At 50.6% G+C, this 57,671-nt stretch carries 55 protein-coding genes and 1 tRNA gene (2 of these 56 only partly in view); 29 read left to right on the forward strand and 27 right to left on the reverse strand.

Annotated features, from left to right (window positions below; translation table 11 throughout):
* Together MTH_RS07045 and MTH_RS07050 are read right to left on the reverse strand one after the other, a co-directional pair.
* On the reverse strand, nt 1-191 hold the 5' portion of the coding sequence (locus MTH_RS07045) for a hypothetical protein (RefSeq protein ID WP_143485783.1). The gene continues 19 nt to the left of window position 1, outside the view; only the first 191 of its 210 coding nucleotides appear in the window; its start codon is at nt 189-191; its stop codon lies beyond the left edge, outside the window.
* A gap of 137 nt (nt 192-328) precedes the next feature.
* Nucleotides 329-1,618, reverse strand: coding sequence for a TrpB-like pyridoxal phosphate-dependent enzyme (locus MTH_RS07050; protein WP_010877086.1), 1,290 nt, complete (start codon nt 1,616-1,618; stop codon nt 329-331).
* 148 nt (nt 1,619-1,766) lie between these two features.
* Between MTH_RS07050 and MTH_RS07055 the strand changes: the two genes are divergently transcribed.
* From MTH_RS07055 to albA, 7 genes are all read left to right on the forward strand, one after another.
* The gene (locus MTH_RS07055) at nt 1,767-2,690 is read left to right on the forward strand and encodes a DUF1786 domain-containing protein (RefSeq protein WP_238374190.1); all 924 of its coding nucleotides are present in this window, start codon (nt 1,767-1,769) and stop codon (nt 2,688-2,690) included.
* A 135-nt stretch (nt 2,691-2,825) separates the two neighbouring features.
* Nucleotides 2,826-3,290 carry a PHP domain-containing protein gene (locus tag MTH_RS07060; RefSeq protein ID WP_010877088.1) on the forward strand — a complete coding sequence of 155 codons (465 nt, stop codon included), beginning with the start codon at nt 2,826-2,828 and terminating at the stop codon, nt 3,288-3,290.
* A complete protein-coding gene (locus MTH_RS10090; protein WP_010877089.1) occupies nt 3,230-3,487 on the forward strand; it encodes a PHP-associated domain-containing protein in 258 nt (85 codons plus the stop codon). The genes MTH_RS07060 and MTH_RS10090 overlap by 61 nt, the downstream gene beginning before the upstream one ends.
* Nucleotides 3,488-3,631: 144 nt before the next feature.
* The gene (locus tag MTH_RS07065) at nt 3,632-4,423 is read left to right on the forward strand and encodes a DUF63 family protein (RefSeq protein WP_010877090.1); all 792 of its coding nucleotides are present in this window, start codon (nt 3,632-3,634) and stop codon (nt 4,421-4,423) included.
* A 142-nt stretch (nt 4,424-4,565) separates the two neighbouring features.
* Complete coding sequence (locus MTH_RS07070) at nt 4,566-6,083, forward strand: 2-isopropylmalate synthase (protein WP_010877091.1); 1,518 nt, start codon at nt 4,566-4,568, stop codon at nt 6,081-6,083.
* An 8-nt stretch (nt 6,084-6,091) separates the two neighbouring features.
* Nucleotides 6,092-7,300: a nitrogenase component 1 gene (locus MTH_RS07075; RefSeq protein WP_010877092.1), complete on the forward strand. Its 1,209-nt coding sequence runs from the start codon at nt 6,092-6,094 to the stop codon at nt 7,298-7,300.
* A 79-nt stretch (nt 7,301-7,379) separates the two neighbouring features.
* Entirely contained in the window at nt 7,380-7,655 is a 276-nt protein-coding gene (albA, locus tag MTH_RS07080) for a DNA-binding protein Alba (RefSeq protein WP_048061063.1), read from the forward strand.
* Nucleotides 7,656-7,764: 109 nt separating this feature from the next.
* Here the strand turns inward: albA and MTH_RS07085 are convergent, their stop codons facing one another.
* From MTH_RS07085 to MTH_RS07105, 5 genes are read right to left on the reverse strand one after another with little or no spacing between them, the layout of a single operon-like run.
* On the reverse strand, nt 7,765-8,706 hold the full coding sequence (locus MTH_RS07085) for a pyridoxamine 5'-phosphate oxidase family protein (protein ID WP_010877094.1): 942 nt from the start codon (nt 8,704-8,706) through the stop codon (nt 7,765-7,767).
* Between the two features lie 35 nt (nt 8,707-8,741).
* Nucleotides 8,742-9,953: a PQQ-binding-like beta-propeller repeat protein gene (locus MTH_RS07090; RefSeq protein WP_231855279.1), complete on the reverse strand. Its 1,212-nt coding sequence runs from the start codon at nt 9,951-9,953 to the stop codon at nt 8,742-8,744.
* A gap of 27 nt (nt 9,954-9,980) precedes the next feature.
* Complete coding sequence (locus MTH_RS07095) at nt 9,981-11,132, reverse strand: ABC transporter permease (RefSeq protein ID WP_010877096.1); 1,152 nt, start codon at nt 11,130-11,132, stop codon at nt 9,981-9,983.
* 5 nt (nt 11,133-11,137) lie between these two features.
* Complete coding sequence (locus MTH_RS07100) at nt 11,138-12,190, reverse strand: DrrA-related ABC transporter ATP-binding protein (protein ID WP_010877097.1); 1,053 nt, start codon at nt 12,188-12,190, stop codon at nt 11,138-11,140.
* Nucleotides 12,187-12,612 (reverse strand): PadR family transcriptional regulator, encoded by a 426-nt coding sequence (locus tag MTH_RS07105; RefSeq protein WP_143485784.1) that lies wholly within the window; start codon nt 12,610-12,612, stop codon nt 12,187-12,189. Before MTH_RS07105 ends, MTH_RS07100 begins: the two co-directional genes overlap by 4 nt.
* A 250-nt stretch (nt 12,613-12,862) precedes the next feature.
* On the opposite strand from MTH_RS07105, the gene MTH_RS07110 reads away from it, so the two are divergent.
* Complete coding sequence (locus MTH_RS07110) at nt 12,863-13,612, forward strand: sugar phosphate isomerase/epimerase family protein (RefSeq protein ID WP_010877099.1); 750 nt, start codon at nt 12,863-12,865, stop codon at nt 13,610-13,612.
* Between the two features lie 10 nt (nt 13,613-13,622).
* Nucleotides 13,623-14,180 carry a TMEM175 family protein gene (locus tag MTH_RS07115; RefSeq protein ID WP_143485785.1) on the forward strand — a complete coding sequence of 186 codons (558 nt, stop codon included), beginning with the start codon at nt 13,623-13,625 and terminating at the stop codon, nt 14,178-14,180.
* A gap of 52 nt (nt 14,181-14,232) precedes the next feature.
* On the opposite strand, the gene MTH_RS07120 is transcribed toward MTH_RS07115, so the two are convergent.
* From MTH_RS07120 to ala, 6 genes are all read right to left on the reverse strand, one after another.
* Nucleotides 14,233-14,574, reverse strand: a complete 342-nt coding sequence (locus MTH_RS07120; protein WP_010877101.1) for a DsrE family protein — start codon at nt 14,572-14,574, stop codon at nt 14,233-14,235.
* A 13-nt stretch (nt 14,575-14,587) separates the two neighbouring features.
* A complete protein-coding gene (locus MTH_RS07125; RefSeq protein ID WP_010877102.1) occupies nt 14,588-15,988 on the reverse strand; it encodes a bifunctional metallophosphatase/5'-nucleotidase in 1,401 nt (466 codons plus the stop codon).
* A gap of 51 nt (nt 15,989-16,039) precedes the next feature.
* The gene (locus tag MTH_RS07130) at nt 16,040-16,831 is read right to left on the reverse strand and encodes an HAD family hydrolase (RefSeq protein WP_010877103.1); all 792 of its coding nucleotides are present in this window, start codon (nt 16,829-16,831) and stop codon (nt 16,040-16,042) included.
* A 78-nt stretch (nt 16,832-16,909) separates the two neighbouring features.
* Nucleotides 16,910-17,536, reverse strand: a complete 627-nt coding sequence (locus MTH_RS07135) for a LysE family translocator (protein ID WP_010877104.1) — start codon at nt 17,534-17,536, stop codon at nt 16,910-16,912.
* Between the two features lie 12 nt (nt 17,537-17,548).
* The gene (locus tag MTH_RS09825) at nt 17,549-17,713 is read right to left on the reverse strand and encodes a hypothetical protein (RefSeq protein WP_162828725.1); all 165 of its coding nucleotides are present in this window, start codon (nt 17,711-17,713) and stop codon (nt 17,549-17,551) included.
* An 89-nt stretch (nt 17,714-17,802) separates the two neighbouring features.
* Nucleotides 17,803-18,795 (reverse strand): alanine dehydrogenase, encoded by a 993-nt coding sequence (gene ala, locus MTH_RS07140; protein WP_048061064.1) that lies wholly within the window; start codon nt 18,793-18,795, stop codon nt 17,803-17,805.
* 230 nt (nt 18,796-19,025) lie between these two features.
* On the opposite strand from ala, the gene gatA reads away from it, so the two are divergent.
* Both gatA and MTH_RS07150 read left to right on the forward strand, forming a co-directional pair.
* Nucleotides 19,026-20,381: an Asp-tRNA(Asn)/Glu-tRNA(Gln) amidotransferase subunit GatA gene (gatA, locus tag MTH_RS07145; RefSeq protein WP_048061065.1), complete on the forward strand. Its 1,356-nt coding sequence runs from the start codon at nt 19,026-19,028 to the stop codon at nt 20,379-20,381.
* A gap of 13 nt (nt 20,382-20,394) precedes the next feature.
* Complete coding sequence (locus MTH_RS07150; RefSeq protein WP_048061066.1) at nt 20,395-21,858, forward strand: AAA family ATPase; 1,464 nt, start codon at nt 20,395-20,397, stop codon at nt 21,856-21,858.
* Nucleotides 21,859-21,932: 74 nt separating this feature from the next.
* Here the strand turns inward: MTH_RS07150 and MTH_RS07155 are convergent, their stop codons facing one another.
* From MTH_RS07155 to sepS, 4 genes are all read right to left on the reverse strand, one after another.
* The gene (locus MTH_RS07155; protein ID WP_048061067.1) at nt 21,933-22,658 is read right to left on the reverse strand and encodes an ATPase domain-containing protein; all 726 of its coding nucleotides are present in this window, start codon (nt 22,656-22,658) and stop codon (nt 21,933-21,935) included.
* Nucleotides 22,659-22,669: 11 nt separating this feature from the next.
* Nucleotides 22,670-23,359, reverse strand: a complete 690-nt coding sequence (gene ribB / locus MTH_RS07160; protein ID WP_010877109.1) for a 3,4-dihydroxy-2-butanone-4-phosphate synthase — start codon at nt 23,357-23,359, stop codon at nt 22,670-22,672.
* 84 nt (nt 23,360-23,443) lie between these two features.
* On the reverse strand, nt 23,444-23,812 hold the full coding sequence (locus tag MTH_RS07165; RefSeq protein ID WP_010877110.1) for a DUF120 domain-containing protein: 369 nt from the start codon (nt 23,810-23,812) through the stop codon (nt 23,444-23,446).
* Nucleotides 23,813-23,834: 22 nt separating this feature from the next.
* The gene (sepS, locus tag MTH_RS07170) at nt 23,835-25,433 is read right to left on the reverse strand and encodes an O-phosphoserine--tRNA ligase (protein ID WP_010877111.1); all 1,599 of its coding nucleotides are present in this window, start codon (nt 25,431-25,433) and stop codon (nt 23,835-23,837) included.
* Between the two features lie 207 nt (nt 25,434-25,640).
* Here sepS and tfrA point away from each other — a divergent pair, with 207 nt between their 5' ends.
* Nucleotides 25,641-27,299 (forward strand): fumarate reductase (CoM/CoB) subunit TfrA, encoded by a 1,659-nt coding sequence (gene tfrA / locus MTH_RS07175; protein ID WP_048061070.1) that lies wholly within the window; start codon nt 25,641-25,643, stop codon nt 27,297-27,299.
* 23 nt (nt 27,300-27,322) lie between these two features.
* Here the strand turns inward: tfrA and MTH_RS09430 are convergent, their stop codons facing one another.
* Genes MTH_RS09430 through MTH_RS07185 form a run of 3 tightly spaced genes read right to left on the reverse strand, consistent with a single transcriptional unit; the run spans nt 27,323 to nt 29,297 of the window.
* Entirely contained in the window at nt 27,323-27,658 is a 336-nt protein-coding gene (locus MTH_RS09430) for a hypothetical protein (protein ID WP_010877113.1), read from the reverse strand.
* Nucleotides 27,659-27,672: 14 nt separating this feature from the next.
* Entirely contained in the window at nt 27,673-28,017 is a 345-nt protein-coding gene (locus tag MTH_RS09435) for an HAD hydrolase-like protein (protein ID WP_010877114.1), read from the reverse strand.
* Entirely contained in the window at nt 28,014-29,297 is a 1,284-nt protein-coding gene (locus MTH_RS07185) for an amidohydrolase family protein (protein WP_010877115.1), read from the reverse strand. The genes MTH_RS09435 and MTH_RS07185 overlap by 4 nt, the downstream gene beginning before the upstream one ends.
* A 189-nt stretch (nt 29,298-29,486) precedes the next feature.
* On the opposite strand from MTH_RS07185, the gene hisG reads away from it, so the two are divergent.
* Both hisG and MTH_RS07195 read left to right on the forward strand, forming a co-directional pair.
* The gene (hisG, locus tag MTH_RS07190; protein WP_010877116.1) at nt 29,487-30,350 is read left to right on the forward strand and encodes an ATP phosphoribosyltransferase; all 864 of its coding nucleotides are present in this window, start codon (nt 29,487-29,489) and stop codon (nt 30,348-30,350) included.
* An 11-nt stretch (nt 30,351-30,361) separates the two neighbouring features.
* A complete protein-coding gene (locus MTH_RS07195; RefSeq protein WP_048061071.1) occupies nt 30,362-31,135 on the forward strand; it encodes a fumarylacetoacetate hydrolase family protein in 774 nt (257 codons plus the stop codon).
* A 166-nt stretch (nt 31,136-31,301) separates the two neighbouring features.
* Here the strand turns inward: MTH_RS07195 and leuS are convergent, their stop codons facing one another.
* Genes leuS through MTH_RS07210 form a run of 3 tightly spaced genes read right to left on the reverse strand, consistent with a single transcriptional unit; the run spans nt 31,302 to nt 35,234 of the window.
* Nucleotides 31,302-34,148, reverse strand: a complete 2,847-nt coding sequence (leuS, locus tag MTH_RS07200; protein WP_048061305.1) for a leucine--tRNA ligase — start codon at nt 34,146-34,148, stop codon at nt 31,302-31,304.
* Complete coding sequence (cutA, locus tag MTH_RS07205; protein ID WP_010877119.1) at nt 34,129-34,446, reverse strand: divalent-cation tolerance protein CutA; 318 nt, start codon at nt 34,444-34,446, stop codon at nt 34,129-34,131. The genes leuS and cutA overlap by 20 nt, the downstream gene beginning before the upstream one ends.
* Nucleotides 34,434-35,234, reverse strand: a complete 801-nt coding sequence (locus tag MTH_RS07210) for an NAD+ synthase (RefSeq protein ID WP_048061072.1) — start codon at nt 35,232-35,234, stop codon at nt 34,434-34,436. Before MTH_RS07210 ends, cutA begins: the two co-directional genes overlap by 13 nt.
* A gap of 133 nt (nt 35,235-35,367) precedes the next feature.
* Here MTH_RS07210 and MTH_RS07215 point away from each other — a divergent pair, with 133 nt between their 5' ends.
* Nucleotides 35,368-36,342, forward strand: a complete 975-nt coding sequence (locus tag MTH_RS07215) for a TRC40/GET3/ArsA family transport-energizing ATPase (protein WP_010877121.1) — start codon at nt 35,368-35,370, stop codon at nt 36,340-36,342.
* 325 nt (nt 36,343-36,667) lie between these two features.
* A complete protein-coding gene (locus MTH_RS07220; RefSeq protein ID WP_048061073.1) occupies nt 36,668-37,693 on the forward strand; it encodes a H(2)-dependent methylenetetrahydromethanopterin dehydrogenase-related protein in 1,026 nt (341 codons plus the stop codon).
* Nucleotides 37,694-37,834: 141 nt separating this feature from the next.
* Here MTH_RS07220 and MTH_RS07225 read toward each other — a convergent pair whose 3' ends face one another.
* Nucleotides 37,835-41,953, reverse strand: a complete 4,119-nt coding sequence (locus MTH_RS07225; RefSeq protein WP_238374191.1) for an SBBP repeat-containing protein — start codon at nt 41,951-41,953, stop codon at nt 37,835-37,837.
* A gap of 418 nt (nt 41,954-42,371) precedes the next feature.
* Complete coding sequence (locus tag MTH_RS07230) at nt 42,372-42,995, reverse strand: cobalt-precorrin-7 (C(5))-methyltransferase (RefSeq protein WP_010877124.1); 624 nt, start codon at nt 42,993-42,995, stop codon at nt 42,372-42,374.
* Nucleotides 42,996-43,129: 134 nt separating this feature from the next.
* On the opposite strand from MTH_RS07230, the gene MTH_RS07235 reads away from it, so the two are divergent.
* From MTH_RS07235 to MTH_RS07245, 3 genes are all read left to right on the forward strand, one after another.
* Complete coding sequence (locus MTH_RS07235; protein WP_048061074.1) at nt 43,130-44,320, forward strand: redox-regulated ATPase YchF; 1,191 nt, start codon at nt 43,130-43,132, stop codon at nt 44,318-44,320.
* 164 nt (nt 44,321-44,484) lie between these two features.
* Entirely contained in the window at nt 44,485-47,205 is a 2,721-nt protein-coding gene (locus MTH_RS07240; protein ID WP_048061075.1) for a cation-translocating P-type ATPase, read from the forward strand.
* A 57-nt stretch (nt 47,206-47,262) separates the two neighbouring features.
* Nucleotides 47,263-47,517, forward strand: coding sequence for a hypothetical protein (locus MTH_RS07245; protein WP_143485786.1), 255 nt, complete (start codon nt 47,263-47,265; stop codon nt 47,515-47,517).
* Here MTH_RS07245 and MTH_RS07250 read toward each other — a convergent pair.
* A complete protein-coding gene (locus MTH_RS07250; protein ID WP_010877128.1) occupies nt 47,490-47,891 on the reverse strand; it encodes a hypothetical protein in 402 nt (133 codons plus the stop codon). The genes MTH_RS07245 and MTH_RS07250 overlap by 28 nt on opposite strands.
* Before the next feature lie 127 nt (nt 47,892-48,018).
* Between MTH_RS07250 and MTH_RS07255 the strand changes: the two genes are divergently transcribed.
* A complete protein-coding gene (locus MTH_RS07255; protein WP_010877129.1) occupies nt 48,019-48,294 on the forward strand; it encodes a hypothetical protein in 276 nt (91 codons plus the stop codon).
* A 102-nt stretch (nt 48,295-48,396) separates the two neighbouring features.
* Nucleotides 48,397-49,407, forward strand: a complete 1,011-nt coding sequence (mthK, locus tag MTH_RS07260) for a calcium-gated potassium channel MthK (protein ID WP_010877130.1) — start codon at nt 48,397-48,399, stop codon at nt 49,405-49,407.
* Between the two features lie 19 nt (nt 49,408-49,426).
* On the opposite strand, the gene sfsA is transcribed toward mthK, so the two are convergent.
* On the reverse strand, nt 49,427-50,149 hold the full coding sequence (sfsA, locus tag MTH_RS07265) for a DNA/RNA nuclease SfsA (RefSeq protein ID WP_010877131.1): 723 nt from the start codon (nt 50,147-50,149) through the stop codon (nt 49,427-49,429).
* 116 nt (nt 50,150-50,265) lie between these two features.
* On the opposite strand from sfsA, the gene cfbD reads away from it, so the two are divergent.
* From cfbD to truD, 8 genes are all read left to right on the forward strand, one after another.
* Nucleotides 50,266-51,345, forward strand: a complete 1,080-nt coding sequence (cfbD, locus tag MTH_RS07270; protein WP_010877132.1) for a Ni-sirohydrochlorin a,c-diamide reductive cyclase catalytic subunit — start codon at nt 50,266-50,268, stop codon at nt 51,343-51,345.
* The gene (locus tag MTH_RS07275) at nt 51,345-52,349 is read left to right on the forward strand and encodes a sugar phosphate nucleotidyltransferase (RefSeq protein ID WP_010877133.1); all 1,005 of its coding nucleotides are present in this window, start codon (nt 51,345-51,347) and stop codon (nt 52,347-52,349) included. Before cfbD ends, MTH_RS07275 begins: the two co-directional genes overlap by 1 nt.
* A 6-nt stretch (nt 52,350-52,355) precedes the next feature.
* Nucleotides 52,356-52,952 (forward strand): imidazole glycerol phosphate synthase subunit HisH, encoded by a 597-nt coding sequence (gene hisH / locus MTH_RS07280; protein WP_010877134.1) that lies wholly within the window; start codon nt 52,356-52,358, stop codon nt 52,950-52,952.
* Nucleotides 52,953-52,975: 23 nt separating this feature from the next.
* Nucleotides 52,976-54,337, forward strand: a complete 1,362-nt coding sequence (locus MTH_RS07285; protein ID WP_048061078.1) for an AIR synthase-related protein — start codon at nt 52,976-52,978, stop codon at nt 54,335-54,337.
* Between the two features lie 35 nt (nt 54,338-54,372).
* Nucleotides 54,373-54,756: a hypothetical protein gene (locus MTH_RS07290; RefSeq protein WP_010877136.1), complete on the forward strand. Its 384-nt coding sequence runs from the start codon at nt 54,373-54,375 to the stop codon at nt 54,754-54,756.
* 71 nt (nt 54,757-54,827) lie between these two features.
* A tRNA-Arg gene (locus MTH_RS07295) sits at nt 54,828-54,899 on the forward strand.
* Between the two features lie 203 nt (nt 54,900-55,102).
* Complete coding sequence (gene ftsA, locus MTH_RS07300) at nt 55,103-56,464, forward strand: coenzyme F390 synthetase (RefSeq protein WP_010877137.1); 1,362 nt, start codon at nt 55,103-55,105, stop codon at nt 56,462-56,464.
* A gap of 153 nt (nt 56,465-56,617) precedes the next feature.
* Nucleotides 56,618-57,671: the 5' portion of a tRNA pseudouridine(13) synthase TruD gene (truD, locus tag MTH_RS07305; RefSeq protein WP_010877138.1), read on the forward strand. It continues 194 nt past the right edge of the window; the window shows 1,054 of its 1,248 coding nt (coding positions 1-1,054); the start codon lies at nt 56,618-56,620; the stop codon falls past the right edge of the window.

Raw genomic sequence — 57,671 nt, forward strand, 5'->3', positions numbered from 1 at the left:
TTTTGTGTTTGTCGGTGCTGACCGGTGCCGGGGAATTCATTTGCAAAACTCATATCTGTTGTTGCATTATCTGACCAATCCAGCTGGGTTACATTCTGGTCCTGGGCCCCCAGGTACAGGGCAACATTGAAACCAACCATCAGTGATATGATGAGAACCATGGCACCGATAACTATGTTCCTGTAGTCCATCAGATCACCTTGATGAGATTGATATAAATTAATTTTAGTGTAGGTGATGATGGTATTTATATCTATTGAAGCGGCCATCACCGTTTCTGGATGGCTCCGGGAGAAAAAAATCAGTAGGGGTGAGGTGGTGGAGGGGTTTAGATTTTACCCTCCAGGTAGTCACCGTATCCCTTAAGGTCGAGGAGGCCATGGCCTGAGAAACTGATAACTATGGTCTTCTCTTCACCGGTTTCCCGGCACTTGCGTGCTTCATCGATTGCCACACTTATGGCATGGCATGTTTCCGGGGCCGGCACAACACCCTCTGCCTTTGCAAACTTGACGCCGCTCTCGAATATGGTGTGCTGGGGAACGGCCCTGGCATTGATCACACCCTCCCTCACGAGGAGTGCGACCTGGGGTGACATTCCATGGTACCTGAGGCCACCGGCATGGACGGATGGGGGTACAAAGTCGTGGCCGAGGGTGTACATCTTGAGGAGCGGGGTCATGCCTGCAGTGTCACCGAAGTCGTAGCGGTACTCTCCGGCTGTGAGTGTTGGGCATGACTTTGGCTCTGCAGCAATGAATTCACAGTCCAGCTTACCATCAAGCTTGTCCTTCACGAAGGGGAAGATGGCCCCCCCGAAGTTGCTGCCCCCTCCAACGCACCCTATCATGATGTCTGGTGTTTCACCTGCGATTTCAAGCTGTTTCTTTGTCTCAAGACCTATTACGGTCTGGTGAAGGAGCACATGGTTAAGTACACTTCCAAGGGAGTAGTAGACGTTTTCTTCCTGGAGAGCCTCCTCCATGGCCTCAGATATGGCTATACCCAGGGATCCGGGATGTTCGGGGTCCTCCTTGAGCATCCTGCGACCAAATTCTGTGTGATTGCTTGGGGATGGTACAACCTCACCACCGTATAGCTGCATTATGGTTTTTCTGAAGGGTTTCTGGTTGAAGGATACTCTGACCATGTAGACCTTGCACTGGAGGTCCATCAGTGAGCAGGCAAGGGAGAGGGCTGTTCCCCACTGCCCTGCACCGGTCTCTGTTGTTAATCTCTCTGCACCATCCTTCCGGGCATAGTATGCCTGGGCTATGGCGGTGTTCAGTTTATGGCTCCCTGTGGGGGAATAGTCTTCCCTCTTGTAGTATATCCTTGCCGGAGTGTCCAGCATCTCCTCAAGGCCCTTTGCCCTGAATAGTGGTGTGGGCCTTCCAATCATCTTATAGACGTCCATGACCTCCCTGGGAATCTTTATCCATCTCTCCATGGACATCTCCTGCTCAAGCACTCCCCTTGAGAATACCCTTGGCAGGTTTTCAATGTTCTTCCCACCCTCAGGGTTTTTTGGTTCTGGTAGTGGTGAGGGAAGGTCCGGGTTAATGTTGTACCACTTCTTTGGTATTTCATTTTCATCAAGAACGATCTTATTCATCATATCACCTCATGGCTGGAACTGGTCCCTACTGATGAAATCATCATTTCCATGCAGTAAGATATCTTTAAAGAACTATTTAAAACTTTACTGTACATATATGTACATCAAAGGGAATGGTTAATAAACAGTGATGAGATATGTTTCCCACATGAAAATACTTGCAGTTGATGTGGGGGCCGGAACCCAGGATATAATGTACCATGACACGGGGATCGACAGGATAGAGAACTCCCTGAAGATGGTAATGCCCTCACCAACAAGGATAATTGCAGGGAGAATCCGGGGGATCAGTGGCGATGTCTTTATCAGTGGACAGACAATGGGCGGGGGCCCGGTTACACGTGCAATACTTGAACACATCGGAGCCGGAAACCGGGTGGTCATGACACCTGAAGCAGCCAGGACAGTCAGGGATGATCCTGAAAGGGTCATGGCCATGGGAATAGAGATATCAGAGGAAAACCCGGGACTTCAGAGCATTGAATTCAGGGACGTAGACCTTGAGGCCATAAGAGGGGCACTTGCATGCTTTGACGTTGATCTGGACTTTGATTTGCTGGGTGTTGCTGTACAGGACCACGGGGCCGGGGGTGATATGGGTGATAGGAACTTCAGATTCATGAAGATCAGGGAGAAATTATCCGTACCCATCCCCCCGGAGGAGTTCTCCTACCTGGGAGACGTCCCTGAGTACTTCACAAGGATGAAGTCCATTGAGAAGGCCATCAGACACCCCACCCTCATCATGGATTCAAAGTTCGCCTCAGTGACCGGGGCACTCATGGATCCTGCAGTCAGTTCAGATGAGCCGATTGTCGTGGTGGACGTGGGAAATGGACACACCCTGGCAGCCAGCATCCTTGAAGGGAGGATACATGGTGTCATGGAGCACCACACCCGCATGCTCTCACCGGCTAAACTCGAGGACTTCATTATAAGGCTCTGCCTGGGTGAGCTGACCCACGGTGAAATCCATGGAGATGGCGGTCACGGTGCCCATGTCATTGATGCTGTTGGCGAACCGGTCAAGGTGGTTGCAACCGGTCCCAGAGGGGCATACTTGACGGTATAGACCTTGATGTCCACCATGCAGCACCGGCGGGGGATGTTATGATGACAGGACCCGTGGGTCTCATAAGGAGTATTGAGTATAGGGTGAGTTGATGTTTGTGTTGTTTTGCTGGAGTATTGAGTACAGGGTGATGGGATGATCAGGATAGACCCCCACATACACAGCGTATATTCTGGTGATGCGAGGGGAACCCCCAGGGAGATCCTCAGGAGGGCCTCAGCCGTGGGTCTTGATGCGGTGGCAGTTGCAGACCACAACACAATGAAGGGATCAATAATCGCCCTCAAGGAGTCCCGGGGAATGGGCATAACCGTGGTACCCGCAATGGAGCTCAGCACATCTGCTGGACATATCGTTGCCCTTGGCATCCAGGAGGAGATCTCGAGGGGACTCACTCCGGTCGAGACCCTGGATGAGATACATGACCAGGATGGAGTCGCCATAATACCCCACCCCTTTGTGAGGTACCGGCAGGGACTCTTTGTGAATGAGCGTAACATCCGTGTTGACGGCATCGAGACCCTAACTCCAGGTACATCGTGGGCTACTCGAACTGGAGGGCCCGGAAGTTTGCAAGGAAAAGAGGCATACCAGAGATAGGTGCAAGTGACGCCCACTTTCTGGAGGCCGTTGGAAGCTCCTTCACCCTGGTTGACTCTGAGGGCGAGGCTGATGATATAGTCAGGGCTATCCTTAAGGGAAAAACAGAGCCAGCAGGAAGCAGGACACCACTCCCACTCATTGTGAGGGAGGTCATAAACAAGAAATTACTTGGAAGGATGAGGGATTATGTCTGATCCTGATAACTCTAATTGGGCAGCACACCTCATATTTGACCCTCCCAGTGGAATCTATTCTTCAATAGCGTATGCGGGCATGGCACGGTCATCAGATGCATTGCAGCCCTCGACAGACATACCTCCTCAACATGGGGGAGTGACATGATATCTGAAATCATCGAGTTCCTTGAGAGCAACTTCTTTTACCTGCACCCTGGTTACACACCACTGAACACGGTCGTATTCGGGATTGTACTCGGAATAGCTGTTCTGATAATACTCAGGATGTTCAGATGGCTTAAAAAGGATCCAGGCGAGCTACTTGTGCCCCTGCTTCCCTTCATATTCCTGGGCTCCGGTGCAAGGGCCCTTGTTGATAACGGGATATACCCGCTAACACACCTTCTGGTAACCCCGGGCATATACATCCTTGTGGGCCTTACAACCATAGCAACACTAATAGCCGCGGTTAAACTTGAGGAGACCCGTGGCTGGGATTACAGGAAACTTATATTTGCCACGGGCTCTGTCCTCGCTGCGCCCAACCTCATCAGCATACGTCACATAGATCCGGTACCCTTCCTCTCCGTCCTCGGAGTGTTCTCAGTTTTTTCAGCAGCATTTTACGCCCTGAGCTTGAGGTGGGAGTTCCTCCGGGGCAGGATGAACCTCCCTGTTATATATGCACACCTATTCGATGCATCCTCAACCTACGTTGCCGTTGACTGGTACGGCTATATAGAGCAGCATGTGCTGCCATCAGCCCTAACAGGCCTCACGGGCACTGCCATGGTCATGTTTCCCCTGAAGATGGCGGTTATACTGACGGCCCTCTATGCCATTGATAGATACGTTGAGTCCGATATGGATTCAGAGGCCCTCAAGCTTGTGATATTTATACTGGGCCTTGCCCCGGGTCTCAGAAATTTCCTGAGCCTGAGCATGGCGGTTTAATGGTTTTCTGTAAATTACCTGGCACCCGGGAACCCGGGTTATAACTTATAAGATATAACTTATAACATACTGTGTGTAAAAGCTTTTAATTGTAGCCCACAGAAATTTAAGCAGATAAAATGCCAGACCACGGGGAATCAAGATGTACATAGAAGAGGTTAAAGGAGAAATGAATCTCCCGGAGAATGTCAGGATATTTGACACAACACTGAGGGATGGTGAACAGACACCTGGAGTGGCCCTCACAGTGGAGGAAAAGACGGGTATAGCAAGGAAGCTCGACGCCCTTGGAGTCGATACAATCGAGGCAGGGTTCCCTGCAGCATCTCCAGGTGAAATGAACTCCATAAGGAGAATAGTTGAACTCGGACTTGAAGCAAATATCTGTGGTTTGGCAAGGGTGCTCCGTGAGGACATAGACGCGGCAATAGACTGTGGAGTTGATTACATACACACCTTCATAGGGACATCACCACTCCACCGGGAATACAAGCTCAAAATGTCCCCTGATGAGATAATAGACAGGGCGGTCTTTGGAGTGGAATATGCGGCTGAACATGGCCTGAAGGTTGAGTTCTCTGCGGAGGATGCAACAAGGACTGAATTTGATTACCTGGTTGAGGTATACCGTGCAGCCGAGGATGCCGGTGCCGAGATCATAAACGTCCCGGATACCGTCGGGGTCATGATACCCCGGGCCATGAACCACCTGGTATCCCGGCTTAAGGAGGAACTCAGGGTACCCATAAGCGTGCACTGTCACAATGACTTCGGCCTGGCAGTCGCCAACTCCCTTGCAGCGGTGGAGGCCGGGGCATCACAGGTACATGCAACAGTGAATGGTCTCGGTGAAAGGGCAGGAAACGCTGCCCTTGAGGAGGTTGTAATGGCCCTCATAACCAGGTATGACCTCCCGGTGGATATAAGAACCGTGGAACTCGTCAACATCTCAGAATTCGTCTCAAAGATAACCGGTGTCAGGATGCCCCCCAACAAGGCCATAGTCGGTGAAAACGCCTTTGCACATGAAGCCGGCATACACGTGCATGGAGTCCTTGAAAAGGCTGAAACCTATGAACCAATAACCCCTGAGATGGTGGGCCACAAGAGGAGGATAGTCCTTGGTAAACACACAGGAGCCAACGCCCTCAGATCAAAGCTCCAGGAATACGGAATAGAGATGAAGGAGGAACAGTTCTGCACACTCTATGAACAGGTCAAGAGGCTTGGAGATAAGGGTAAGAGGATCACGGATGCTGATCTGAGGGCCATGGCCGTCACCATCCTTGGAAAGGCCAGCAGGGAAATAGTGAAGCTGGAGGGCATAGCAGTCATGACAGGGGAGAGTGTGATGCCAACAGCCACAGTTAAGCTCAGAATCGGTGACGAGGTCAAGACAACATCCATGACAGGGGTTGGACCTGTAGATGCTGCAATAAACGCCATACAAAGCCTTGTAAGTGAAACAGCAGACATAGAACTCGATGAATACAACATAGAGGCCATAACTGGTGGTACAAACGCACTTGCAGAGGTCTTCGTTGTCATGAGTGACGGGGAGGGTAACAAGGCCACAGGAAGGTCCACCAGGGAGGACATAGTCATGGCGAGTGTTGAGGCAGTACTGGACGCCATAAACAAGATTCTGAGCCTTAAATAGAAAAGTGATTGAGCTGGTATGATATGGGGCCAGTTTCAACCTGCAAGCTCTTCGGTGCCGTGAGGGCGGTGACAGGCATAAAAAATGCAGTACCCCTCATCCATGGCCCCAGGGGATGCGCATACCATATAGGCTATCTACTCACAGCCAGGGGCGGGCGGAGGATAGCTGTGGCATCAACAGAACTATCAGAATCAGACGTGGTCTTCGGAGCATCAGAGAAACTCAGGGACAGGATAATAGAGGTTGACAGGACACGAAAACCTGATATCATAGTAATTATGAGTTCCTGTGCAACCAGCATAATCGGAGAGGATATAGGGCGGGTTGCAGATGAGACCTCAGAACTCGTGGACGCGGAGCTCATAACCGTCAGTGCCGGTGGATTTGAATCCAGTCAGGGTGAGGGATATGAGGAGGTGATGATGGCACTCATCCATAAATTCTGCTGGAGGATGGAGCCATCATCTAAGCCTTCAGTCAACATAATAGGTGAATTCAGGGGCGGAGCCGACCTCAGGGAGGTCAGGGAGTCCCTATCATTGATGGGGGTGGATGTGAACTGTGTCCTGACATCAGGATGCAGCATCAGGGACATGACCATGATCCCGGCGGGCCACCTCAACTGCTCCTTCTGTGATGTCTCGGGTATCGCCCCCTGCCGCTTCCTTGAGGAGAACTTCGGGACACCCTTCATCCACCACCCCATCCCCATAGGTTTTTCAAATTCACTCAGATTTTACAGGGAGGTTCTCGGGTATCTCAACCTCGATTATCCCATAAATGAGGAATTCTCAGCTTTTATCGAGGAGAGGGATCGAATAAGGGCTGAACTTGAGGGTCTGAGGGTGGCGGTAGTTTCAGGACCAACAAGGGCCGTTGCACTCACAGAATTCATAACTGAACTGCGGATGAAGCCAGTTCTTGTATCAATGGATATGATAGGTGATTACACACTGGAAAACCTTAGAGGGGTGCCTGGATTGAGGTCAGAGATACTTGTCGGGGTCGATGTTTCTGATATTGAGGAGGCCATCATCAGGACTGAACCCGAACTGATACTGGGAGGCCTTGCAGAGACCCGCATATCTGAGGTTTCAGGGGCACCCCTCATCGATGTTATGCATGGATCCAGCCTCACAGCAGGTTTCAGGGGGGCTGTTAACCTTGGTGCTAGAATGTGCGGGGCTGTTTATGGGGATCATGATTGTTATTAAATTTTTCAGTTACCATATCACAAAGTTTATATAATCTTGGGTTTCTATCTTTATTACAGACACTCTTGGAGGTTAAGTGATGTCAGAGGAGAATGTAGTATACATCGGAAACAAGCCTGTAATGAACTATGTTCTGGCCGTGGTTACTCAGATGAACGGTGGGACCAGTGAAGTGATCCTTAAAGCCCGTGGAATAGCCATAAGCCGGGCTGTTGACGTTGCAGAGATTGTAAGGAACCGCTTCATACCAGACATACAGATAGAGAACATCGACATATGCACAGAGGAGATCATTGGTAACGAGGGAACCGCTACCAATGTTTCAGCAATAGAAATTCAGCTCCGAAAGGATTAAAAATATAAAAGATGGAAGCCACAGGTTTCCATTTTTTATATTTTATTATCAAAGGTTGCAGTGACCTCTGATTAATCATTTAAGGGTTTTTACGTGCAGTCAATTTTAATTACTCTTTTTTAACCCAGAGGACCTGCTTTGGGCATGCTGAGAGGTCCCTGAATTTACTGTTGAGGAATTCAACCTTCATGATATCAATCCTTATGACATTCATATCAATGTTCAGATCCTTCACTGCATCCGGGTTGAGACCCCTCAGCTTATAAACATGTTCAGCATCCTTTCCATGGAGTATGCTGGCAGCACCCGTTATCTGCATCCCTGCAAGGTCGCTCATGGATGTGTAGTCCTCGTATACTGCAACTGAAACCCGTTCATTCTCGGGGAGACCTGCAAATTTCTCACCACCCTCACTGATTATGAGGAGGGAATCCCCATCATATATGTACTCAAGGGGTGTGGCCCGTGGCTGTCCTCCATGGCAGGTTGCAAGGGTGCAGGTGTTGTGTGATCTGAGGAATTCGTCAATGAATCCACGGAGTTCACCCTCATCAATGGAGGTCATGAGGGAGTCACGGATGTCCCTCAGTTCAAGTGCAAATTCAGTGACCTCCCCTTTATCCAGGAGATCAACGTCACTCAACTCAATACCGGTGACCTCAGAGAACGCCTGGAGATCAGCAAGGTCCTCCTCTGAAAGTTCGCCGAGTTTCATACGTCCACCAAGCGCCCGGGAATATATGCTACCTCCGATAAGATCTTCAACTTCCTTAATGGCTCTCAGACCATCCTCTCTACTCAGGGAAACTGAGAAGAGTGCCACGGGTTTCTCCCTGAGCCATGGGTTTTCCCTTATAAAATCAGTTATTCGTGGGTGCATTCTCCCCCGGTAGACACCGGATCCAATTACAAAGAATTCAAAGTCCCTGAAGGGCTCCTGGAATTCAGGGACCCTGCAGCACCTCGATGGTCCAAGTATCATCCCGGTTTTAGATGCAACCTCCTCTGTGGACCCATAGGTGCTCTCATAGATTATGAGTGTCCTGAACATCGGATTATCCCCCTTTAAAAATTAAAATGGGTATTTTATCTTCTTCCTGCAACCTTCCTGAGTCCGATAACAGCTCCGGCGATTACAAGGATCACTGCAATGATGTAGTAGGCGAATACTGAGGTAGGAGCCTCCTTCTTCTTGGAGTCAAGGGCGTATATGTATCCGTTTTCGGTTGCAAAGTAGACTGTCTTGCCGTAGACCACTGGAGAGGAACTCACAGGTGAGCTGAAGAGGTAGTAGCCTGGGGAGTAGCTCCACTCCTCCCTGCCACTGTACTTGTTGAGGATGTAGAGTGTCCCGTCATCTGATCCCACCGCTATCATGTTCTCAAAGAGAGCCGGTGTTGAACGTACAGGGGCACCGGTATGGAATGACCATTTCAGGGCACCGGTCCTGGTGTCCAGGGATGTGATGTTCCCGTCATCGCATCCAATGAAGACACTGTTCTCCTCTGTGTCAACTGATGGGGAGGAATATACACGGTCGCCGAGGCTGTACTTCCAGATCACATTCCCATCTGACTCTGATAGGGCGTAGATGTTCCCGTCATCTGACCCCACATAGACTGTCCCATTCCAGAAGGCTGGTGAGGATCTTATGGCGTCCCCTGACGTGTAACTCCATACTTCGTTCCCGTCGGATTCTGAGAGGGCGTATACCTTACCATTGAATGAACCCACATATAAGGTGCCATTCACAGGGAGGGGTGATGATTTAACGGCGTCCCCGGTGTAGAACTCCCACTTCTTGGAGCCATCGTCTCTGTCCACAGCGTATACCCTGCAGTCATCAGATCCAATATAGACGGTGTCCCCGCTCACTGCAGGTGATGATTCTATCCTGTTACCTGTTTTGAATTTCCATTCAAGGTCTCCGGTGTCTGTGTCTATTGCATAGAGGTATCCATCCCAGGAACCCACAAATACGGTCCCATTTACAACCACCGGCGATGAGACGATGGCACCCTCTGTTTTGTAGCTCCAGACCACGGACCCGGTCTCAAGGTTCACTGCATAGAGCCTCCCATCAAGGGATCCTATGTAGGCCACCTTGTTGAATATGGCCGGGGATGACTTTATACCCCCAATGGAGAGGTACCATGTCTTTGCAGAGAAGTCGCTTGGCTCCTTTGCATAACCTGTGTGCTGTTCGTCTCCATGGAATACCGGCCAGTCAGCTGCTGATACAGGACTGAGGATCATCCCAAGGATTATGAGTGCCGCGATTAAACCTTTTCTCATCATTTCTATCACCACATTAAACTAATTACATTAAATGTCCCTGTTGAAACGGGTAACACCCATCGCAAAGAACAGGAGGGTGAATCCACCAAGCACAAGGAGGTTAACCATTATGTCCCCAGCACCGGCGCCCTTTAGCATGACTGCCCGGAGGGCATTGTTGGCATAGGTGAGGGGGACTACGTAGGCTATCTTCTGGAATATCCAGGGCATGGTCTCAATGGGGTAGAACACCCCTGATACGAACATCATGGGCATGGCGAAGGGCATGACCATCTGCATGTAGTCCTCCTGGGTCCCCACCCTGGCTGATATCATTATACCAAAGCCGACAAAGCAGAGGGCCGTCAGTATCAGTAGCAGGACCGTCAGGAGCATGCTACCATTTATCTTGATACCGAAGAGAAGAATTGCAATGAAGAGCAGGAGAAGGGCCCTTCCACTTTCTATCACAAGCTTTGAGATTATCTTACCTCCCACAACTGTGGCTACACTTGTGGGGGTCATGAAGAGCCTTGCAAGCTCTCCCCTTTCCCGTTCACCCGCAATGGACTGACCCATTCCAAACATGCAGGAGAACATTATGGTCATGGCCAGTATGGCGGGCACAAGGAAGTCCATGTACTTGACGTCCCCGTAGATTCTGTCAATCTGGAGGTTTATGGTGCTGACCATGCTCTGGAAACCTGAACTTGGAGTTGAATTCTGTGCATTCATGGATGTGCCCTGCATCCTCTCCACAGCAAGCTGCCCGGATAGCTTGCTGAAGAGGGCCTGTGTTGCCGGTACAAGGGCCTGGCTTGCCAGCTGATCCGAGGAGTCAAGGTACATGACCACGGTGGGCTCCGATGATGTGAGGTTATCATAGTTAGGTGGCAGTATTATGGCTGCCTTGACCTCCCCGGCGTCCACCATATCCCTGGCGATCTCCGGGTCCTTCAGGATATCCTTTATATCATAGAGGCTCATGTTCCTCATGGCATCAACGGTCTGGTCTGTCACCGGACCGCTGCTCTGTTCCACTATAACCACGGGTATATTCTCAAGGGTACCGCCCATACCATAACCGAAGAGGGTTATCATCAGTATGGGGAACAGTATGATGGATATGAGGCGCGGTTTGTGCCTCCAGAGGACTATCAGGTCCTTCTTAAGCATCCACATAACCTTTTTCATTTCCATAACGGTTACCTCCCTGTAACCTTCATAAATACGTCCTCGAGTGAGGGGTCCTTTGTTGAAATTGAGGTTATCCTGGCGTTGTTCCTTATAACAGCCGCCAGAACATCATTAACGGCAGTTTCGCATGTTTCATCGAGTTCAAGGATTATCCTTCCTGTATGGTGCTTCTTAACGTCCAGTGTAACCGGTAGGGCTTCCAGTTCAGATAGTAGATCATCTGTGAGGTTCACAATGAGCATGCTTATCTCCTTACCGGCACATATCCTCTCTGATTTCTTGATCTCCTGGATGGCCCTTCTCTCGGATTCAGGCGTCTCCTTGTCGATCCTGTCCAGTATCCCACCGATCTCCTTTGCTCTGAGGGATTCCTCCTCCTTTATCACTGTGTCCTTGAGCCCCTGTGGAGTGTCAAAGGCGGCAAGAACGCCCTGATTTATTATCCCCACGTAGTCACAGAGGAGTTCCACCTCGTACATGTCGTGGGAGCAGAGTATGATGGTGTGACCGCTGCTGTTCAGTTCGTCTATGAGGTCCCAGAGCACCCGCTTGGTTGTCGGGTCCAGGCCGATTGTTGGTTCGTCCAGGAAGAGGATGTCTGGTTGATGTATGAGGCTTGCAACCAGTGACACCTTCTGCTGCTGGCCACCTGACATCTGCCCGACTGGCTTGTCTGCAGCGTATTTTATGTCCACAAGTTCCATGAGCTCCTCTATCCTTGATTCCTTCAGATCCTCGGGCATGCCATAGAAGTCTGCGCACATCTCCACGTTTTCCCTTGCTGTGAGGTCCTCGTATAGGCTTACCTTCTGGGGAACCATGCCTATCTGCTGCCGGACCTCATCGGGGTTTTTGAGTATATCATAACCTGCAACCCTGGCGGTCCCTGAGCTTGGCGGGATGAGACATGTGAGCATCTTTATGGTTGTTGTCTTCCCGGCCCCGTTGGGCCCCAGGAAACCAAAGATGGAGTTCTTCTCTATCTTCATGTTCAGGCTGTCCACCGCCTTGAAGTCCCCGTAGACCTTTGTGAGATCGAAGGTTTCTATCGCATATTTCATGTTTCATCCTCCCTTTCAGCGGGGAACATGTCATTCCAGAAGTCTTCCCATATCTTTGATACATGGTCCCTCATTATCTGCCGGATCCTCTCTATCGTCTTCTCACCGAGAGGGGTTATCTCATAGTATTTCACTCTTTTCTCACCGTGCATCTCCCAGCTGCCCTCTATCAGTCCCTTCCTTTCGAGGTCATGGAGTACCGGGTAGATTACGCTGGGTCCGGGCGGTTTTATGTTCTTGCAGTGCATGCCCTTGAATGAGTAGAATCTTTCAAGGCGTCGCATTATCTCGTAGCCATGTATTTTTTCCTTGCTTATCATCCAGAGGATCATTGTCTTTCCAAATCCTCTCATGAAGCTTTTTATTATCTTTTCATCGAATTCACCCCCCTCACCGGTGAGGGGACCTTCTTCTGCGCACATAGAGTCATCTCCAGAGAAACTGATGTTTTCATACACACAATATATCAGTTTTACGATATATCTATTTGCCATAATAAAATGTTCATGATATATAAAGTTTGTGATATATTGATGAGGCGTCCTTTAACCGGTGATGATGGGGAGGGAATCTGGCGGTATCCCGTGAAACTGCGCGGGTAACTTGTGGGTACTGCAATCAAATGGAAAGACTCATAAGCCCCGATAAATAGAAGATCTACCGGGATCTGATATGAGACTTGGTTTTTCAACCCTGGCGCTTTTCATGGAGCCACTGGAAAACATCCTTCAGAAAGCAGAGGATGACGGTTTTGAACTTGTAGAGCTCCTCTGTGAGGGACCCTACTGGCCAAGAAGGCTACTTCAGGACGGGGATTCCTTGGAAGTCTTCGAGTCCTTCGACCTCGAGGTCCTTATCCACGCACCCACCATAGACCTGAACCCTGCAAGCATGAACCGGGGTATAAGGGAGGAGACAGGGAGGCAGATGGTCGAGACAATTGAACTTGCATCAAGGATAGGTGCAACAACAGTCACAACCCACCCTGGAGTGGTCCACCGGAGGGAGGACAGGATAAGGAGTGCTGCACTCCAGTTCGCACTTGAAACACTTGGTGAATGCGTTGAATACGCAGAGGATCTGTCCATAAAATTCTCAGTCGAAAACATGCCCGGAAGATTCTCCTACCTCTGCAATAACCCTGCAGAACATGAGAGATTTGTTGAAAAATGTGGCTCCTACGCAACGGTTGACATAGGACATGCCAACACTACAGGGCGTCTCCAGGATTTCCTGGAGATCAAAAGAACAGCCCACTATCACATCAGTGACAATAACGGGAAGAGGGACCAGCACCTGCCCCTCGGGGAGGTCACAGTCGATCTTAAACTCCTGGGATCCATAGAGAGGGGTGTGATAGAACTGAACAGCTATGATGGTGTAATCAGGAGCAGAAGAATCCTTGAGGAGGTCGTCCGTTGAGGTGGCTGTCATGAAAAAGAAGAGACTGGAGGGTCTGGTTGATGCCATATTTGCAATCGCCATGACCATACTTGTTCTGGGCATAGATGTGCCCACCGGCACCATGAGTGTTCCGGCAATGGACGCCTACATCATGGGCCTTGCATCTGATTTGTACAGCTACTGTCTCAGTTTCCTCCTCCTCGGCGTCTTCTGGTGGGTTAACCACATGCACTTCGAGAAACTGGAGAAGGTTGACACGGGATTCATATGGATAAACATCGTCTGGCTCATGGTCGTTGTCCTGGTACCATTCTCAACAAAGCTGACAGGTAATTATGGAGACCTTGTAACACCCAATATCCTGTTCCACCTGAATATGCTCACCATAGGTCTTTTATTATCCATGAGCTGGATCTATACCCAGAGGAATGGTTTAATGGATATCGGAGAAAATGAATACCGCTTAATCCTGAAGAAGAATCTTTTAATGCCTCTTGCAGCCATCCTTGCACTCATCTTAACACCCATTGCACCGGAGTACAGCTCCACCGCCTACGCAGTTCTCATATTAAAGAGGCTCCTTTAGCTTCGTGGCACTTTTTCAGGACTCTGCACTTGATATACTTAAATGCAATGATTCAGGGCCTTATATAGGCCCATCCCTCTGTCTGTCTTCTTACAATATGACCCACACCGGATGATACAACATCGACTCCCTCCAGGAGGTCATCCCCATCCATACCAGATGCCCTGAGGGTGTTTGAGCATGCACAGAACCTGACACCCTGACCTGTGAGTTCAGATACGTCCCCTGAGTACTCAGAATCCCTTCTGAGGACATTAACTCCCATGGAGTAAGCCACAACCTCTATTCTGACGGATTCGAGATCAGCCATTAGGTTCCTGACATTGGAGATGAGGAGCAGAACCCTTGACTCATCATCCTCATCTATGTGGAAGACCACACGGTAATCCACCATGACACCACCTCCGCTACACGGGTGTTATCCTCCCCTCAAGGCCGGCGTCCACCGGGCTGTTTCTCGCGATGTATTCTTCAAGCACATCAATGGCCCTCAGATCGGTCTCCTCATGGTCCTCACCGTACCTGGAGGGGACTCCCTGGGATGTGACGTAGACGGCACTGTAGGTCCCTGACGGGTCAAGGGGTCTGCCATTTACAAATATCTTCTGTATCCTTGCACCTGGAGGGTTCTCGATCTTGAAGTACATCTCAAGTCCGAGGCACCTCTTGAGGTAGCCCCCCATCTGATTGTAGGGGTTCCTTGAGAATACGAGTTCAATGTTTTCCTCCATCATATCCCATATTTCCCTGCCTGTTAACCTCACCCGGGATAAAGGAGGATTTACAGGTATAATGTTCCAGAGATCCTCAATTCTGATATCTCCTGGCGGCACAGGGGCACCGTAACGCCACCCATTGGAGAATGCAAGGTCAAAGTCCCCTGTATCCATCACGGCCTTTAGGAGGAGGTTATCCATGGTTGACTCCAGTATGGTGTACCTGTTAAGGTGGGTCCTGGTGGAGCCCACGACTGTTTCGAGGTGGTCACTGTCGGTCTCAGTTATCCTGAGCACCATCTCCTCAACATCAGGATCTGAGGGACCCCTCACCTTCATGAGTTCATGGCTGAATCCCCTGACACCATCATCCACCTCCAGGTCAAGGCGCCCGATGAAGGAGCCATGACAGCCTGACTGTATGATTATGGTATCTCCAACGATGTGGGGCCTCTCGAGTCTGTTGTGGGTGTGTGCGCTCAGCAGCACATCGATGCCCTCAACATCAGATGCCAGCTGAACCTCCTGTGGAAAGCCGAGGTGTGATATCACAACGGTGAGATCCACCCTCTCCTCATTCCTGAGGATATCGATCCATCCGGGGAGCTCCTCAAGGCCAAGGGTGAATTCAAGGCCCTCACTGAAGTGGGGTGGCATGACCTTATCTACGATGTTTGATGCTATCCCTATGATACCCACCTGCAGTTCCCCAACATCAAGGATTTCATAGGGCTGGAATACCAGCCGTTCGGTACCCTCACGGTAGCAGTTTATGGCAAGTACAGGGTAATTGAGCTTCTTTGAGAGTTCAATGAACCTTTCAGGTCCGTAGGCAAACTCCCAGTGAGCTGTCATGGCCTTGAATCCCATCTCATTCAGCAGGGGGATCATTGCAGCGCCCCGACTCTTCACGGCATGGTATGTGCCGTGGATGGTATCCCCGCAGTCAAGAAGTAGAGCGGGCCTCTCTTTGCGTATTTTATCAACGAGTCCAGCTATGTGCTGGTAACCACCAAGGGTCTCATATACGATTTCACGGCCCTCCCAGAAAAGTTCGGGATGGCTTTTAATGTATCCATGGGTGTCGTTCACCTAGATTATGCTCAGTTCAGCCATAAAACACCCCCCTTACAGGTTTTAACCTCAGATATCTATATCCAGCAGCTCTCCTATATTCTCTATTACATAATCAGCGGCTTCTATAAGCCTCTGGGGGACATGCTCCCTCTGCTGGAGTGTAAGAACCCCTATATCGGCCTCCCTAAGTGCAAGGATGTCGTTGATGCCATTACCCACCATAACGACCTTGCTGTACCTCCCCCGGAGTTCACGTATTATCCTTGCCTTCCTCTCGGTGTCTGCAGTGTCAAATACGTTTTCAGTGGGGATTCCCAGGAGCTTTGCAAGTTCCATGAGGGACCCCTTCCTGTCCCCCGATGCAATGTATATGTCGATTTTCCTGTCCATGAGTTCACCGATAACATGGGGGACCTCCGGGAAGAGCTTTCCTCCTGCTGTTATGGTGAAATCCACCCTCCCCCGGTCCATGTTGACGATGAAACCTGAACCGCTGCATATCTGTATGTTGTAGTTCTTCCCTGCAACAGCATCTATGGTATCCTGTATGTCCCCCACGGTGGCCGGGTCATCCCTTAGGACCTCAAGGATTTCACCGGGATCAACTGCGGTGTTGGCGTAGCTTATATTGAACCTTATATGGTTCCTCTCTATGAATTCGTAGATTGTCTGGTGGGGCCTGGCATTCACTATACAGGTGGATGGGTCCGTCTGAAGTACCACGAGTGCTCTACGGTCCCGGTAATCAACAACATCAAGTGAGTTCATGCTGTCACATATCTTACCGGTTTTAAGATCCTTGAGGGCCCTGTACCTCCTTATGAGTGTCCCTGAATTATCAAAAACAACGGCCTTCATCGGACCAATATATGTTTTTTATGGTATTAAGATTTTGAGAGGATACAGTGGCACCTGTAAGCGAGACCCATAAACATCCTAGGAATACCCTGAAATGGCCTTCAGACTTTCAATTAAGAAGTAGACTCCAAAAAGAATCAGGAATAGACTTAAAATCATCATAACAATTTTGTAAGGTCTTCCATTCATTCTGAAGGATTTCCTTGATGAGAGGAATGATACGAGACTGTACCATGTGAGGTCAGATGACCAGTGACCTGCGAGGAATGCCAGGAGCCCAAGGACGCCTGCAAGCTCCAGTCCCCTGTACATCAGGGCAGCGCCCACCGCACCCCACCACAGGAAGAAGTATGGGTTCGCAAAGCTTATGATGGCCCCCCGAAGGATTGACCCACCCTCAGGGATATTTTCAGTGTCTTCAGAATCCCTGAAACCAAGGATTCCCATCCATATGAGGACTGCTCCACCTGCAGTCCCAAGGATGGCTGGAGCAGGGCCTGATCTGAGGATATAACCCAGGCCCATCAGTATCAGAGTAACAAGGAGAGCCTCTCCGAGGACATGGCCGGCCACAAGGAGGGGTCCGGCCCTGAATCCCCTCCTGATGGAATCTGAAACAGTTACGGTAAGGAGGGGTCCGGGGGCCATGGCCCCGGATAGTCCAATCAGAAATGATGTCAGGGCGAATAGCAGGATACTGATCATGATTCCACGGCTTCAGTTGTATCTGTTCAGTATCCTCATTATCTCTGAGAGGTGGTGGTCTATCTCTTCGATCTCTTCTCTTTTAAGGGACCTTGTCCGGCTAACTATCCTCATCCTCTCGAAGACATGGTCCATCCTTGTGAGGAGTTCATTCATATACGTCCTGGTGGGGTACATGCTATCAGCTCCATATCAATTTCTATCACTCATAGTATAAGGATCCTTCCAGTCATCTGTGATGATTATCGGCGGCAGGGTGCCTCCAGTCATCCCTGAAGATCCACCTCCAGACCCACTTCACCGGCAACGGCCCTCTCATAGATCATCCATGCTGTTGTTATATCCTGAATGGAGAGTCCAGTCGAATCAAATACGGTCACATCAGCGGGTGAAGTTCTACCCTCAATCTTGCCTGTCATAACATCCCCCAGGCTTCCCTGGAGGTCATCCACCCTGAGGATCCCCTCGGTGATGGGCACGTTTATTTCTCCGCTGTGGGTTGCCTGCTCCAGGCTGTCATAGAATACACGGGCATTTTTGAGTATCAGAGGGTCCAGTTCCTGCTTCCCTGGGGCGTCTGCACCCATGGCACATATGTGCGTACCCGGCGACACCCAGTCTGCCATGACCACAGGACTCCTTGATGGAGTGACGGTTACAACGATGTCCATACCCTCAACAGCCTCCCTTGGATCTGTAGCGGCCCTCACGGGGACTTCATATTCCTTTGAAGCCCTTAAGGCAAATTTTTCACGCGTTGACGGTGTCCTGCAGTAGACGCTGACCTCCTCAAGATCCGCCACCCTGCTGATTGCCATGAGCTGGGTCCAGGCCTGCCTTCCGGCACCGATTATCCCGAGCCTTGACGCGTCCCTGGATGCAAGGTACTTCACCGATACACCGCCAGCGGCACCCGTTCTCATATCGGTTATATGGGTTCCATCCATGAGTGCAATGGGGAACCCTGTTTCAGGGTCCACAAGCTCTATGACAGCCATTACCGTTGGCAGGGAATGCCTATCAGGGTTTGAGGGGTGCACATTGACGCACTTAACACCGGCCATCTCAAGCTCCTCAAGGTAGGATGGCATGACACGGAGGTCTCCATTGTATCTCCTGAAGAACAGGTACATCTTAGGGGGCATCTGAACCCTCCCAAGGGCCTCCTGGACAAAGGCACCCTCAACCGCCTTCAGGCAGTCGTCCATGTTAAGAAGGCCTTCAACATCACTCCTGGTTAGCACAACTGTTTTTTCCATGCATCCACCGTCCCCATTTAATAACAATCAGGGTCAATCTACCAATCTTTAAATATTGAACATCTCACATTTATTAGTGTTGGAAATGAAATTAAAACCACGGATGAGTACTGTCATGGCTGTCCCGGCGGTCCATGGACCGGAAACTCCACCCTCGAGGCAGTCATGGCAGCTATTAAGGTTGATCAGACTTATATCTCACTTCAACTTGAAATATAAGGGTGTTAAAGATGGAAACTGTTGATAAGGTTGATATGATTAAGAATCATGGCCTGACCGCATCAGAAAATCTTGAAAAATTTCTTAAGAGGATTGAGGCAAAAAACGATGACATCAACGCCTTCCTGGAGGTTAGGGGTGAAGAGGCGATTAAGAGGGCTGAGGAGATAGACGCCAGGATAGCCTCCGGCAAGGAGACAGGGAAACTGGCGGGCCTGGTGATAGGAGTTAAAAGCAACATCAACGTGGAGGACTTCAACGTATCAGCAGCTTCAAAGACCCTCGAAAATTACACTGGAAGCTACGATGCAACTGTTATAAGGCGCATAAAGGAAGAAGACGGTATAATAATTGGCATGACCAACATGGACGAATTCGCTGCCGGGAGTTCAACCGAGACATCATTCTTTGGCCCAACAGACAATCCAGCAGCCCCCGGGAGGATCCCGGGAGGTTCAAGCGGCGGGAGCGCTGCTGCAGTGGCTGCTGGTATGTGTGACCTGGCACTGGGATCAGATACAGGGGGTTCAATAAGGAATCCAGCATCGCACTGCGGTGTAATGGGCTTCAAACCAACCTATGGGGCAGTATCCAGGCAGGGCCTCCTGGACCTTGCCATGAGCTTTGACCAGATAGGACCCCTGGCAGCAGATGTATCCGGGATCTCACTTGCACTGGATGTCATCTCAGGTTATGACCCGGCAGACCCCACAACCCTGGACAGTTCACCGGACCTTGAGGTGGAGAGGGAACTGAAGGGCCTCAGGGTCGGTGTTGTGAGGGAGTTCCTTGAGGTCACAGATGAGGCAATAGATGAGGTTATTCAGGGGAAACTCGGAGCCATGGAGGATGAGGGCGCCGAGATAGTTGAACTGGATTTTGGATACATAGACCTCTGTCTCCCCACCTACTACCTCATAAACTACGTTGAATTCTTTTCAGCCACCAGGAAGTATGACGGCAGAAAGTACGGTCACAGGATAGAGGATGTCTGCGGTTCGGAGGTCCTCAGGAGGATACATATGGGTTCCTACATCAGTCAGAAGGAACTATCTGGAAAATACTACAAGAGGGCCCTCCAGGCAAGATCCCTCATAAGGAGGGAGATAACAGGGCTTCTCAGCCATGTGGACATAATAGCGGGGCCAACGGTTCCAAAGCTACCCCACACACTGGGTGAGGAGCTTGAACCAATGGAGATGTACGCCTACGATGTCCTCACGGTCATAGCTAACCTTGCAGGTATACCCGCTGCAAGCATACCTGCAGGGGATGTGGGCGGAGTCCCTGTTGGCCTGCAGCTCCAGGCAAAGCCAGGAGATGATGGCATGATAGTATCGGCCATGAGGGAGATTGCTTCACTGTAAGAGAGTGTCCCCCATGAGGATTGGACTCGTCTGTATCAGGGGATCGGTCCCTGCCTTTGAGAACTTTGGATTTCTCCCCACCGATATAGTTGGAAGCAATGGTCTTGTAAACGGTTCAAGGGCCCACAGGGTCCTGGACGGGATCATAATACCAGGGGGAAGTATCGTTGAGTCAGGAAGCCTTTCACCTGAACTTGCATTTGAGATAAGAAGGATGGCATCGGACGGAAAATTTGTCCTGGGTATATGCTCAGGATTCCAGGCCCTGGCAGAGAGGACCGATATAGGGAGAAAATCGCCATGCCCTGTTTACAGGGAGGGTCTCGGGCTCCTCAACGTAACATTCCACCCCATGATAAGCAACGACAGGGTGGAGGCCACCATAACCGGCGAGTCCTTCCTGACCTCAGGGATGTCAGGTGAGAGGATAACTGGCTTCCACTGCCATACCTACGGTGAGATACGTGGTGATGCACCTGAGATAATGAAGTCCCGCATAGTCAGGGCAGACTATCATGAAAGGCCAGGGGAGATCCTATCAGGGGTCTGCAGTGATGATGGTAACGTGGCAGGGACCATGGTCCACGGATGCCTCGATGAGAACCAGACCCTTGTCAGTAACATCCTCAAATTCCTTGATGCGGATGAAACTGCAAGGGAGAGGATACTTGAAGCCAACAGGAAACTGCGGGAAGCTCTGAGATCTGAGCTCGGGATATCAACGGGGATACGTGTTATGGATAGGGGCGGGACGAGGGGCACCCCACCAGCCATAATGATAGCATCCACGGGTTCAGACTCCGGCAAAACATTCATATTAACGGGCCTTGCAGGCGCCCTGAGGAGGAGGGGCCTCAGGGTGGGCGTTATCAAGGTGGGACCCGATGTCAGGGACATAGTCCCGGCCCTCTACCTCATAAAGGAGCCCATGGAGGAGCACTCATCCATAAGGATAGGGCGCCTGGGCTGGATGGAGCTCAGGGATGTCCTTGAATCTGTGAGGGGAAGATACGACATAATACTCATCGAGGGCGTTATGAGCATCCTCACAGGTCTCCTGAACGATATAACACCCTACTCCGGGGCTGAGATTGCCCTGGCAGCAGGTATCCCCCTGATTATGGTGGCAGGTTGCAGCAAGGGGGGTATAGAGTCTGCGGTGGTTGATCTTGACGCCCACATATCGGTACTTGAGGGACTGGGCCTTGAGGTCTCCTGCGGAATACTCAACAGGGTCTATGATATGGATATATTTGAGAGGGCATCAGGCGGAAGGTACCTTGCCATTCCGAGGGTGGAGATGAGTGAGAGGGGCGGCACACCCGAGGTTGAGATAAAACTTGAGGACTTCTGCCTGAAGGCCATGGAGACCGTGGAGGAGCACCTTGATGTTGATACCCTCATCAGCTTCGCAAAAAAACCAGAATTCAGGGGTTATATGGGCCCTGAAGAAATCAAAAAGGTATTCAGTCCCTGAATCCCCGTCTTTGGGATCCCAGCCATCAGGGGCTGGATCCCCTATTTCCGGGAATTAAACCATCAGGTCAGGTTTTAGATTCCCATATCCTCTTCAGGGATCTCCTCACCCTCAGTTATGGTTATACCCTCCTCGCCACCGATCTCATATGTGAGGAACTGGAGGGGTGTTTTGGTGCTTCTCATCTTGACTATGTCCATTATCCGCTCCCTGCGACCGGTGTAGGGGTTCTCCCTTCTACCAAGTTTTATGGCGCCGTATACCGAGAAGAGAGCAAGTTCATTGAACTCCTTGGAGGTTGCACTGTCCAGTATTATGACGGATGTTATACCCCGCTGTTTGAGCTCATATACGAGGAGATCAAACTGGTTCCTGAATTCATAGGCTGTGAGTTTGGCTGTGTAGCCACCCAGACTGTCTATGACAACCACCTCGGCCTCGGGGGGTATGTCATGTATTATCTTGGTGAAGTTGCCCTTCATGGGGTCCATGTCCATGCTTAGCTCTGCCTCGGTTATCCTCGCCCTTATACCTGTAAGTTCTATGAAGTTGAGGAGTCCCTTCTCCTCCAGCTCCTGGGTGTTCCAGCCGAAGGAGTTTGCCTGTATGTGGAGGTCATTGGCGTCCTCCTCTGCTGTTATGTAGACGGTGTTGTAACCCTCCATGCAGCTGCTTATGGCAAACCGCAGCCCGAAGATGGTCTTACCACACCCGGGCTCCCCTGTTATCAGAACAGATCTCCCCATGGGAAACCGCCTATGATCATCAAGTCCATTGATCCCTATCTTCAGCCTCTCCATTATGAACACCTCTATGATCTGAACTCCATGTATGATTCAATAAGTTCTGCACCGCTCATGAAAATAAGGTCATGTTCCCTGGCGTATTTCATGGCGTCCTCTGTTGAAAGAGAGTTACCTGTCCTGTCATCCATCATCTCACAGCAGACAGCAACACCGGTAAGTCCGGCCATTTCCATGAGGGCTATGCTCATCTCGGTGTGACCCCCCCTCCTGAGTACATGGCCATCAGCGGCCCTGAGGAGGGTGACATGACCGGGGGACCTGAAGAGGTCGCCGAAGCTCTCATGTCTATCATCCCTGCAGATCCCTGCAAGTTCACCTATGGTGAGGGCACGGTCATTGTCGGTTATACCGGTGAAGGTCTTCCTGTGATTCACGGTTATGGAGAAGGCGGACTTCTCATCGTAGGGTATGTCATGGGGGGATAGTTTTCCCAGGACCGGGTACCTCCCTGACGCCTCCTCCATTATATCGGTCATGTAGGGTATTCCAAGCTTCTCTGAGTTTTCCCAGGAGACAGGCACACATATGAGTCCCCCGGCGTCGTTCCTCATGATCCTTATATGCTCCGGTTTTATCTTCTCAGCAGCAACGATCATGTCTGTTTCTCTTTCACGGTTATCTGCATCAAATACAAGGACTATTTCTCCCCTTCTAAGTGCTTTAAGGGCTTCCTGAATCATGATCACAATCTCCATTGATAATCCTGATGTATATTTTATCCTGAGATTTAATCGGCGGCTATGCTGAGCTATTATCTATTCATTCCAGCCTGATGTCTGTTATTCCTGAATTTCACTGGTGTCTATATCCAGGCTAACGGTATCTCCATCCCTTAATTTAAGGGTTTTTCTGAGGTTCACAGGGGCCACAAATTCAAGACACCCCTGCCGGTGATGGGTCTTAAGGGGGAAGAGTATGGCCCCCTCAACCACCCCGTTGAGCAGGGCCTTAACGTAGAGGACATCACCGAAGCCACCGCCTCCCTGTATCACAGGGGCCCCCTCCCTTATCCTCTCCACAATTTCAGGGTCACCGACCTCTATGTTGAGGGTGCCGGGGAAGGGATCGAAGCCCAGTTTTTCCCTGAACTGGTCCCGGTATACGCTACGGGTTATGAAGTAGGCCCCCTCACCGAAACCTGATTTCACCTTTCCTCTGATAATCAGAGGTTCACCCCCTTAACCTGCACCTTATTGTTGAGAACAGCGGTCCCCTCAGGTCGATCTCCCGGTTTTTACCGGTTATGTACCTCATGGCGGTGTCCTCAAGGGTGAGGTTCAGGTCAGAGAGGGATCTTGCTATTGTGCTCCTCACCTCAACCTCCTCGGCGCCACTTACAACCATCTCCTCTATGCGGTAGGCTGCCTCGGCTGCAAGGGCCTCCATGTAGGTTATACCGGTGTTCAGGCCCTCCTTCCTGGCCCTGGTGATGAGTTCGCTGTCGAGCTCGGTTCCAGGTGGCACACCCAGGATGTTCCCATCATGTATGTAAACGGTGTTCCATACTGCGGGTCCCAGCAGCCGTGTGTTCTCCTCCACCTCAAGGGCACTCACCTCTATCCTCCGCCCAAGGAATTCCCCACTGTAGACCTCGAAGCTGCAGGGGGACGGGGCGTCTGCATGGGCCCTCCAGGTTTTGACTATCTTCTCCATGAGCATACGGCCATCTGAGGTTACAGGGTGGAGGTTTATCCTGAGCATCTCGGCGATGTCCCTGTCAGACAGTCGCCATTCACCGTATATCTGGGGGTAGACCATTTCACGCACGTCGCTTGCCTGGTTGAGGATCATGGCAACCCTTTCAACCCCCACCCCAAGGTTCATGACCTCCTGGTCTATCCCGTACATGGAAAGGGCTATCGGTGAATAGAGGCCGAATGTTGCCACCTCAACCCACTCCTTAAGGAGAGGGTGGTAGGCGTAGACCTCTGTCTGGGTGCCGGGTATGTAGTACTTGGACTTCTTCTCATCTGGGCGGAACCTGAACCTTGAAAATCCCAGGTGCTCGAGGAGCCCCTCTGCAACGGCCTTCCCCACATCAAGGGGGACCTCATGGTCAACCACCACACAGGAGGCGGAGTGATAGGTCATCAGGTGACTGGAGTCCTCCTTCTGCTCCCTCCGGAAGCAGCGGTCGATGGAGAAAAGCTTTAGTGGCATCCTGTACCTGTCGTGGATGTTCTGGAGTGATATGAACCATCCTGATGTCATGTGGGACCTGAGGGTGGTTCTCCCTGAGACTGGTTTGAGGTCCCTTATCTCAGGGAAGACCCTCTCAAGGACCCTCAGACCGTCGTGGCTCTCAACTTCAAGGGCATTGGATACCTCGAGGACGAGGTCGTCCCCTGAAAGATCCCCCTTCTTGTATGACCTGAAGACCTCCTTCAGGTTTTCTAGCTTCTCATCAGACACATCTATGCCCATATCCTCTATCATCTGGATCCTCCCGGTCCCGAGTCCGATATCGGGTCTTGGGAGACCCCCGAGGTAGAAGCACCTGTCCAGGACTGCAGGGGCCTCGGGCCCGAACTGGCGGTATATGTGCTCCTCGTCTATGAGGAGAGGGTTCACCATTTCACTGAATCCAAGGCGCAGGTAGGCCTCCCTTATCATCCAGATGGTATCATAGAGTACGTGCGATTTTCCGGTTTCGAATCGGAGGCGTGGATACTGCATGTCATGGTGGGGTTTCCTTAGACTCTTCCCACTTTCAAGCCATGCCCTTTCAAAGTCCCTCCTTGAAAGCTTCACTATATCCTTTCTTTTCAAACAGAACCCCCAGTGATCATTATCGAATAAATCAGGCGACTGATCCTGATTGAAGGCTTAAATCCATACATCACCCTCAGATTAGAACGTCCGTAGAGGACCGGGTGATGGTTCATCACCTGAGCTTGACTTTATTCTCGGTTATGGTTCATCACCTTAACTATTGACTGCCAAACCTTATAATAATGAATGCTAAAAATATTGTCCATGGAAAGTCAGGTCTATGAATGTGATGTTCTGATAATAGGCTCAGGTGGAGCTGGCTGCAGGGCAGCCATAGAAGTTTCTGAACACAATCTCACGCCATTAATAGTTTCAAAGGGATTATCATTTAAATCAGGGTGCACTGGAATGGCTGAAGGAGGATACAACGCTGCATTTGCATGTGTTGACCCCGAGGACAGTCCGGATGTGCACTTCGAGGACACCATGAGGGGTGGGGGATTCCTCAATGACCCCCAGCTTGTCCGCATACTTGTGGATGAGGCACCCGACAGGTTGAGGGACCTTGAAACATATGGAGCCCTCTTTGACAGACAGGAATCCGGGCTGCTTGACCAGAGGCCCTTTGGGGGGCAGACCTACAGGAGGACATGCTACCAGGGGGACCGCACCGGCCATGAGATGATAACAGCCCTCAAGGAGGAGGTCATACGACGGGATATAGAGACAGTTGAGGAGATCATGATAACATCCCTCCTTGTGGAGGAGGACCGTGTACTGGGAGCCATGGGTGTGTCCATAAGGGACTCAAGCACTGTGGCCTTCAGGGCGTCTTCAACCATCCTGGCAGCCGGTGGGGCCGGTCACATCTACCCCGTTACCTCCAACACCATCCAGAAGGGCGGTGATGGATTTTCAGTGGCATGGAAGGCAGGGGCTGACCTCATAGACATGGAACAGGTCCAGTTCCACCCCACGGGCATGGTCTACCCCGAGTCAAGGAGAGGGGTCCTTGTGACGGAGGCCGTGAGGGGTGAGGGCGGAATACTCCTCAACAGTGAGGGGGAGAGGTTCATGAAGAGATACGACCCCCGCGGCGAACTGGCAACAAGGGATGTTGTTGCAAGGGCAATCTACACCGAGATCATGGAGGGGAGGGGCACCGGGAATGGTGGAGTCTACCTTGATGTCAGCCACCTGCCCGATGAGGTCATAGAGGAGAAGCTTGAGACCATGCTCCTCCAGTTCCAGGATGTTGGTATTGATATAAGGTCCGAGCCAATGGAGGTGGCACCCACAGCACACCACTTCATGGGAGGCGTCAGGATAGATGAGTGGGGCAGGACAAACCTCAGGAACCTCTTTGCAGCCGGTGAGGTTACCGGTGGTGTCCATGGAGCCAACAGACTGGGCGGCAATGCACTGGCGGATACCCAGGTATTCGGAAGGAGGGCCGGGATAGCAGCTGCAAGGAACGCCATCAAATCAGCCCCGGCGTCTATCAAGTCTACTGTTGAGGAGGAGGAATACCGTATAAAGTCAATGGTGGCCGAAGGATCACACAGCCCATCCGAGATAAGGGACAGGCTTCATGAGGCCATGTGGAACGGTGTTGCCATAGTAAGGAGCCGTGAATCCCTTGAATCAGCCAGAGCAGTTATCCAGGACCTCACGACGATGATGGGGGATCTGAATGTCCCTGAGACGTCTGGCTTTAACACCTACCTCATCGAGGCCCTCGAACTTGAAAATATGCTTGTAACCTCATCAATGGTGGTGGAATCAGCCCTGATAAGGGAGGAGAGCAGGGGATCCCATTACAGGAAGGATTTCCCTGAAACCAGACCTGAATGGCTTAAGAGCATAGTCCTCAACAGGAACAGAAGACCCGGCTTCATAGAGAGGGGCCTTAAATCAGCCTAGGTCCACCTTAAACATAGGTCAGCTCATATGATCTGCTGCCGATGATCACCTGCCATGATCTTCAGCACGGTATCCCGGAGTTCAGGTTTTCTGTAATCAGGGAATACATGGCGGGCCCCTGCCGCCATCAGGGCCCGATCACTGTACCTTCCTGCTGATATGCCGATGTTAACAGCCCCAACATGGTCACCAGCCCTCATGTCATGGGGAGTGTCTCCGAAGAGCACGGTACTCCCGGTTGCACCGATCCTGAGACCCCTTCTAACCGCAATCTCTGTTAGCTTATTCCTGTCAGGACTGTCACTACCAAACCCGCCGAAGGAAAAGTAACCTGCAATACCTGCCCTTTCGAGCTTCATGAATGCTATTTCCCTCAGTTGCCTGTAACAAGGCCCATAGGTACATCCATGGATTTAAGGAAACTCAGGAACTCCTCCACGCCATCTATGAGTTCTATATTCTCTTCATTTATGTTATGTTTCACGTATTCTCTGAGTTCCCGGAGGAATCTGGGCAGCTGACCCTCTATCTCTTCACCTTCAAGGCCCCTGAGGAGGAGGACCTCCTCTGCTATCACAGGGTCTGTCTTTCCATGGTAGTCTATGAGCTCCACGCCGGCATCAACACCATAGACCTCCCTGAAGGCGTGCCTGAAGGCATTCTCATGGGCGGAAGAGCGGTGTATCAGGGTCTTATCAACATCAAAGAGGGCCATCATCCTGTTAGCTCCGCGGCAGCTGCTTCTGCGAGTTCCATCACGTATTTCTCCTCCAGGACCTCCAGTTCTCCATCCCTCAGGAGAATCCTCCCATCACATATGACGGTGTCCACATCGGCCCCTGAGGCAGAATATACCGTGTGTGACGGAGGGTTTCTCCAGGGAGTCAGGTGGGGCCTCCTGGTATTAAGTATGACGATGTCAGCGAGCTTACCAGGCGCTATAAGACCGGCGTCGATTCCAAGGGCCCTGGCACCGTTGAGTGTGGCCATACTGAACACATCCATGGCTGGAAGCGCTGTAGGGTCTTCAAGGTTCACCTTCTGGAGCAGTGAGGCTGTTTTCATCTCCTGGAACATGTCAAGGTTGTTGTTTGATGCGGCGCCATCGGTTCCCAGTGAAACGTTAACACCCCTCTGGAGGAGCCGGGCGACCGGGGATACTCCCGATGCAAGTTTCATGTTACTTGAGGGGTTGTGTGAGACCTTCACATCTCTCTCTGCAAGTACATCAATCTCCCAGTCCTTCAGCCACACGCAGTGGGCAGCCACGGTCCGTGGGCCCAGCACCCCAACCTCATCAAGGTACTCCACAGGGGTCATTCCATGGGACCTAGAGACTTCACTGACCTCATTCTCTGTCTCTGAGACATGTATATGTATCATGAGATCATTTTTATCGGCCAGGGCAGCTGTCTCTTTAAGGAGTTCCTCTGAGCACGTGTAGGGGCTGTGAGGGCCAAGCGCAACCCTTATGCGGTCATCTGCCATCCCATGGCATTCCTTTATTATCCTGCGGCTCTCCCTCAGTTCGGCCGTCATCTTTTCAGTGTCTCCCAGGTCTATCATACCGTGGCTTATGACGCACCTGAGGCCTGCCTCCTCCACGGCACGTGCAACGTGGTCCATGTAGAAGTACATGTCGTTGAAGGAGGTTGTACCTGATCTTATCATCTCGATGCATCCCAGCAGGGCTCCGGCGTAGCAGTAATCCCCGTTGAGCCGGGCCTCGGCAGGCCATATGTGATCGTTCAGCCACCTGTCAAGGGGTAGGTCATCTGCAATCCCCCTGAAGAGTGTCATTGAGAGGTGAGTGTGGGTGTTCACAAGTCCAGGAATCAGGAGCTTGCCTGTTCCGTCAATAACGGTGTCAGCATCCCCCGGGCTGAGGGTGTTCGAGACATCAGCTATCCTGTTATCCTCAATGAGGACGGATCCCCGCCGGATTCCCCCTGCATCAAGGATCTCTGGACCGGTTATCAGTATGCTTTCATTATCCATGGAACCACCTTATAACTTATAAGTTCTAACTTATAATCGGTCAGGGACCGGACTCCAAACCTATTATATAGGTTTCCTGAAAGAGATATAAGTTAATCTCCAGTGAAGAATGATAGATCCTGCAGATGAACGGATAAACCCTGCAGGAGCTTAATGTAAAATAAATTTAACCAGTCATCGAGGGATTTAATGAAGATAAGAATAGCGGTTCCCTCCAAGGGAAGGATAAGCGAGCCTGCAATAAGGTTACTTGAAAATGCAGGTGTCGGCCTTAAGGACACTGTTAACAGGAAATTATTCTCAAAGACACAGCACCCCCAGATTGAGGTAATGTTCAGCAGAGCAGCGGATATACCGGAATTCGTTGCCGACGGTGCCGCTGACCTGGGGATCACCGGCTATGACCTCATAGTTGAAAGGGGAAGTGACGTTGAAATCCTGGAGGACCTCAAATACGGGAGGGCCAGCCTGGTTCTTGCAGCCCCTGAGGACTCCACCATCAGGGGCCCGGAGGACATACCTCGGGGTGCAGTTATAGCCACAGAGTTCCCGGGGATAACAGAGAACTATCTCAGGGAGCATGGTATAGATGCGGAGGTTGTTGAACTCACAGGATCAACAGAGATAGCGCCCTTCATTGGAGTCGCTGACCTCATAACAGACCTCAGCAGCACAGGGACAACCCTCAGGATGAACCACCTCCGGGTAATCGACACCATCCTCGAAAGTTCGGTTAAGCTCATAGCAAACAGGGAAAGCTACGCCACCAAATCAGGGATAATAGAGGAACTCAGAACAGGGATACGTGGAGTCATAGATGCCGAGGGGAAGAGACTGGTGATGCTTAACATCGACCGCAAAAACCTTGACAGGGTCAGGGCCCTGATGCCCGGGATGACAGGTCCCACGGTCTCAGAGGTGCTCTCAGATAACGGGGTTGTGGCAGTACACGCAGTGGTGGATGAAAAGGAGGTCTTCAACCTCATAAACAGGCTCAAGGCGGTGGGGGCAAGGGATATACTTGTTGTGCCCATTGAGAGGATAATACCCTGAGGGTGATTGAATTGAAATTCCTGAGGTTCATGAAGGATGGAAGGCTCCTTCACGGGTTCACAGAGAACAGAAGGATATTGGAGATCCGGGAGGAGGAATACCTCTCAGATAACCCTGAGGTCATTGCTGAACATTCACTGGATGATGTGAGGATACTACCACCGGTATCCCCATCCAAGGTAGTCTGTGTGGGCCTCAACTACAGGGACCATGCCGCTGAACTTGGAATGGACATCCCGGATGAACCGATCATCTTCCTTAAACCGCCGACAACCGTGATAGGTTCTGGGGACACAGTGATATATCCTGAGATGTCCTCAGAAGTTGACTATGAGGTTGAACTTGCAGCCGTCGTATCAGAGAGGGCCCGGAGGGTTGACTCCTCGGCGGCATCTGAGTTCATAGCAGGCTACACTGTCCTCAATGATGTAACTGCAAGGGACCTGCAGAGGAGGGACGGTCAGTGGACACGTGCAAAGAGTTTTGACACCTTCTGCCCGATAGGGCCTGTAATAGAGACTGATGTAACTCCGGATAATCTTGATATATCCCTGAAACTCAATGGAGAGGTCAGACAGTCCTCAAACACGTCCAACATGATATTCACGGTCCACGAGCTCCTCGAGTTCATATCCCATGTCATGACACTGGAGCCAGGGGACGTCATAGCAACTGGCACACCTCCCGGCGTGGGCCAGATGGTACCTGGGGACACCGTGAGGGCCACCGTTGAGGGTGTGGGGACCCTTGTGAACCGGGTTGAAAGGTCTGTGTGGATGGATTGAGGATTTTATCGACCATTGAGAAAGGATTCTTTTTTCATAATTTTTCAGAGAAAAGAGAGATGGGTCTGGATATTCTTTTGAGGAATTCTCATTTTTTCATATGTTTGCAGAGAAAAGAGAAAAAATGGGTCTGGATTTATACTCTAGGAAAAGAGCTGTCTGAGGATCATTCAAGGTATATGGCTGGCTTCAGGGGAACGGCATTCACAGCCTTGTTTTCAGGGTCATAGTCTGGTTTGCTGTGTATCACAACCCTGGCTCCAACCTCTGATTCAATGTAATCAGATGCATCCATGAGTACGCTGTACTCGTCTATCACCGTAACCTCTGATTTACCAAGGTCCCTGATGATCCTCCTTACAAATTCAGCAACCTCCTTCATGTTATCATGGATGCCCTCAGCTGAAACCCTTCCCATTATGGAGCCCATATCTAGTTTTCCTACCTCTGCTGCGACCCTTAGCACATCCCATTTCCATTTTGGTGAGGTGTATATGTGGACCCTCTCCGGGGTGGATCCAAGGATCTTCATGATTTCCTGAATGTCTCTAACGGTATTCTGGACCATCTCCTCTGCAACCTGCACATCCCTGCTCTCTGCATCATCTGAGAAGTCAGGCCATGGAGCTTCTGCTACAAAACCCTCACCACCATACCTCTCCCACATCTCCTCAGCAGTGTAGGGTATGAATGGAGCCATGAGCCTTATCCAGGCGTGCAGAACGTTTGCAAGGACAGATTTAACCTCATCATCAACTCTACCCTCAACACGCTTAAGGTAGTGGTCAACATCCTTTTTAAGGAGATAGAGTGCCTCCTGAACTGCCTTTCTTGTCTGGAATGATTCAAGGGCCCTTGTGGCTTCACGTATCCTCTGGTTCAGCTGACCCATCATCCACCTTCCAATGAAGCTTTCAGGTTCAGCTGGAGTAACCTCACTGAGGACTGGCCTACCATCCAGGATACCTGAGACCCTCTCTCCGAATTCCCTGAACCATTCAATCCTCCTGCGGGTCCCGATGACCTCACTCTCCCTCCAGTCAAAGTCCTGCCATGGCTCTGCTGAGGACATGAGGAAGAGCCGCACCACGTCTGCACCGTGCTTCTCGATGGCATCCCTCAGGAGTATGACGTTGCCCTTGGAGGATGACATCTTGTTGCCCTCAAGAAGGCCCATACCAAAGACCACAGCCCCCCGGGGCCACCCTGACTCAGGGAATATGGCTGAGTGGTGGAATATATGGAATGTCAGGTGATTGCCTATGAGGTCCTTTGCAGAGAGCCTCCAGTCAAGGGGGTACCAGTACCGGAATTCCTCCCTGAGATCCTCAAAGGTTCCTGAATCATCTAGGAATATGGCATCAAAGAACTCATCGTCCATCTCCCCGGCATCCATCTCCCTGAGGCGGTGTGCGATGGTGTAATATGCCATGTAGATTGTTGAGTCTGTGAGGGGTTCGATGATCCACCTCTCATCCCAGGGCAGCCTTGTTCCAAGGCCTATCCTCCTTGAACATGCCCAGTCATTGAGCCAGTCGATGTAGTATTCAAAGTTGGCCCGGACCTCCTCGGGTATTATCTTCATGCCATCGAGGCACCTGTGGGCGAGGTCCTTCCAGGCGTCATCAGAGTACTTCATGAACCACTGGTCCTCCATGACCCTCACAACGCACCTGCCACCGCAGCGGCATATAACAGGTCGCTCAGCGAATTCATACATCTCATCTGCAAGGCCCTGGTCCTTCAGTTCATCAGCGATGACCTCACGGGCCTCAGAGACCTTCATACCACCATAGACAGGGATGTGGCTGCTCATAACACCCCTCGCATGCTCGATCTTGTATAGCTCCCCGGTGGCATCCTCAAGGCGGGGGTCCTCCTGGTTTCTGACACCAAATTTCTCTATAACCTCGGCCGCCGGGAACTCACCGTAGCCATCCACTGCTATGACATTCACGGGCTCAATATCAGCAACCACATCCTCAAGACCGTACCTTTCAAGGAGTTCATGGTCTGTCCTGAGGTCCTCAAGGGCTATGAAGTCTGCAGGGGCATGTGCAGGGACAGAGAACACAACACCTGTGGCATATTCAGGGTCAACGAAGGAAGCCGGGAGTATGGGGTGTTCCTGGCCCGTCACAGGATTCTCCACGCACATCCCTATCAGGTCCCCGGGGTTGACGTCACCGGAAACCTTGAGGTCCAGTTTCTGGTGTGAAAGATTATCCACGGCAGCCCTGCTTATTATCCACTCCTCACCACCTGTTTCAACCCTCACATAATCCTCATCAGGGTTCAGCCAGAGGTTGGTGGCCCCATAGATTGTCTCGGGCCTGAAGGTGGCTGCGACCAGGTATGAGTCTCCAAGTTTGAATTTGAGGAGTGTGAGCTGGTTTATGGCAACCCCCTCACCCTCAAGGAGGTCATGGTCACCCACAGGGTTTTCACATTCAGGGCAGTACTTAACAGGATGGGCGCCCTTCCTTACGAGGCCAAGGTCCCTCAGCTTCCTTATCTGCCACTGTATGAACCTGCTGTAGGTGGGATCCGTGGTTTTGAATTCACGCCTCCAGTCGATGGAGTAGCCCATATCCTCCATAACAGACCGGTATTCCCTGCTGAAGTATTCAACTATGTACTCAGGGTCACTGAAACGTTCAAGCTCATCCTCGGGGACCCTGTGGACCTCCCTGTAGATTTTGAGGGTCCAGGGATCCTTCCTCTGAATCCTCCGCGCTATCCCTATGACAGGGGCCCCTGTGACATGCCAGGCCATGGGAAACAGGACGTTGTAGCCCTGCATCCTCTTGAACCGTGCATAGACATCAGGGACAGTGTAGGTCCTCCCGTGTCCTATGTGCATCGCACCACTGGGGTAGGGGTAAGCGACTGTGAGGAATATCTTTTCTCTGTCATCAGGGTCAGCCTGAAATATGCCAGCATCTCTCCATCTATCACGCCATTTTCTTTCAATATCCACTGAATCACCGCCATCATGGCCTTTTAACTTCATCATCTAACCATTCAAGGTAATCACGAGATCCCCCGGTTATGGGAATTGATATTATGCATGGATTATCATAACTATGTAGTTCCCTGACTCTTTTAATTATTTGCGGGGTCAGTTCATGGGACGTTTTAACAATGAGGGCTGACTCTTCATCCTCCTCCATGCTTCCCTCCCAGTGATAGATGGACCTTATGGAGGGGATTATATTAACACAGGCAGCGAGTCTCTCCTCAACAAGTTTACGTCCGATGGATGCTGATTCATCCACTGAGGATGCTGTTATGTAGATCAGTGTGAACACTCCATCACCTCCCAGATATCCGGGACCTCAGGGGGTTTCAGTTTATGCTCCGATCCCTTAACCATACTGGCAATCCTTTCAACCTCTGAGGGTGGCAGTGATAGGGTGGATGCGACCTCCTCCACCGGGAGCTTCCTGTCAACCAGGAGGCAGAGGAGTTCATCCAGTAGATCGTACTTCATGCCGAGTTCCTCCTCATCGGTCTGGCCGTGCCAGAGGCCGGCTGTGGGAGGTTTTTTTATTATCTCAGGGGGAACACCCAGCCTCCCCGCAAGTTCACGGACCTGTCCCTTGTACAGTCCTCCGATGGGTAGCATATCAACTCCACCATCACCGTACTTGGTGAAGTAACCCAGAAGTAGCTCGGTCCGGTTACCGGTACCTGCCACGAGCCGGTTCAGGGAGTTGGCATGGTAGTAGAGGATCACCATGCGGGCCCTTGGTTTAAGGTTTGCCAGTGCCAGTTCATTCGCATTGTGGCTGCAGAGCCCAGTGAGGGATTCTATGATGGGGTCAATGTCTATGGTTTCACTCTCAATTCCAAGTTCATCTGCAACGGTCCTGGCATGTCTCAGATCATCCCTGGGGGTAGTACTGGATGGCATGATTAGCCCGAGGACCCTGTCAGGTCCCAGAGCATTAACTGCAAGGTATGCTACTGTGCTTGAGTCCACACCACCACTGAGCCCCAGCACCACACCGCTGGCTCCACTCTCAGCCACCTTCTGCCTTATGAAATCCTCTATTACCGATACCACTTCAGAACAAAGCCCGGGAACACACTTCATGGAACCACTCTCATCAAACAGCAATGGTTAAAAGTAAGTAGGGTATATTTTATATAACTATCAAAAGAGGTAGAAAAACTTATATCAGTGATGCTGATCTTGGATCGATGATTAATTTTACAGGAGGAGTATAATGGCATTTAAGGATCTCTTCAAGTTCAATAAGGGCAAAACAACATTTGTATTCATAGGTGGAAAGGGAGGAGTTGGTAAGACAACCATATCGGCTGCAACAGCCCTCTGGATGGCAAGGTCAGGTAAAAAGACCCTGGTGATCTCAACTGACCCTGCACACTCACTTTCAGATTCACTGGAGAGGGAGATAGGCCACACCCCCACAAAGATAACCGAGAACCTCTATGCGGTTGAGATAGACCCTGAGGTTGCAATGGAGGAGTACCAGGCAAAACTTCAGGAACAGGCTGCAATGAACCCTGGCATGGGCCTGGATATGCTCCAGGACCAGATGGACATGGCATCAATGTCCCCGGGTATCGATGAGGCTGCGGCCTTCGACCAGTTCCTGAGGTACATGACAACCGATGAATACGACATCGTTATCTTTGACACGGCACCAACCGGTCACACCCTCCGCCTCCTATCCTTCCCTGAAATAATGGACTCATGGGTCGGGAAGATGATAAAGATAAGGAGGCAGATAGGAAGCATGGCCAAGGCCTTCAAGAACATACTCCCATTCATGGGTGATGAGGAAGAGGAGGACAGGGCGCTGCAGGACATGGAGGCCACCAAGAAGCAGATAAACGCTGCAAGGGAGGTCATGTCAGACCCTGAGAGGACATCCTTCAAGATGGTTGTCATCCCTGAGGAGATGTCCATCTACGAGTCAGAGAGGGCAATGAAGGCCCTCGAGAAGTACAGTATCCACGCCGACGGCGTAATAGTGAACCAGGTCCTCCCGGAGGAGAGCGACTGCGAGTTCTGTAATGCCCGCAGAAAACTCCAGCAGGAGAGGCTTAAGCAGATCCGGGAGAAATTCAGTGATAAGGTGGTTGCAGAGGTCCCGCTTCTCAAGAAGGAGGCAAAGGGTATTGAAACCCTGGAGAAGATAGCAGAGCAGCTTTACGGCGAACCCGAGCCAGAATAGATCCCTTAAATTTTTTATGATCAGTACATTGAGCACCTGATTTTTCCTCTTTTTACCACCTTTAAGGCCACTGTATTATAGAATCACCATCTTTTATTAAAAAATTTTCCATCTCAGATGTCATTATTTCAATTTATATCATATTTAAGACCTTTAAATCTTAATATGGAATTTAAATGGGAGTATATCAAATTTTAAAATAATTTTTGACTTCTTAATGTATTTTAGGATGCTGGGGGCTCCTAATTTTTTCAAAGAAAAAAATGCCAAAATTTATAATATTCATTCAAATTACTTAACAATATATTAATGTTAGGTGAGCACTATGAAAGTTGCAGTTTATGGCGCGGGTAACCAGAAACTTTATGTGGACCAGCTGAACTTGCCTGAAAAATATGGGGGTGAGGCACCCTACGGTGGAAGCAGAATGGCAATTGAATTTGCAGAGGCCGGACATGACGTTGTACTGGCAGAACCAGCAAGGGATATGCTGGATGATGCACACTGGAAGGTGGTTGAGGATGCAGGGGTCACAGTAACAGACAACGATGCAGAGGCAGCCAGTGAGGCTGAAATAGCAGTACTCTTCACACCCTTCGGTAAGAAGACCTTTGAGATAGCAAAGAACATAACAAATCACCTGCCAGAGGGGGCTGTCATAGCAAACACCTGTACGGTCTCACCTGTGGTACTCTACTACGTACTTGAAAGGGAGCTTAGAAGGGATCGTAAGGACCTGGGTATAGCATCAATGCACCCTGCAGCCGTCCCTGGTACACCACAGCACGGCCACTATGTCATAGGGGGTCACTCAAGCAGTGAACTTGACATAGCAACAGATGAACAGATATCAAGATGCGTTGAACTCGCTGAAAGCTGCGGTAAGGTAGCCTATGTTGTACCAGCCGACGTATCAAGTGCAGTTGCAGATATGGGGTCACTTGTTACAGCGGTCACACTTTCAGGTGTCCTTGACTACTACTATGTGGGTACACAGATAATCAGGGCCCCCAAGGAGATGGTTGAAAAGCAGATCCTCATGACACTCCAGACCATAGCTTCACTCGTTGAAACCTCAGGTGTTAATGGAATGCTCAAGGCCATGAACCCTGAACTCCTTGTGAGGAGCGCTAAATCAATGCACCTCCTTGAGGAGCAGGAGGAACTGGATGCAGCACTCAACACCCTATCAGACCTTGATGATGAGGTAAATAAATGGATAGAGAAGGGTGAGATCAGGCACACGGATCTGGTTGCTGCACAGGCCCTTGCAAAGGAGATAAAGAACCTCATGGGTGGAAAGGCTGCCGAGGGTACAATAAGGCGCTGCATGAGGAAGATGTTTGAATAATAATTTTTCCTTATCTTATTTTGTGCAACAAATTTTTTTGAGACCAATTCGGCAGCTGATTTTTGCAATGATTTGATGTTATCCAGAATAAGTTTTTAGTAGAAGCTCTGAATCGATGTTTTAATCCAAAAAATAAAAAGATCAGGTGACGGTTATTCTCATATTAACCGCCCTGAAGGTCTTTTTTATGTACACGTACCTGTAACCCCTTATGGTGTTGCTGTAGTTGAGCGTTGCTGATAGTGTGTCGGCTCTGAAGGTCTCTGAGAGTTTTATGGTCCTGGTGTACCTGCTCGGGTTGTAGATCTTCCTCGTTGTCACTATCCTTGCATCGTATGGGTAGTATCCGATGGTTGCTGAGTAGCTTCTGCCGGGTTTCAGTGTGAACTTGAATGTCCGGTATCCAAGTTTTGCACCGGTTGATGAATAAACCGTCACATAGTATGTCACTGTGGTGGTGTACTTTCCTGTATTTCTGAATGTGAAGGAGTATTTTCTTCTGGCCGGGTTAACGTATACTGTGCTGTTCCTGAGGTTACCCAGACTGAAGGTGTAGACACCGGGTCCGGATAGGTACTGCTGGAAGTTTATGTTTCCTCTCTCCCCGGGTCCGAGTCTGATGGTTTCGTTCCTTATGAGTGACCCGTTTAGGTAGAATGGTATGCTGAATTCCCCTTCAAGGTCACCACTGTTTTCAATCTCTGCACTGACATTTGCGTTCACTGACCCCACAGCGCTTCCCGGTGTAACACTGAATGATCTTATCTCAAGTGTGGCTGGTTTCAGTGCGTTCACATTGATGCCGGGCGGATTATCTATCCACACCGTGTGGTTGCCCCTCTGCGTTATATTGTATGTGAATGACACTGTGACATCCCCACCGGCAGGCACGTTAACGGTCCTGTTCTGGACATTCACACCGTCAATGTAGAGCCTTGCGGTGTAGTTACCGGCAATGTCTCCGATGTTGGTCACCCTTACAGATGCATTGACTCTGAAGGGTATGACTCCGGTGGATGGTGAAACAGTTAGGCTGTCAACAATGAAGGTTGCGGGTCTTAGAACCCTCACCGTGACCGGGGAAAGGGAATTGACAGTCACCTGGTGCTCACCTGGTTCACTGATATCCGCTGTGAAGCTAACAAGCACTGAACCCGGACCTGTGACCCTAACGGTCCTGTTCTGGACATTCACACCGTCAATGTAGAGCCCTGCAGTGTAGTTTCCAGACCCCTCCTCAGTGGTGCTTACCAGGGCCGTGACTATTATCCTGTGTGGTGAAACACCGGTGAGTGGTGTGGCACTGAGGTTTGAGATTGCAGGTTCACTGAGTACCCTCACATCAAGTGGGGTTAGAGATCCTATTCCAGCCAGGTATATTCCGGCATTTTCTATGGTGTGATTAAATGCCACCTGGACGCTTCTACCGGCCCCAACTGTAACATTCTTCTCATCCACAGCCAGACCGTTGATGTAGAGGACTGCAGTGTAATTCCCGTCAACCTCGCCGGTGTTCCTGGCAGTGGCAGTGGCTGTTATGGTAAGAGGGCTGAAACCTGAAGATGGTGTCACGCGCAGATCTGAGAGGGTTATGCTGGCAGGTCTAAGGACACGCACGATTTTACTGAACTCATTGATTCCCACAGTATGGTTTCCAGGGGTTAGAAGTGTCCCCATGGCGATTTCCCTTGTTTCGCCCGGACTGAGACTCACAATGTTCTCCTGGACGACCACACCATCAACCATTAGCCTTGCAGTGAAACCTATAACCAGGTCGTGGGGATTTGTCACGTTCAGGGACGCCCTTACACTTAATGGGGCCGGGCCTGTCACAGGCGTGACATTGAACCCTGTGATCGTTGGATCAGGCTCAAGGACCCTGATAGTCACATCAGTGCCTGAGTTCAAACGCAGACGGTATTCACCTGGAAAGGCGAGCTCCTTTTTGAATGAAACCAGCACCGAACTCTTACCAGGGACACTGACGGTTCTGGTTTCCCAGGCTACATCATCAAGGTAGAGCGTCACTGCGAAATCACCTGCTAGGTCACCGTTGTTCCTTACTATTGCAGTGACAGTCACGTTGAGTGGTGATTTGCCCTCCACCGGGGAAACTGTAACATTGGATAGTGTGAAGTTGGCCTCACTGAGGACCCTGACGGTTCCTGAGACATTATTGTTGAGTGATATCGTGTATAATCCTCTATCAGGAAGGAGTATGCTGGTGCTGAAGGGTACCGTGCTTTCACCTGGAATATTGAGGACCTTCGTGTGATCGGGAACACCGTTGACGTATATGGTGGCTGTGTAACTCCTTGGATTTGAATCGATATTGGTGATCATGGCGCTGACCGTAACCGTCAGTGGTGCTGCTCCGCTCTGGGGTGTCAGTGTGAAGTTTTCTATGTAGAACTTCTCCCCCTCCATGACATAGACCAGCTCGGGTTCAAGGTCGTTTATGGTGATCTCATATAGGCCTGCTGCAAGGGTCCTGTTGAAGGATACGGTGGTCCTGCTGCTGGCGTTCACGGTGACATTCCTGCTGTCAAGGAGCACCCCGTCAATGTAAAGTTCTGCTGTGTAGCTGTCTGGAAGGTCGCCGTAGTTTACAAGGTCAGCTGTCACATTCACCTTCAGGGGCTCCTGGCCACCTGATGGTGTCACCCGGAGGTTCTCTGGGATTATCAGGGGCCCGAGGAATACCCTCACAGTTGCTGGTGGGAAGTTGTTCACACCCACAGAATATGCCCTGCTGTTTCTCAGGGTGTATTCAAACTCGAAGGGCTCTGTTTCCAGTGAACCAACCTCGACCCACTTTCCAGCAGTCCTGTAACCGTTTATGTAGAGGTCAAGTCTGTACCACCCTGTGGAATCACCGCAGTTGGTTATGTTACCTCTAAGGGTTACTGTGAGGGGTCCTGTCCCGTTGAGGGGTGTCACGCTGATGTTGCTTATTATGAATGGTGTGAATCTTGTAAGGAAACCATCTGAGAGTCCTGTGAGATTCTTTTTGCAGGCATCTGGAGTTACCGTGAAATTTGAGGACCAGGTTTTCCCTGCAACATAGATGTTCTGGTACCTGTCAACCGCCACACCGTAGCCCTGGTCTGCCTCAATGCCCCCCAGGTAGGAGCTGTAGAGGACGCCTTTCGGGATGCTGAATTTCATAACGAAGGCATCCACACCACTTAAGGAACTGTCGTATGCTCCGGGTGTTAAGGGGAAGTTATCTGATCCTGTCCAACCTGTGAGGTAGAGGTTTCCAAGGATGTCCTGTGTGATATCGTTTATTGAGTCGTCTCCGCGCCCACCGAGATAGGTTGAGTATTCCACTGAGTAGTCATTGAATACCATGATGAAACCGTCACTGGAGCCGTTCCTTGTTTTCTGGTAGGCGTTTGGTGTCACAGGGAAGTCAGATGAATTGGTTTTACCTGCGAGGTAAATCCGGGAGTCCCTGGATATAATTGAATAACAGAAATCCGGTCCTGAACCTCCAAGATAGGTTGAATAATCACAATTCAGGTCTGGAGTGAATCTTGATAGAAATATATCGGTGGTTCCCCTTTTATCACCGGATATGGCATCAAATGTCACTGGAAAGTCATCTGAGTAGGTGTATCCCGTAATGTATATGTTACCTGCATAGTCAATGGCGATACCCTGGCAGTAGTCGTCCCATGATCCCCCAAAGTATCTTAGATTGACAGGATTGAGGTCCTGGTCGAACCTGGCAAGAAATGCATCGTATCCACCATGATAGGTCCAGTCTGTCAGTGGAGTTGCGTTTGGGTTGGTCCCAGGCACTCTGGCTGTACCCCCACCCAGCTCGGATACATTGAGGACGGTTGAAATTGTGTAGCCACTGACGTAAATGTTGCCCTCATAATCGATGGCAAGGCCCTTTGCAACGTCATAGCCTGAGCCGCCAATGTATACCCTCTTAACTTCTTTGCCTGAGGGGTCTATTTTTGATATGAAGGCATCCGCAACCTTCAGACCGTCATGGTTTATCTCGCCCACAACGTAGGCGTATCCATCTCCATCTGCAACTATTCTGTGGCCCCAGTCGTCTCCTGATGTGTCAGTTAATATTGTGTGGTATATGACTTCTCTTGTCACGTTAAATTTGGTGACGAATACATCCTTGGATCCATTTACATGTGTAGATCCGGTCACATAGATGTACCCTGAGTCGTCCACATAGACGTCACGTGCCTCGTCAACGACTTTGTCACCGAGGTATGTTGAATAGTCCACTGTATAGTTTGATTCTGCAGCTACTGTACCCTGCAGTATCAGTAGGAGGAATATGGTGCAAAACAGAATAGAAAACCTTTTATATAGGTCTATTTTATCACCTCCCAAAGGTGAACTTTATTCTCACAGTTATAATGAATATAATTTACGGTTTGATCTTGAAATTAAGAAATTATCTTTACACTTCAAAAAAATAAACTGGATGTTTTCATGAAGTTATACAATAAGAGGGACAATCTAAAAAGGATTTTTATTAATAGAGGATTATTCAGTATTAATCAGCCTCAGAAAACATCCGGAGCATCAGCAGCTGAAAATTCGTTATATACAGTCACGGCTTCGGTGGCAGAATATTTCAGCTGATGTGTCGTTTTCAGGATATCAGAGAAGGGGATGGAATTAGAGGTAAATAAAGGCTTCAGAGGACAACGAGGATGGACATGTAACTGAATTCAGATTCACTCACATCCCTCAGTGTTGATTTCAGGACCCTCTCATCGGGATAGCTGAGCCTTTCACAGACAGCAACCCTCCTTTCAGGGTCAAGACCGCATTCAATGAGGAATGCTGCTGTCTTTGATGGATTCCTTGAGGGCAGGATTATGGTTGGCCTCCCATTATCAATTACATCCAGGATCCCCTCCTCGCCACGTCCATGAAGGGTGATGACATCTGCATCGTCCCAGGGTATCAGCAGCCTCGCAGCACATAGCTGGATTGAGCTGATTCCAGGCACCACCTTCACCCTCACCGGGAGTCCACGGGAGGATATTATCCTTTTCAGTGGTTTGAGGACCCCTGAAAATCCAGGGTCGCCTGTGGAGAGCACGGAGACCTCCATGGCGATTGCAAGTTCAGCAGCCCTTCCTAACTTCTCATCCATATCCCTGGCACCGAGGACCACGGTTTTTCTGGCGGATGGAAAAAGTTCAAGGGCCCTGCGACTTCCAAATACAACTTCTGAGTTCATAACCACATTTTTTGCAGCGGGTGTGATGTAATCCGGCGATCCTGGACCTATTCCCACTATGTTCAGAGTCATAAAATTACCCCTATTCCATCAAATCAGCACGGAGGCAGATATTCACTGGGTCTCAGCAATCTCTCCATTAAAGAGAGTGTCCCATACCAACATTTTATTATAATATCCCGGCACTACTTATTAATGTGATAACAATGATCCAGATTGCAGTCACAGGAAAACCCAACGTTGGAAAATCATCATTCTTCAATGCAGCCACCCTATCTGAGGCCGAGGTTGCATCATATCCCTTCACAACAATCGATGCCAACCATGCAGTGGCCTATGCATCCTGCAGATGCCCCTGCAGGGAACTTGGAGTTGAATGCAACCCCCGGAACTCCCGGTGCATCAATGGTGTCAGACTAATACCAGTGGAGCTCATAGACGTCGCCGGCCTGGTACCAGGGGCCCATGAGGGGAGGGGCCTCGGGAACAAGTTCCTTGATGACCTCAGACAGGCGAGGGCATTTCTCCATGTCATAGACGCCTCGGGTTCCACCGATGAGGAGGGGAGACCCGTTGAAGCAGGAAGCCACGACCCCCTGGAGGACGTTGAGTTCCTGGAGGAGGAGATAACCATGTGGCTCTACGGGATCCTCGAGAGGAACTGGGAGAGGCTCCTCAGAAAGGCTGCTTCAGAGAAGCTCGACATGAACCGAATCATACATGAACAGCTCTCAGGTACCGGAATAACACCTGAGGACATCATTGAGGCATCAAGAAAGGTGGATGCCGATGTTTATTCATGGGGGAAGGATGAGCTTCTGCAGTTCCTTGATGAGCTCCTCAGAATAGCAAAGCCAATGCTCATAGTTGCAAATAAGGCTGACCTTCCCTCAGCCGGTGAGAATATTGAGCGCCTGAAGGATGCCTACCCCCACGTGGTACCCGCATCTGCAGAGGCTGAACTGGCCCTCAGAAGGGCAGCAGAGGCGGGTTTAATCAGTTACACCCCCGGTGGCAGTGAATTTGAGATAATCGATGAATCAAAGCTCACAGATAAACAGAGGGCGGCCCTTGAGTACATACGTGAAAATGTCCTGGAGGTTTACGGAAGCACAGGTGTCCAGGAGGCCATCAACAGGGCCGTATTTGATCTTCTGGACATGATAGTTGTCTTCCCGGTTGAGGATGAGCACAGATTCACTGACCAGAAGGGGAATGTGCTGCCAGACGCCATCCTTGTACCGCGGGGCTCCAGTCCAAGGGACCTTGCCTACCTGATACACACGGAGATAGGTGACTCCTTCCTCCATGCGGTGGATGCCAGAAAGGGTATGAGGGTCGCATCCGACCATGAACTGGAGGATGGGGACATAATAAGCATTATATGCAGCAGATAGTTTCATAGGATATCACATTAATTTAATAACATGAGTGGTGCATTTCAAGTGTAAGTCCCCTTGATGAAGCTGGTGGCTGTGCAACCCCAAGGGTATGGGATGAGAGTATTACATTAATTTAATAATGAGGGTGGTGTGTTTCAAGTGTAAATGTGGTGTTAACCATGACCGCCATATATGAACTTGAAGTGGAGGAGGTCCTGCAGAGGCTTGAAACATCAGAATCAGGCCTTGACCCCCAGGAGGCGGAAAAACGCCTCAAGATCCACGGTCCAAACAAACTTGAGGAGGTCAAAAGGAGACCACTCATCCTGCTTTTTCTATCAAACCTCTACAACGTACTTGCACTGCTGCTCTGGATCGCAGCCATACTGTCCTTTATAACAGGCAATTACCAGCTTGCAGTCGCCATTGTAATGGTTATAATCATAAACGCACTCTTCAGTTTCTGGCAGGAATATGAGGCTGAAAAGGCAGCCGAGGCCCTTAAAAACATTCTGCCTGTGATGGTTAAGGTCATAAGGGCCTCAAAGGAGGTTCTGATACCCGCGGCTGATGTCGTGCACGGGGACATCATAATCCTTGAGGAGGGGGACACCGTCCCGGCCGACGCAAGGATCCTTGAATCACACAACCTGAGGGTGGATGCATCAGCACTGACAGGAGAATCAAAACCTGTGAGAAAGGTATCACACCCGGTCAGGGAGGCTGATAACTACATAGACACAGAGAACATTCTGTTTGCAGGCACCCAGGTGACTTCAGGTACAGGAAGGGCCGCTGTGTTTGCAACCGGCAGGGACACCGAGTTCAGCAGGATAGCGACACTCACACAGGAGGTGCGTGAGGAGCCCAGCCCCCTCCAGCGACAGATATCCCTGGCCGCAAGGATCATAGGGGCCCTGGCGGTCGCCATGGGGGTCATCCTCTTCCTGGTGAACCTTTACATAGTCAGACTCCCCCTTGAAACGGCATTCATATTCGCAATTGGTTTGATGGTTGCAAACGTCCCGGAGGGCCTTCTTCCGAGCGTCACACTCTCACTTGCGGCATCCGCAAGGAAGATGGCCCGGGAAAACGCCCTTGTGAAGAGACTTTCCAGTGTGGAGACACTGGGATCAACGACAATCATATGCACAGATAAGACAGGGACCCTCACAAGGGGTGAGATGACGGTCAGGAAAATATGGATCCCCCATAAGGTCATCGAGGTCACAGGGTCAGGTTACAGACCAGAAGGTCAGTTCCTCTTCAGGGGTGAACCAGTGAGCCACAGGGACATGGCCGAGCTGAAGCTGCTCATGAGGGCAGCCACCTTCTGCAACGATTCGGCCCTCATACATGAGGAAGGTGAATGGAGTGTGCTGGGTGATTCAACCGAGGGCGCCCTCCTTGTTGCAGCCGAGAAGCTGGGCTTTGATGCTGAGGCAGAACTCAAAGCGATGCCAAGGATAACAGAGCTCCCCTTTGACTCCAGGCGGAAATCAATGACCTCAATCCATGAGAAATCAGGGAAGAGGGTGGCCTACGTCAAGGGAGCGCCAAAGAAGATAATAGGATTATCGGAACGCATTTCTGTGGATGGGAGGGTCAGAGCCCTCCATGCAGATGAGAAGGAAAGGATAATAGGCATACATGATGAAATGGCCTCGAAGGGTCTCCGTGTACTTGCCTTCGCATACCGGGAACTCCCCGAGGACCTTGAAGTCAGGGACCCCGGTGAGGTTGAGAGGGACCTTGTACTGGTGGGCATGGCAGCCATGCATGATCCACCAAGGGAGGGGGTTAAGGAGGCTGTGGAGCACTGCAAGACTGCAGGTATAAGGATCATAATGATAACAGGTGACTATGGTCTCACAGCAGAGGCCATAGCCAGGGAGATCGGGATAGTGGAGGGTGAGTGCAGAATAATCAAGGGAAAGGAGCTGGATAAGCTCAAAGACACCGAACTCAGGGGTATACTGGCCAGGGAGAGGAACCTTATATTCGCAAGGGCGGTCCCTGAACATAAGATGAGGATAGCATCTGTCCTGGAGGACTCAGATGAGATCGTTGCCATGACAGGGGACGGTGTTAACGATGCACCCGCCCTCAGGAAGGCAGATATAGGTGTTGCCATGGGGAGCGGCACCGATGTTGCAAAGGAGGCAGCAGACATAGTCCTTGCAGATGACAACTTTGCAAGTATCGTGACCGCGGTCAGGGAGGGCCGTACGGTCTATGAGAATATAAGGAAGTTCATAACCTACATATTTTCTCATGAGACAGCTGAGATAGTCCCATTTATCATGATGGTTCTCTTCAGCATACCCCTCCCAATAACCATAATGCAGATACTCGCAATAGACCTTGGAACAGACACCCTCCCGGCCCTGGCCCTTGGAAGATCCCTGCCGGAGTCTGATGTGATGAAACTGCCACCAAGGGCCCCCTCAGAGAGGCTCCTTAACAGGGAGGTCATCCTGAGGGGTTACCTGTTCACAGGGACAATTGAGGCAGCCCTCATCATGGCAGCATACTTCCTGGTTCTCTATTCAGGGGGATGGCTTCCAGGACAGGAACTTTCAGCCAGCGATCCCCTCTACATGAGGGCCACCACGGTGGTCTTTGCAGGTATAGTCATGGCACAGCTGGGCAATCTTCTCTCCTCACAGACCCTCCGTTCATCAGCACTTGAGGCGGGCCTCCTGAGGAACAGGTGGATACTGGCAGGTATGGTCTTTGCAATCTCGGTGATGCTCCTTGTTATCTATCTGCCACCACTGCAGCCCATCTTCGGCACAGCCCCACCCGGAATCCTGGAGTGGTTCATCCTGATACTCTTCACACCCATCGTCTTTCTGACAGATGAGATGAGGAAGTTCATACAGAGGAGGCTGGCCTGAACATCATGGATTGTCAGGGATACTAATTTATAGGGCCAGGAGTATGTAAGGGACATGATGAGGAGAATAAAAAAAGAAAAGAGGAGGTCAGCGGAGGAGGAGTGGATCATCCTCAAAAGGCAAATCTACAGGTTAAGTGTGGAGGCGGGTTGGCCCCTGGAGTACATCCTAGAGATGCCATACTCCTCCTTCACGGAGTGCCTGCTATCATTCCAGGACCCGCCCAGGCAGGGGCCAGCAGTGAGGGATGTTGAAGCGGAACTGGATAGACTAAAAGAACTCAACTACAAGAGTATGCGATCGAGGATATAGAGGACCATGAAGAAGGGGAGAGTCATGGTAGATGGTACATGCCATAAAAGACTTGATAGGATTAAGATGAGCGCTGTGCCTAGAGAGAAGATCCATGCGATGACTGCAATGACCTTGGTCATGAATGGGGCATCATCGAAGGATGTGTCCTTCCCATTGAACCATAGTATCACCGCTAAAGCAATGCCACCCAATGTGAGTTCTGAGAATCCTATGAAGCCGTAGGGGATAGAGAACACTCCCACCCCTAGAGCTGTTCTCCTCAAGAATGTTTCCCTTTTGAGTTTTCCGCCGCATTCGCAGATGTAATCATCAGGGTCCTCCCCATCATTTAGGGTGTAGGTTTCCCCACATTCCTCACATTTCACCTTCATAGTAGAATATTATGTCTGAAGTATTATGTAATCCTTACGGGGGAGTTGTATGGTTGATCATACAGGGATACTAATTTATTAGGGCCCGGACTGAACTATGATTAATTAAAGAAATGGAGGTGCTGGTATGAGATGGTTAGCTCTTCTCATGCTCATGATATTTGTGGCGGGTTCATCGATAGGGACCTGCATGGCCCACTCAGGGGATACCCTGAAACCAGCCATGAAGGGTAAGGCTGGTGGCGGGTTTAAGAGTTCATCAGGAAAACATATTGACCTCGACGACGATGATGATTCTGGTGGCGCTGATGATTCTGCAGGTGGGGACTGGCTATGGCTTCTTGTCCTTATCATTCTAATTGTTGTGATAGCTGTGCTGATTCTCATCTATCTGAGGCGATGATAGACGAATGGCTGGCCGCGCCTTCGCTGTTTACAGACAGTAACTGGATGCTGATGGGTGGTGGAAACTTTGCCAGTGATTGATGAGTCCTGAGGGGATAGGATGGTCCTTGTAATTGAGATCATAAGAAAGCATCTCCCAAGGGTCTTAAAGGTCCCGGCCACGCGCATACTCCTCCTTGTTCTTGCTGTGATCATCTACGGCACAGCAGGGTTCCATTTCATAGAGGGGGAGTCATGGACGGTTTCCCTCTACTGGACCTTTGTAACAATAGCAACTGTTGGTTACGGTGACTACAGTCCCTCAACGCCACTTGGAATGTACTTCACGGTAACCCTTATCGTACTTGGCATAGGGACCTTCGCGGTTGCAGTTGAAAGACTTTTAGAGTTCCTCATAAACAGGGAGCAGATGAAATTAATGGGGCTGATAGATGTGGCTAAATCAAGGCACGTGGTTATATGTGGCTGGAGTGAGAGTACCCTGGAGTGCCTCAGGGAACTCCGGGGGAGTGAGGTGTTTGTGCTTGCAGAGGATGAGAACGTCAGGAAGAAGGTCCTGAGGAGTGGGGCCAACTTTGTCCATGGGGACCCCACCAGGGTCTCTGACCTTGAAAAGGCCAATGTCAGGGGCGCGAGGGCGGTTATAGTGGACCTTGAATCTGACTCAGAGACCATACACTGCATACTTGGCATAAGGAAGATAGATGAATCTGTGAGGATCATAGCCGAGGCTGAGAGATATGAGAACATTGAGCAGTTGAGGATGGCGGGTGCTGATCAGGTGATATCCCCCTTTGTCATATCAGGGAGGCTGATGTCCAGGAGCATCGATGACGGCTATGAGGCTATGTTCGTACAGGATGTGCTTGCAGAGGAATCCACAAGGAGGATGGTTGAAGTCCCAATCCCTGAAGGGAGCAAACTTGAAGGAGTTTCAGTCCTTGACGCTGACATCCATGATGTGACAGGGGTAATTATAATCGGTGTGGGACGTGGAGATGAACTCATAATAGACCCTCCAAGGGATTACTCCTTCAGGGCAGGGGATATAATACTGGGCATAGGAAAACCAGAGGAGATTGAAAGGTTAAAGAATTACATCAGCGCCTGAAATTTCGGAATGACATGAATCAGGGGGATTCACCCGGCCAACGCACAGCTATTCTCCTTAGGGGATACACAAGGACTTTCTCATTGATATCAGTGGCCAGGGTGTAGGGTATTACATTCACGCCTGCTTCATGGGCCCTTCTAAGTGCAGATGAAAACTCAGGATCCATTTCATGATTTGGAGAAAAGAAGCGTGCACTTCTGCCAAATACAAGGAAGAGTACACTGCTATGGTAACCCTCAGAGAGGGCGCGTTCCAGTTCCTCAACGTGTCTCCTGCCCCTCTCTGTGGGTGCGTCAGGGAAAAGCGCAAGGTTTTCCCTGACAAGGGTGCAGCCCTTGACCTCAACGAGCATCCTTTCATTTTCAGATGCCAGCAGAAAATCAATCCTGCTTCTGCCGAAGCTGCATTCCCTCTTTTCTATTCTGAAGCCACGAAACTCATCCACTGCTGAGGATTCTATTATACTGGCAGCCAGGTCACTGTGGAAGCCCGAGTTTACAAGCACCCACTCATCATCCCTCCTGAGGGCTATAACATCAAACTCTGTTTTCCGGTTTCCTGAGGAGGCTTTCCTCAGTATAACATCGTTTCCAGGTATCAGAAGTTCTCTGAGCCTTCCAGGGTCCCTCAGGTGGGCTAGCCGCCTCTCACCATCAACATAAACAGCCACTGTGAACCTGTTGGGCCTTTCAATGTAGCTTCCCCTTAAGGGGTTCTCTATGATCATGGCAACCATCATTATATATGTAAGCTTCTAAATGAATATTAATCAATCCATGGATATGAATCATGGGATGGATTTGCATCATGGTTCCAGCCATGTTGCATAACCACAGACATTTGAGGTGACGTAATTTGCATCCAAGACCCAGCCCAATAGCCGCATCACTCTACACACTCAGAGACCTTGACGCTGACGTGATAATCCTTCACGGCCCCCATGGCTGCTGCTTCAGGACAGGGAGACTCCTTGAAACTGATGGAGTCCGTGTCCTAACAACTGCAATGTCAGAGCAGGACTTCATCTTCGGGGCATCCGATAAACTCACAGAGACCCTCAGGAAGGCATATGAAATGTTCTCCCCCAAACTTGTGGGTGTGGTGGGCACCTGTGCCAGTATGATAATCGGCGAGGACCTGAAGGAGGCTGTCCAGAGGGCGGGTATACCTGCAAGGGTCCTCGCCGTGGAATCCCATGGCGGCTTCGGTGAGGGTGATAACACTGAGGGTGCCATAATAGTCCTGGAGGCAGCTGCGGAGCAGGGTATAATCCCTGAAGAGGAGGCAGAGCGTCAGATAAAGATGCTGAAACTCGCAACAGAAATTGAAAAGACAAGGGGCATGGCCCAGGGGAAATACATCCGCCCATCCTACGGCGATGATAAGGATGAGGTGGCTCTCAGGGTTCTTGAAGCCATAATGGAAGGTAGAAGGGTGGCCTTTGTCCTCAATGCCAAGAAGGAGACATCCTACCTCTTTGCCGATACACTGACACTGCCCTTCGGGTCACTGAACCCTGATAACCCCCCCATTATAATCGCGAATCTTGATAAGGGTATTGGCCTTCCAAGGATACGGAGGCATGCAGAGAACATACTCTCAGAGATAGAGAGGAGCGGTAACAGGGTGGAGCATATAACAGGTGGACTTGATGAATACCCCATAACCGGTGCAAGGGCTGCAGAAATTTTAAGGAATGAGGAAATAGAGTTTGCAGTCGTTTCAGGGGTTCCCCATGCACTCCCAGTGGAGGAACTGGGTCTTGAATCCGTTGCAGTTACCGACGGGCCCAGACTGGTGGAGCCACTCAGGGGACTGGGTTACACCCATGTGGTGGCTGAACTTGATGCCCATGCAAGGACACTGGGACAGAGGAGCATAGTGGAATCTGATTTTGGAGATGCCCTTAGAAGAAACATTAAAAAGGTGATATGATGGCTGAAACAGTTGGAATGATACTCTGCGGGGGATTCGGGAAACGTCTGAGACCCCTAACTGAGAAAATACCAAAACCACTCATCGAGATAAAGGAGGGCTACACCATCCTTGATAAACAGCTCTTTGACCTCAAAAATGCAGGCATAAACACGGTGTACCTCCTTACAGGTTTCCTTGGGGAAAGGATAGAGGAGAGGTATGGTGATAACTACAAGGGACTCAGAATAGAGTATGTAAGGGAGGAGAAACCACTGGGGACCCTTAACGCCATAAGGCTTGGAATGGAGGCCATAGATGGAGAGAAACAGTGCATAATAAGGAATGGGGATGTTGTGGCTGACCTCAATATAAAGAAGATGATACACCTGGGTGAGATGTCAGATTATCCCCTGACCATGTTCATAACCAGGATGCAGTCACCATATGGCATAGTTGAAACCAGCGGTGATAAGATAATAAACTTCAGAGAGAAACCACTCCTTGACTATTACATCAACGCAGGGGTCTACTTCTCCAAGGGAAACCTTGACTTCGGTGACTTTGAGTCGGGGGACATCGAGAAGACACTCTTCCCCCTCATGGCAAAGGAGAACAAGCTGGGCTACTACAGGGAGGACGGTCTCTTCTGGATGGCCATCGACACCTCCAAAGAACTTGAGGAGATAAGGAAGGAGTACCGTAACCGGGAGGACAAGCCATGGGGCTATGAGAAGATCCTCATAAACACCGAGAAGTACCTCACAAAGGAGCTCTTCATAAGGGAGGGCTACAGGACATCATTCCATTACCATGAGGAGAAGGATGAGACCATGTACATAATCTCGGGTTCAGGTTACATAGAATTCGATAACCGGAAGGAGTACTTCAGCAAGAACGACACCATCCGCATAGAACCAGGGGAGAGGCACTCCATAGTGGCCATGGAGAACACCGTACTCCATGAGGTATCAACACCACACCTAAACGACACCGTGAGGGTCCAGGATTACTATACAAGGTGAGATCGCTTGATAGCCATCATAGACTATGGAAGCGGAAACCTCAGGAGCATAGCCAATGCATTCAGGAAGATAGGGGCAGATGCCCTTGTGACATCAGATCCACAGATCCTTGAAGCCGCCGACGCACTCGTACTCCCGGGTGTCGGTGCATTTGGAAGTGCGATGGCCAAACTCGAGGGTCTGAGGGAAACCCTGCTGGGGAACATCATGGATGGGAAACCCTTCCTGGGGATATGCCTGGGGCTACAGGTGCTCCTTTCAGAGAGCCAGGAATCTCCTGGTGTCCATGGTCTTGACCTTATACCGGGAAGGGTCATAAGAATACCACCAGGCAATAAGGTCCCCCATATGGGCTGGAACCAGCTGATAATTGTGGAAGATTCACAGCTCCTTGAGGGTGCTGAGGATGAGTACTTCTACTTCGTCCACTCCTACTATGCTGAACCCTCCAACGACGTGGTCGTTGCAAGGACAGATTATGGGGTTGAAATGACAGCGGCCATCGAATCCGATAACATCCATGCAACCCAGTTCCACCCTGAAAAGAGCGGGGAAGCCGGACTGGATGTTCTAAGGAACTTTGTCGAAATAATCAGGGCATGAAAGGATCAGTGAGAGGTTGGATAATGGATATAGAGGGATTTGTAAGGCGAAACATGGATTCCATGGATGAGGAGTCACTCAGGAACGCACTGGCTGACCTTATACTGGAATTCAAGGATACAGACAGGGAAACATCCATCCGGATGGCGGACGCGGTTATCTATGAGGTTAAGAATACCCTTAAAACCGGTGGACTCGACGATGGCCTCAGGACCATAATATCATACCCCCCTGCAGGGGTTGGAATGGGTGAGATGGGGGTCGGGTCCCGGGGTGAGGGCGACTTTTTTGTCCACAGGAAGATCGCAGATATCGTTTCAAGCACAGGGACACGTTCATTCATAAATCCTGAGGCACAGGATGATGGTGGCGTCGTAAGGACTGAAACAGGAAGTGGGGACGTATACATAACAACCGCAGTGGACGGGATACACTCACGCCTAAGCGAATACCCCTTCCTCGGGGGCTTCCATGTCACCAGGGCAGCCCTGAGGGATGTGTGTGTGATGGGTTCAAGGCCCGTGGCCCTCATAAGCGACCTCCACCTTGCAGATGATGGTGACGTCGGTAAACTATTTGACTTCACTGCAGGGGTTGCAGCAGTATCAGAGCTCGTTGGCGTCCCGGTGGTCGCCGGGAGCACCCTGAGGGTCGGGGGTGACATGGTCCTTGGTGACAGGCTTGTCAGCGCAGTCGGGGCCATAGGCTTTTCAGAGACACCACCAACAGCCAGGAAGCGTGCAGAGCCCGGAGACGTCATACTCCTAACAGAGGGGTCAGGAGGCGGGACAATAACCACAACCGCCATATACCATGGACTCTTCGATGTTGTATGGGAGACCCTTGACGTGAATTTCATAAGGGCCTCCGAGGCCATAATGGATTCAGGGCTCCTGGGCGATGTCCATGCAATGACAGACGTTACAAATGGTGGTCTGAGGGGAGATGCACATGAGATATCCTCAACAGCAGGGGTTGGACTGGAATTCGATGCCGATGCGGTCATGTCCATGATAAACCCCAGTGTCCTGAGGATGCTGCAGGACCTTGAAATTGACCCCCTCGGCGTCTCCATAGATTCGCTCATGATAATAGCCCCCGAGGACGTGGCCCCTGATGTTATGGATACCATAAGGGGTGCAGGCGTTGATGTTGCAGAAATAGGAAGGGTAACTGACTCAGGGGTCCCGGTTCTCCTGAGGGACGGTTCAGAGGAGGAACTCAGGCCACTCTTCCGTGAGGCAGCATACACCCAGATAAAGAAGATGGTGGGTGATAAAACACCCCAGGACTTTGAGGAGATGAAGAGGAAGGTTGAGGATGCTGCAAGGCGTGCCATAGAGAAGAAGGACATGGTGGTCCGGATGATCTCCCGGGAGGATTAGATCAGGAGAAAGGACAGCCTTCTTGAAGGGATATCATGGATGATGGGGGCTACATATCCACAACCGACGCGGTTCTTGCACTCACAGTGGTCTTCATAGTAACGGCATCCGTCATCAACACGGACCCCCCGCTGGTCACCCCTGAATCTCCGAAAGCAGGGGATGTCCTTGATGCCATGGCGTCCTATCCATCAGGTGAAAGCATACTGGATGGCCTTGCAGAGTCTCCTGACCCAACCATGGCATCGGATTTCCTCAACAGGACCCTTGAGGGGATGGACTACAATCTCACAGCTGACAGGGGGACCGGTGAGGTTACCGTTGCATCCCGTGGTTCAATGGAGGATGCAGAAGACATAGACGTGGCTGTGAGGTCGCGGGGAAACGTCACCTTCAGACTCTATCTATGGAGATCCTGATGCAAGACTTAAATACCTGCATGGAAAATTATTAATATAGGATGGTATAAACTACCCTTCACTCTCATTTTGCCCTGATAGTGTAGCGGATATCACGTAGGACTGCGGATCCTATTACCCGGGTTCAAGTCCCGGTCAGGGCACTCACCTTCACATTAAAATCCACTGATTCTATTTAAAGGGCGAAACCATCAAGTAACTGCGTCCGTCCCAATGTACCGCCTGATCTGGAATCAGCGCTGGAAGCGGACCGTCAGCAAATCTTTTTTCATTCTTGCTCTGATCATGTCGGGATGGAGATCATCAGCAAATCTTTATTTCATGGACGACAAACTAATGTCTGGAGATGGTGGTTGTTATGGGGACCTACTTCAATCCTGAAATAGAGACCATGGAACGTGGCGAACTGGACGCCCTTGTAGAGGAGAGGATAAGGTACACAGTTAACTATGCATATGAAAACTCTCCCTTCTACAGCAAATGGTTCAGGGAGAACAATATCAAGCCCTCAGATATAAAGAGTCATGAGGACCTAAGGGAGCTCCCTATAATAAGCGGTGAAACAGTAAGGAAAAACCAGCCACCTGAAAAGGACAGATTTGAATTTAAATGCGCCCCCTGGGAGGAGATCTACACCATCCATGAGACCAGCGGCACCAGCGGAAGACCAAAGTCCTTCTTCCTCACATGGGGGGACTGGCAGAGGTACGCAGAGAAGTATGCGAGGTCCTTTGTATCCCAGGGATTTGAAACAGGTGACCGGGTCGTCGTATGCGCATCCTACGGCATGAACGTCGGGGCCAACACGATGACACTGGCAGCACAGAAGATAGGAATGACAATAATACCCGAGGGCAAATGCACATTTCCTGTGAGGATAATGGAGAACTACCGGCCAACAGGGATAGTTGCAAACGTATTCAAACTGCTGAGGCTCGCAAGGCGAATGAAGGAGCAGGGAATTGATCCCAGGGAGTCAAGCATAAAGAGACTGGTGGTTGGTGGTGAAAGCTTTGCGCCGGAATCAAGGGCATACGTCGAGGAACTGTGGGGAGTTGATGTCTACAACACCTATGGGAGCACCGAGGGGACCATGTGTGGGGAATGCCACATCAAGGAGGGACTCCACGTCCCCGAGGACCTCGTACACCTGGATGTCTATGACCCCAACCTCAGGGACTTCGTTGATGATGGGGAATGCGGCAGGATAGTCCTGACAACACTGCTACCCGTTGGTGAGAGGACCGGCACACTCCTGCTCAACTATGACACCGAGGACACAACCGTGGTCATATCCAGGGACACGTGCAGGTGTGGAAGGACCCACATGAGGATAATGAACCCTGAAAGGGAGGCAGAGACCTTCTGGATCTCCGGTCATCCATTCAACCGGGTTGACGTTGAGGCAGCGGTTTTCCAGAGGGAGAACATGGATTACCTCACAGGGGAATATGAGGCCTTCCTCTACGGGGACGAGGATGAGGGCACAGTGACCATGAGGGTCTCCCTTGAATGTGAGGATCCAGGAAACTGCGCCAAGGAGATAATCCAGGAGAACTTTATAGGGGCCTTCTTCAAATATAAGAGGGACCTGCATGATGCCTACCTTGAGGGAACATTTGAGATAATATTCAACTTCGTAGGGCCAGGCGAACTCGAATTTTATAAGGTTAAGGGCAGGCCCAAGCGTATGGTTGATAGGAGATAGTCCAGCTAAGGTTGGGATGTAGGGCAGACATCATCATGGACGGATAGTTTCAGGGAACTGAGCCTTCCTTCAGTGGATAGCGAATTATATAATTAAAATGGTGCTGAATGCAGAAACATTATCGACTGAGTACATAAATTCTGGAGTAAAACGATGCTGAATGCAGAAACCTATGTCACATCAACAGAGGGGACCGGTGGAAGAATAAGGGTGCATAACAGGGACTTTGAGGTGGAGGAGATCCCCCTCACAGAGCCCAGTGGCAGCGGCCCAAACACATGGATATGGATAGAGAAGGAGGGCAGGACAACCCTCGACGTCCTCCTCGACATTGCAAGGGAACTCCACCTTGACAGGAGAAGGATGGGATTCGCTGGCATGAAGGATAAGAGGGCCGTCACCAGACAGTGGATATGTGTGAGCAACACAGCACCCTCAGAGGTTAAGGCCATAGAGGAAAGGATAAGAAACGTTAAATTCCTCAGGGTCACAGCAAATGAGAAGAAACTCCGGATGGGCCAGCTGTTGGGCAACCGTTTCAGGATCCTGATAAGGGACACCGAAATCGATGAACCCCTGGAAACAGCCAAGGCCACCCTCCAGGAACTTGAGGATAAGGGTGTCCCGAATTACTATGGCTGGCAGCGCTTTGGGAGTCCAAGGGCAAACACGCACCTTGTTGGACGGGCACTTGTCCATGGCGATGTAAAGGGCGCGGTTGACAGCTACATAGGTAACCCCCTTGAGGGGGAATCAGAGATTGTTTCAGAGGCCAGGAGGGCCTATGACAGGGGCGACCTTGAGGAGGCATATGAGCTCATGCCATCATCAATGAGGTATGAGAGGATGATGCTGAGACCGATGCTCAGGGATCTACGTAGGGGTGAGTTCTCAGATGAATCATACGTGAGGGCCATCCATGCACTTCCGAAGCCCCTGAAGAGGATGTTCGTCCACGCCTACCAGTCATACCTCTTCAACCGGGCAGTAAGTGAGAGGGCGGCCCTCGGCATAAACACCCACATCCCCGGCGATATAGTCATTGATAATGACCAGCACATAATACATGACGCTGATCCAGATGAACTGGAGGAGCTGATCCTAAACTTCGAGGCCCATCCGACAGCACCCTTATATGGCAGCAAGGTCCCCCTTGCCAGTGGAAGGCCCGGTGAGATTGAGAGGAGGATACTTGAGGATGAGGGAG

Origin of the sequence: Methanothermobacter thermautotrophicus str. Delta H (assembly GCF_000008645.1) — an archaeon.
GTDB lineage: Archaea > Methanobacteriota > Methanobacteria > Methanobacteriales > Methanothermobacteraceae > Methanothermobacter > Methanothermobacter thermautotrophicus.

Bases quoted from the DNA above. Each gene is read 5' to 3' on its own strand.
- albA (WP_048061063.1), top strand. From the start codon at position 7,380: ATGTCAGAGGAGAATGTAGTATACATCGGAAACAAGCCTGTAATGAAC.
- MTH_RS07070 (WP_010877091.1), top strand. From the start codon at position 4,566: ATGTACATAGAAGAGGTTAAAGGAGAAATGAATCTCCCGGAGAATGTC.
- MTH_RS07085 (WP_010877094.1), bottom strand. From the start codon at position 8,706: ATGTTCAGGACACTCATAATCTATGAGAGCACCTATGGGTCCACAGAG.
- MTH_RS07245 (WP_143485786.1), top strand. From the start codon at position 47,263: ATGAGGAGAATAAAAAAAGAAAAGAGGAGGTCAGCGGAGGAGGAGTGG.
- ftsA (WP_010877137.1), top strand. From the start codon at position 55,103: ATGGTGGTTGTTATGGGGACCTACTTCAATCCTGAAATAGAGACCATG.
- MTH_RS07155 (WP_048061067.1), bottom strand. From the start codon at position 22,658: ATGGAGAGGCTGAAGATAGGGATCAATGGACTTGATGATCATAGGCGG.
- MTH_RS07100 (WP_010877097.1), bottom strand. From the start codon at position 12,190: ATGAAATATGCGATAGAAACCTTCGATCTCACAAAGGTCTACGGGGAC.
- leuS (WP_048061305.1), bottom strand. From the start codon at position 34,148: ATGAAGTTAAAAGGCCATGATGGCGGTGATTCAGTGGATATTGAAAGA.
- hisG (WP_010877116.1), top strand. From the start codon at position 29,487: ATGAAGATAAGAATAGCGGTTCCCTCCAAGGGAAGGATAAGCGAGCCT.
- MTH_RS07110 (WP_010877099.1), top strand. From the start codon at position 12,863: ATGAGACTTGGTTTTTCAACCCTGGCGCTTTTCATGGAGCCACTGGAA.
- MTH_RS07210 (WP_048061072.1), bottom strand. From the start codon at position 35,234: ATGAAGTGTGTTCCCGGGCTTTGTTCTGAAGTGGTATCGGTAATAGAG.
- MTH_RS07115 (WP_143485785.1), top strand. From the start codon at position 13,623: ATGAAAAAGAAGAGACTGGAGGGTCTGGTTGATGCCATATTTGCAATC.
- MTH_RS07275 (WP_010877133.1), top strand. From the start codon at position 51,345: ATGGCTGAAACAGTTGGAATGATACTCTGCGGGGGATTCGGGAAACGT.
- MTH_RS07065 (WP_010877090.1), top strand. From the start codon at position 3,632: ATGATATCTGAAATCATCGAGTTCCTTGAGAGCAACTTCTTTTACCTG.
- MTH_RS07135 (WP_010877104.1), bottom strand. From the start codon at position 17,536: ATGATCAGTATCCTGCTATTCGCCCTGACATCATTTCTGATTGGACTA.
- tfrA (WP_048061070.1), top strand. From the start codon at position 25,641: ATGGAAAGTCAGGTCTATGAATGTGATGTTCTGATAATAGGCTCAGGT.
- MTH_RS07230 (WP_010877124.1), bottom strand. From the start codon at position 42,995: ATGACTCTGAACATAGTGGGAATAGGTCCAGGATCGCCGGATTACATC.
- MTH_RS07095 (WP_010877096.1), bottom strand. From the start codon at position 11,132: ATGGAAATGAAAAAGGTTATGTGGATGCTTAAGAAGGACCTGATAGTC.
- ala (WP_048061064.1), bottom strand. From the start codon at position 18,795: ATGGAAAAAACAGTTGTGCTAACCAGGAGTGATGTTGAAGGCCTTCTT.
- MTH_RS07290 (WP_010877136.1), top strand. From the start codon at position 54,373: ATGGATGATGGGGGCTACATATCCACAACCGACGCGGTTCTTGCACTC.
- MTH_RS07235 (WP_048061074.1), top strand. From the start codon at position 43,130: ATGATCCAGATTGCAGTCACAGGAAAACCCAACGTTGGAAAATCATCA.
- gatA (WP_048061065.1), top strand. From the start codon at position 19,026: ATGGAAACTGTTGATAAGGTTGATATGATTAAGAATCATGGCCTGACC.
- MTH_RS07060 (WP_010877088.1), top strand. From the start codon at position 2,826: ATGATCAGGATAGACCCCCACATACACAGCGTATATTCTGGTGATGCG.
- MTH_RS07285 (WP_048061078.1), top strand. From the start codon at position 52,976: ATGGATATAGAGGGATTTGTAAGGCGAAACATGGATTCCATGGATGAG.
- MTH_RS07215 (WP_010877121.1), top strand. From the start codon at position 35,368: ATGGCATTTAAGGATCTCTTCAAGTTCAATAAGGGCAAAACAACATTT.
- MTH_RS07130 (WP_010877103.1), bottom strand. From the start codon at position 16,831: ATGAAGGCCGTTGTTTTTGATAATTCAGGGACACTCATAAGGAGGTAC.
- MTH_RS07185 (WP_010877115.1), bottom strand. From the start codon at position 29,297: ATGGATAATGAAAGCATACTGATAACCGGTCCAGAGATCCTTGATGCA.
- sfsA (WP_010877131.1), bottom strand. From the start codon at position 50,149: ATGATGGTTGCCATGATCATAGAGAACCCCTTAAGGGGAAGCTACATT.
- MTH_RS09825 (WP_162828725.1), bottom strand. From the start codon at position 17,713: ATGTACCCCACCAGGACGTATATGAATGAACTCCTCACAAGGATGGAC.
- MTH_RS07240 (WP_048061075.1), top strand. From the start codon at position 44,485: ATGACCGCCATATATGAACTTGAAGTGGAGGAGGTCCTGCAGAGGCTT.
- MTH_RS09430 (WP_010877113.1), bottom strand. From the start codon at position 27,658: ATGAAGCTCGAAAGGGCAGGTATTGCAGGTTACTTTTCCTTCGGCGGG.
- mthK (WP_010877130.1), top strand. From the start codon at position 48,397: ATGGTCCTTGTAATTGAGATCATAAGAAAGCATCTCCCAAGGGTCTTA.
- MTH_RS07105 (WP_143485784.1), bottom strand. From the start codon at position 12,612: ATGTGCGCAGAAGAAGGTCCCCTCACCGGTGAGGGGGGTGAATTCGAT.
- MTH_RS07255 (WP_010877129.1), top strand. From the start codon at position 48,019: ATGAGATGGTTAGCTCTTCTCATGCTCATGATATTTGTGGCGGGTTCA.
- MTH_RS07050 (WP_010877086.1), bottom strand. From the start codon at position 1,618: ATGATGAATAAGATCGTTCTTGATGAAAATGAAATACCAAAGAAGTGG.
- MTH_RS07120 (WP_010877101.1), bottom strand. From the start codon at position 14,574: ATGGTGGATTACCGTGTGGTCTTCCACATAGATGAGGATGATGAGTCA.
- MTH_RS07150 (WP_048061066.1), top strand. From the start codon at position 20,395: ATGAGGATTGGACTCGTCTGTATCAGGGGATCGGTCCCTGCCTTTGAG.
- MTH_RS09435 (WP_010877114.1), bottom strand. From the start codon at position 28,017: ATGATGGCCCTCTTTGATGTTGATAAGACCCTGATACACCGCTCTTCC.
- MTH_RS07250 (WP_010877128.1), bottom strand. From the start codon at position 47,891: ATGAAGGTGAAATGTGAGGAATGTGGGGAAACCTACACCCTAAATGAT.
- MTH_RS07090 (WP_231855279.1), bottom strand. From the start codon at position 9,953: ATGATGAGAAAAGGTTTAATCGCGGCACTCATAATCCTTGGGATGATC.
- MTH_RS07220 (WP_048061073.1), top strand. From the start codon at position 36,668: ATGAAAGTTGCAGTTTATGGCGCGGGTAACCAGAAACTTTATGTGGAC.
- MTH_RS07055 (WP_238374190.1), top strand. From the start codon at position 1,767: ATGAAAATACTTGCAGTTGATGTGGGGGCCGGAACCCAGGATATAATG.
- ribB (WP_010877109.1), bottom strand. From the start codon at position 23,359: ATGGAGATTGTGATCATGATTCAGGAAGCCCTTAAAGCACTTAGAAGG.